Source organism: Paraherbaspirillum soli (assembly GCF_042654985.1).
In the GTDB taxonomy this organism is placed as follows: Bacteria; Pseudomonadota; Gammaproteobacteria; order Burkholderiales; family Burkholderiaceae_D; genus Paraherbaspirillum; species Paraherbaspirillum soli.
This window is the reverse complement of sequence record NZ_JBHSMT010000008.1, coordinates 335,451-390,820: the sequence shown is the minus strand read 5'-3', so window position 1 is coordinate 390,820 and position 55,370 is coordinate 335,451. Positions and strand designations below refer to the sequence as shown.

At 57.4% G+C, this 55,370-nt stretch carries 59 protein-coding genes and 3 tRNA genes (2 of these 62 cut by a window edge); 40 read left to right on the top strand and 22 right to left on the bottom strand.

All coding sequences use genetic code 11. The features are described 5' to 3' along the window. The 17 genes from mnmG to ACFPM8_RS04500 all read left to right on the top strand — a co-directional run. A protein-coding gene (mnmG, locus tag ACFPM8_RS04580; RefSeq protein ID WP_378995412.1) for a tRNA uridine-5-carboxymethylaminomethyl(34) synthesis enzyme MnmG crosses the window boundary here: on the top strand, positions 1 to 1,442 show its 3' portion. 487 nt of this gene lie to the left of the window's left edge; 1,442 of the gene's 1,929 nt are visible here — the last part of the coding sequence; its start codon lies off the left edge, out of view; its stop codon occupies positions 1,440 to 1,442. Between the two features lie 193 nt (positions 1,443 to 1,635). Next, positions 1,636 to 2,313: a 16S rRNA (guanine(527)-N(7))-methyltransferase RsmG gene (gene rsmG, locus ACFPM8_RS04575; RefSeq protein ID WP_378995739.1), complete on the top strand. Its 678-nt coding sequence runs from the start codon at positions 1,636 to 1,638 to the stop codon at positions 2,311 to 2,313. Between the two features lie 9 nt (positions 2,314 to 2,322). Next, on the top strand, positions 2,323 to 3,093 hold the full coding sequence (locus ACFPM8_RS04570) for a ParA family protein (RefSeq protein WP_378995410.1): 771 nt from the start codon (positions 2,323 to 2,325) through the stop codon (positions 3,091 to 3,093). Between the two features lie 57 nt (positions 3,094 to 3,150). Beyond that, positions 3,151 to 4,047: a ParB/RepB/Spo0J family partition protein gene (locus ACFPM8_RS04565; RefSeq protein WP_378995407.1), complete on the top strand. Its 897-nt coding sequence runs from the start codon at positions 3,151 to 3,153 to the stop codon at positions 4,045 to 4,047. A gap of 68 nt (positions 4,048 to 4,115) precedes the next feature. Next, positions 4,116 to 4,691, top strand: a complete 576-nt coding sequence (locus ACFPM8_RS04560) for an RBBP9/YdeN family alpha/beta hydrolase (RefSeq protein WP_378995406.1) — start codon at positions 4,116 to 4,118, stop codon at positions 4,689 to 4,691. A 167-nt stretch (positions 4,692 to 4,858) separates the two neighbouring features. Next, the gene (locus ACFPM8_RS04555; RefSeq protein WP_378995404.1) at positions 4,859 to 5,203 is read left to right on the top strand and encodes an ATP synthase subunit I; all 345 of its coding nucleotides are present in this window, start codon (positions 4,859 to 4,861) and stop codon (positions 5,201 to 5,203) included. Then, complete coding sequence (atpB, locus tag ACFPM8_RS04550; protein WP_378995402.1) at positions 5,200 to 6,024, top strand: F0F1 ATP synthase subunit A; 825 nt, start codon at positions 5,200 to 5,202, stop codon at positions 6,022 to 6,024. The genes ACFPM8_RS04555 and atpB overlap by 4 nt, the downstream gene beginning before the upstream one ends. A gap of 105 nt (positions 6,025 to 6,129) precedes the next feature. After that, positions 6,130 to 6,375 (top strand): F0F1 ATP synthase subunit C, encoded by a 246-nt coding sequence (gene atpE, locus ACFPM8_RS04545; protein WP_378995400.1) that lies wholly within the window; start codon positions 6,130 to 6,132, stop codon positions 6,373 to 6,375. Between the two features lie 86 nt (positions 6,376 to 6,461). Beyond that, positions 6,462 to 6,932 carry a F0F1 ATP synthase subunit B gene (locus tag ACFPM8_RS04540; RefSeq protein WP_378995398.1) on the top strand — a complete coding sequence of 157 codons (471 nt, stop codon included), beginning with the start codon at positions 6,462 to 6,464 and terminating at the stop codon, positions 6,930 to 6,932. Positions 6,933 to 6,934: 2 nt separating this feature from the next. Continuing rightward, positions 6,935 to 7,468 (top strand): F0F1 ATP synthase subunit delta, encoded by a 534-nt coding sequence (locus tag ACFPM8_RS04535; protein WP_378995396.1) that lies wholly within the window; start codon positions 6,935 to 6,937, stop codon positions 7,466 to 7,468. Positions 7,469 to 7,786: 318 nt separating this feature from the next. Next, positions 7,787 to 9,328 (top strand): F0F1 ATP synthase subunit alpha, encoded by a 1,542-nt coding sequence (atpA, locus tag ACFPM8_RS04530; protein WP_378995394.1) that lies wholly within the window; start codon positions 7,787 to 7,789, stop codon positions 9,326 to 9,328. A 105-nt stretch (positions 9,329 to 9,433) separates the two neighbouring features. After that, entirely contained in the window at positions 9,434 to 10,306 is an 873-nt protein-coding gene (atpG, locus tag ACFPM8_RS04525) for a F0F1 ATP synthase subunit gamma (RefSeq protein ID WP_378995392.1), read from the top strand. A gap of 221 nt (positions 10,307 to 10,527) precedes the next feature. After that, a complete protein-coding gene (gene atpD, locus ACFPM8_RS04520; protein WP_378995390.1) occupies positions 10,528 to 11,928 on the top strand; it encodes a F0F1 ATP synthase subunit beta in 1,401 nt (466 codons plus the stop codon). A 161-nt stretch (positions 11,929 to 12,089) separates the two neighbouring features. Beyond that, positions 12,090 to 12,515, top strand: a complete 426-nt coding sequence (locus ACFPM8_RS04515; protein WP_378995389.1) for a F0F1 ATP synthase subunit epsilon — start codon at positions 12,090 to 12,092, stop codon at positions 12,513 to 12,515. A gap of 140 nt (positions 12,516 to 12,655) precedes the next feature. Further along, positions 12,656 to 13,096 carry a CoA-binding protein gene (locus tag ACFPM8_RS04510; RefSeq protein WP_378995387.1) on the top strand — a complete coding sequence of 147 codons (441 nt, stop codon included), beginning with the start codon at positions 12,656 to 12,658 and terminating at the stop codon, positions 13,094 to 13,096. Positions 13,097 to 13,148: 52 nt separating this feature from the next. Beyond that, positions 13,149 to 13,955 (top strand): polyphosphate kinase 2 family protein, encoded by an 807-nt coding sequence (locus tag ACFPM8_RS04505; protein ID WP_378995385.1) that lies wholly within the window; start codon positions 13,149 to 13,151, stop codon positions 13,953 to 13,955. A gap of 88 nt (positions 13,956 to 14,043) precedes the next feature. Beyond that, positions 14,044 to 14,856, top strand: coding sequence for an SGNH/GDSL hydrolase family protein (locus tag ACFPM8_RS04500; protein ID WP_378995383.1), 813 nt, complete (start codon positions 14,044 to 14,046; stop codon positions 14,854 to 14,856). A gap of 13 nt (positions 14,857 to 14,869) precedes the next feature. Here the strand turns inward: ACFPM8_RS04500 and pdxR are convergent, their stop codons facing one another. Continuing rightward, positions 14,870 to 16,357, bottom strand: a complete 1,488-nt coding sequence (gene pdxR, locus ACFPM8_RS04495; RefSeq protein WP_378995381.1) for a MocR-like pyridoxine biosynthesis transcription factor PdxR — start codon at positions 16,355 to 16,357, stop codon at positions 14,870 to 14,872. Positions 16,358 to 16,451: 94 nt separating this feature from the next. Here pdxR and gabT point away from each other — a divergent pair, with 94 nt between their 5' ends. The 9 genes from gabT (at position 16,452) to ACFPM8_RS04450 (ending at position 24,677) form a co-directional block, all read left to right on the top strand. Continuing rightward, positions 16,452 to 17,795 (top strand): 4-aminobutyrate--2-oxoglutarate transaminase, encoded by a 1,344-nt coding sequence (gabT, locus tag ACFPM8_RS04490; RefSeq protein WP_378995379.1) that lies wholly within the window; start codon positions 16,452 to 16,454, stop codon positions 17,793 to 17,795. Positions 17,796 to 17,831: 36 nt separating this feature from the next. Continuing rightward, positions 17,832 to 18,962, top strand: coding sequence for an ABC transporter ATP-binding protein (locus tag ACFPM8_RS04485; protein ID WP_378995377.1), 1,131 nt, complete (start codon positions 17,832 to 17,834; stop codon positions 18,960 to 18,962). A 50-nt stretch (positions 18,963 to 19,012) separates the two neighbouring features. Beyond that, complete coding sequence (locus tag ACFPM8_RS04480) at positions 19,013 to 20,053, top strand: ABC transporter substrate-binding protein (protein WP_378995375.1); 1,041 nt, start codon at positions 19,013 to 19,015, stop codon at positions 20,051 to 20,053. 163 nt (positions 20,054 to 20,216) lie between these two features. Further along, positions 20,217 to 21,482, top strand: coding sequence for an ABC transporter permease (locus ACFPM8_RS04475; protein WP_378995373.1), 1,266 nt, complete (start codon positions 20,217 to 20,219; stop codon positions 21,480 to 21,482). A gap of 12 nt (positions 21,483 to 21,494) precedes the next feature. Next, the gene (locus tag ACFPM8_RS04470) at positions 21,495 to 22,328 is read left to right on the top strand and encodes an ABC transporter permease (protein WP_378995737.1); all 834 of its coding nucleotides are present in this window, start codon (positions 21,495 to 21,497) and stop codon (positions 22,326 to 22,328) included. A gap of 41 nt (positions 22,329 to 22,369) precedes the next feature. Then, positions 22,370 to 23,824 carry an NADP-dependent succinate-semialdehyde dehydrogenase gene (gene gabD / locus ACFPM8_RS04465; protein ID WP_378995371.1) on the top strand — a complete coding sequence of 485 codons (1,455 nt, stop codon included), beginning with the start codon at positions 22,370 to 22,372 and terminating at the stop codon, positions 23,822 to 23,824. A gap of 27 nt (positions 23,825 to 23,851) precedes the next feature. Further along, the gene (locus ACFPM8_RS04460; RefSeq protein WP_378995369.1) at positions 23,852 to 24,010 is read left to right on the top strand and encodes a hypothetical protein; all 159 of its coding nucleotides are present in this window, start codon (positions 23,852 to 23,854) and stop codon (positions 24,008 to 24,010) included. 25 nt (positions 24,011 to 24,035) lie between these two features. Next, entirely contained in the window at positions 24,036 to 24,317 is a 282-nt protein-coding gene (locus ACFPM8_RS04455; protein WP_378995367.1) for a type II toxin-antitoxin system RelE/ParE family toxin, read from the top strand. Positions 24,318 to 24,329: 12 nt separating this feature from the next. Continuing rightward, a complete protein-coding gene (locus tag ACFPM8_RS04450; RefSeq protein WP_378995365.1) occupies positions 24,330 to 24,677 on the top strand; it encodes a HigA family addiction module antitoxin in 348 nt (115 codons plus the stop codon). 36 nt (positions 24,678 to 24,713) lie between these two features. Here the strand turns inward: ACFPM8_RS04450 and speB are convergent, their stop codons facing one another. Then, on the bottom strand, positions 24,714 to 25,667 hold the full coding sequence (speB, locus tag ACFPM8_RS04445) for an agmatinase (RefSeq protein WP_378995363.1): 954 nt from the start codon (positions 25,665 to 25,667) through the stop codon (positions 24,714 to 24,716). Between the two features lie 141 nt (positions 25,668 to 25,808). Between speB and ACFPM8_RS04440 the strand changes: the two genes are divergently transcribed. The 4 genes from ACFPM8_RS04440 to ACFPM8_RS04425 all read left to right on the top strand — a co-directional run bounded on the left by ACFPM8_RS04440 (position 25,809) and on the right by ACFPM8_RS04425 (position 32,119). Continuing rightward, entirely contained in the window at positions 25,809 to 26,741 is a 933-nt protein-coding gene (locus tag ACFPM8_RS04440) for a LysR family transcriptional regulator (protein ID WP_378995361.1), read from the top strand. A 114-nt stretch (positions 26,742 to 26,855) separates the two neighbouring features. Next, on the top strand, positions 26,856 to 28,058 hold the full coding sequence (gene gltS / locus ACFPM8_RS04435) for a sodium/glutamate symporter (RefSeq protein ID WP_378995358.1): 1,203 nt from the start codon (positions 26,856 to 26,858) through the stop codon (positions 28,056 to 28,058). 124 nt (positions 28,059 to 28,182) lie between these two features. After that, on the top strand, positions 28,183 to 29,259 hold the full coding sequence (hemE, locus tag ACFPM8_RS04430; protein WP_378995356.1) for a uroporphyrinogen decarboxylase: 1,077 nt from the start codon (positions 28,183 to 28,185) through the stop codon (positions 29,257 to 29,259). Positions 29,260 to 30,076: 817 nt separating this feature from the next. Then, positions 30,077 to 32,119, top strand: coding sequence for a primosomal protein N' (locus tag ACFPM8_RS04425; protein ID WP_378995354.1), 2,043 nt, complete (start codon positions 30,077 to 30,079; stop codon positions 32,117 to 32,119). A 14-nt stretch (positions 32,120 to 32,133) separates the two neighbouring features. On the opposite strand, the gene ACFPM8_RS04420 is transcribed toward ACFPM8_RS04425, so the two are convergent. Next, positions 32,134 to 32,907 (bottom strand): response regulator, encoded by a 774-nt coding sequence (locus ACFPM8_RS04420; RefSeq protein WP_378995353.1) that lies wholly within the window; start codon positions 32,905 to 32,907, stop codon positions 32,134 to 32,136. A 272-nt stretch (positions 32,908 to 33,179) separates the two neighbouring features. On the opposite strand from ACFPM8_RS04420, the gene ACFPM8_RS04415 reads away from it, so the two are divergent. From ACFPM8_RS04415 to ACFPM8_RS04405, 3 genes are all read left to right on the top strand, one after another. Continuing rightward, positions 33,180 to 33,809, top strand: coding sequence for a response regulator (locus ACFPM8_RS04415; RefSeq protein WP_378995352.1), 630 nt, complete (start codon positions 33,180 to 33,182; stop codon positions 33,807 to 33,809). A 103-nt stretch (positions 33,810 to 33,912) separates the two neighbouring features. After that, a complete protein-coding gene (locus tag ACFPM8_RS04410) occupies positions 33,913 to 34,782 on the top strand; it encodes a class I SAM-dependent methyltransferase (protein WP_378995350.1) in 870 nt (289 codons plus the stop codon). 124 nt (positions 34,783 to 34,906) lie between these two features. Next, positions 34,907 to 35,266: a hypothetical protein gene (locus ACFPM8_RS04405; RefSeq protein WP_378995348.1), complete on the top strand. Its 360-nt coding sequence runs from the start codon at positions 34,907 to 34,909 to the stop codon at positions 35,264 to 35,266. Positions 35,267 to 35,426: 160 nt separating this feature from the next. Here the strand turns inward: ACFPM8_RS04405 and ACFPM8_RS04400 are convergent. Next, positions 35,427 to 35,502 (bottom strand) — tRNA-Arg (locus ACFPM8_RS04400). 195 nt (positions 35,503 to 35,697) lie between these two features. On the opposite strand from ACFPM8_RS04400, the gene ACFPM8_RS04395 reads away from it, so the two are divergent. Further along, on the top strand, positions 35,698 to 36,264 hold the full coding sequence (locus ACFPM8_RS04395) for a c-type cytochrome (RefSeq protein WP_378995346.1): 567 nt from the start codon (positions 35,698 to 35,700) through the stop codon (positions 36,262 to 36,264). 90 nt (positions 36,265 to 36,354) lie between these two features. Here ACFPM8_RS04395 and ACFPM8_RS04390 read toward each other — a convergent pair whose 3' ends face one another. The 10 genes from ACFPM8_RS04390 to ACFPM8_RS04345 form a co-directional block, all read right to left on the bottom strand. Next, positions 36,355 to 37,014: a YiaD family glycine zipper/OmpA-like lipoprotein gene (locus ACFPM8_RS04390; protein ID WP_378995344.1), complete on the bottom strand. Its 660-nt coding sequence runs from the start codon at positions 37,012 to 37,014 to the stop codon at positions 36,355 to 36,357. 80 nt (positions 37,015 to 37,094) lie between these two features. Beyond that, entirely contained in the window at positions 37,095 to 37,469 is a 375-nt protein-coding gene (locus ACFPM8_RS04385; protein ID WP_378995342.1) for a hypothetical protein, read from the bottom strand. Positions 37,470 to 37,483: 14 nt separating this feature from the next. After that, positions 37,484 to 37,864: a phage holin family protein gene (locus tag ACFPM8_RS04380; RefSeq protein ID WP_378995340.1), complete on the bottom strand. Its 381-nt coding sequence runs from the start codon at positions 37,862 to 37,864 to the stop codon at positions 37,484 to 37,486. Positions 37,865 to 37,888: 24 nt separating this feature from the next. Further along, entirely contained in the window at positions 37,889 to 38,191 is a 303-nt protein-coding gene (locus tag ACFPM8_RS04375; protein ID WP_378995338.1) for an ElaB/YgaM/YqjD family protein, read from the bottom strand. Positions 38,192 to 38,299: 108 nt separating this feature from the next. Then, positions 38,300 to 39,733, bottom strand: coding sequence for a dihydrolipoyl dehydrogenase (locus ACFPM8_RS04370; protein ID WP_378995336.1), 1,434 nt, complete (start codon positions 39,731 to 39,733; stop codon positions 38,300 to 38,302). Positions 39,734 to 39,807: 74 nt separating this feature from the next. Beyond that, positions 39,808 to 40,317, bottom strand: a complete 510-nt coding sequence (locus tag ACFPM8_RS04365; RefSeq protein ID WP_378995334.1) for a hypothetical protein — start codon at positions 40,315 to 40,317, stop codon at positions 39,808 to 39,810. 127 nt (positions 40,318 to 40,444) lie between these two features. Then, complete coding sequence (gene rnk, locus ACFPM8_RS04360) at positions 40,445 to 40,861, bottom strand: nucleoside diphosphate kinase regulator (RefSeq protein ID WP_378995331.1); 417 nt, start codon at positions 40,859 to 40,861, stop codon at positions 40,445 to 40,447. A gap of 195 nt (positions 40,862 to 41,056) precedes the next feature. Further along, positions 41,057 to 41,533: an energy transducer TonB family protein gene (locus tag ACFPM8_RS04355; RefSeq protein ID WP_378995329.1), complete on the bottom strand. Its 477-nt coding sequence runs from the start codon at positions 41,531 to 41,533 to the stop codon at positions 41,057 to 41,059. Positions 41,534 to 41,699: 166 nt separating this feature from the next. After that, positions 41,700 to 42,209, bottom strand: a complete 510-nt coding sequence (locus ACFPM8_RS04350) for a carboxymuconolactone decarboxylase family protein (protein ID WP_378995326.1) — start codon at positions 42,207 to 42,209, stop codon at positions 41,700 to 41,702. A gap of 90 nt (positions 42,210 to 42,299) precedes the next feature. Beyond that, positions 42,300 to 42,845, bottom strand: coding sequence for a peroxiredoxin (locus ACFPM8_RS04345; RefSeq protein ID WP_378995735.1), 546 nt, complete (start codon positions 42,843 to 42,845; stop codon positions 42,300 to 42,302). A 412-nt stretch (positions 42,846 to 43,257) separates the two neighbouring features. On the opposite strand from ACFPM8_RS04345, the gene ACFPM8_RS04340 reads away from it, so the two are divergent. Both ACFPM8_RS04340 and ACFPM8_RS04335 read left to right on the top strand, forming a co-directional pair. Then, positions 43,258 to 43,333 (top strand) — tRNA-Val (locus tag ACFPM8_RS04340). A 36-nt stretch (positions 43,334 to 43,369) separates the two neighbouring features. Next, a tRNA-Asp gene (locus tag ACFPM8_RS04335) sits at positions 43,370 to 43,446 on the top strand. Positions 43,447 to 43,590: 144 nt separating this feature from the next. Here ACFPM8_RS04335 and ACFPM8_RS04330 read toward each other — a convergent pair. After that, positions 43,591 to 44,100 (bottom strand): hypothetical protein, encoded by a 510-nt coding sequence (locus ACFPM8_RS04330; protein ID WP_378995324.1) that lies wholly within the window; start codon positions 44,098 to 44,100, stop codon positions 43,591 to 43,593. A 318-nt stretch (positions 44,101 to 44,418) separates the two neighbouring features. On the opposite strand from ACFPM8_RS04330, the gene ACFPM8_RS04325 reads away from it, so the two are divergent. Next, on the top strand, positions 44,419 to 45,552 hold the full coding sequence (locus tag ACFPM8_RS04325) for a GGDEF domain-containing protein (protein ID WP_378995321.1): 1,134 nt from the start codon (positions 44,419 to 44,421) through the stop codon (positions 45,550 to 45,552). 8 nt (positions 45,553 to 45,560) lie between these two features. On the opposite strand, the gene ACFPM8_RS04320 is transcribed toward ACFPM8_RS04325, so the two are convergent. From ACFPM8_RS04320 to ACFPM8_RS04310, 3 genes are all read right to left on the bottom strand, one after another. Continuing rightward, entirely contained in the window at positions 45,561 to 46,460 is a 900-nt protein-coding gene (locus ACFPM8_RS04320; RefSeq protein ID WP_378995319.1) for a recombination-associated protein RdgC, read from the bottom strand. A 180-nt stretch (positions 46,461 to 46,640) separates the two neighbouring features. After that, positions 46,641 to 46,946, bottom strand: coding sequence for a DUF4404 family protein (locus tag ACFPM8_RS04315; RefSeq protein WP_378995317.1), 306 nt, complete (start codon positions 46,944 to 46,946; stop codon positions 46,641 to 46,643). Between the two features lie 39 nt (positions 46,947 to 46,985). Continuing rightward, positions 46,986 to 49,055, bottom strand: a complete 2,070-nt coding sequence (locus tag ACFPM8_RS04310; RefSeq protein ID WP_378995315.1) for a UvrD-helicase domain-containing protein — start codon at positions 49,053 to 49,055, stop codon at positions 46,986 to 46,988. A gap of 114 nt (positions 49,056 to 49,169) precedes the next feature. Between ACFPM8_RS04310 and ACFPM8_RS04305 the strand changes: the two genes are divergently transcribed. Next, positions 49,170 to 49,649, top strand: a complete 480-nt coding sequence (locus tag ACFPM8_RS04305) for an SRPBCC family protein (protein ID WP_378995313.1) — start codon at positions 49,170 to 49,172, stop codon at positions 49,647 to 49,649. A gap of 132 nt (positions 49,650 to 49,781) precedes the next feature. On the opposite strand, the gene ACFPM8_RS04300 is transcribed toward ACFPM8_RS04305, so the two are convergent. Beyond that, positions 49,782 to 50,417, bottom strand: a complete 636-nt coding sequence (locus tag ACFPM8_RS04300; RefSeq protein WP_378995311.1) for a response regulator — start codon at positions 50,415 to 50,417, stop codon at positions 49,782 to 49,784. Continuing rightward, on the bottom strand, positions 50,410 to 51,789 hold the full coding sequence (locus ACFPM8_RS04295) for a cache domain-containing protein (protein WP_378995309.1): 1,380 nt from the start codon (positions 51,787 to 51,789) through the stop codon (positions 50,410 to 50,412). Before ACFPM8_RS04295 ends, ACFPM8_RS04300 begins: the two co-directional genes overlap by 8 nt. 340 nt (positions 51,790 to 52,129) lie before the next feature. On the opposite strand from ACFPM8_RS04295, the gene ACFPM8_RS04290 reads away from it, so the two are divergent. Together ACFPM8_RS04290 and ACFPM8_RS04285 are read left to right on the top strand one after the other, a co-directional pair. Then, positions 52,130 to 54,202 carry a carbon starvation CstA family protein gene (locus tag ACFPM8_RS04290; RefSeq protein WP_378995307.1) on the top strand — a complete coding sequence of 691 codons (2,073 nt, stop codon included), beginning with the start codon at positions 52,130 to 52,132 and terminating at the stop codon, positions 54,200 to 54,202. A 10-nt stretch (positions 54,203 to 54,212) separates the two neighbouring features. After that, on the top strand, positions 54,213 to 54,413 hold the full coding sequence (locus tag ACFPM8_RS04285; RefSeq protein WP_378995305.1) for a YbdD/YjiX family protein: 201 nt from the start codon (positions 54,213 to 54,215) through the stop codon (positions 54,411 to 54,413). 78 nt (positions 54,414 to 54,491) lie between these two features. On the opposite strand, the gene ACFPM8_RS04280 is transcribed toward ACFPM8_RS04285, so the two are convergent. Further along, the gene (locus ACFPM8_RS04280; protein WP_378995303.1) at positions 54,492 to 55,007 is read right to left on the bottom strand and encodes a hypothetical protein; all 516 of its coding nucleotides are present in this window, start codon (positions 55,005 to 55,007) and stop codon (positions 54,492 to 54,494) included. 151 nt (positions 55,008 to 55,158) lie between these two features. Then, positions 55,159 to 55,370 carry the 3' end of a nitroreductase family protein gene (locus ACFPM8_RS04275; RefSeq protein ID WP_378995301.1) on the bottom strand. It continues 385 nt past the right edge of the window, so 212 of the gene's 597 nt are visible here — the last part of the coding sequence; the start codon falls outside the window, past its right edge; the stop codon is at positions 55,159 to 55,161.

The window sequence follows — 55,370 nt, the reverse complement described above, 5'->3', positions numbered from 1 at the left end:
TCCATGTCGGGTTGAACAACTACTCGGCTGGGCGCGCAGGCGACCCTCCGGCAATCTCGCTGTCGGCACGCTTGAAAGAGTTGAAGCTGCCGCAGGGCCGCTTGAAAACCGGGACGCCGCCGCGTATCGACGGCCGCACCATTGATTTTTCTGTGATGCAGGAACAACCGGGCGATCTGGATCCGGTACCGGTGTTTTCCGTGATGGGCAATACCGCGATGCATCCGACCCAATTGCCATGCTGGATTACCCACACAAATCTGCAAACGCATGACATCATCCGCGCCGGCCTGGATCGCAGCCCGATGTATACCGGCGTGATCGAAGGGGTAGGGCCGCGCTACTGCCCATCGATCGAAGACAAGATTCATCGGTTTTCCGGCAAGGATTCGCACCAGATCTTCCTCGAGCCGGAAGGGTTGACCACCAACGAGTTTTATCCGAATGGTATTTCGACCAGCTTGCCGTTCGACGTGCAACTGGCATTGGTACGCTCGATGCGCGGGCTTGAGAACGCCCATATCCTGCGTCCCGGCTATGCGATCGAATACGATTATTTCGATCCGCGCGGTTTGAAGGCTTCGCTGGAAACCAAATCTATCCAGGGTCTGTACTTTGCTGGCCAGATCAACGGCACCACCGGCTACGAAGAAGCGGCCGCGCAAGGCATGCTGGCTGGCTTGAACGCGGCTTTGCAAACGCAAGAACGCGATGCCTGGACGCCACGCCGCGACGAAGCCTATCTCGGCGTGCTGGTGGATGACCTGATTACCCAGGGCGTGCAAGAGCCGTACCGCATGTTCACCAGCCGGGCCGAGTATCGCTTGAGCTTGCGCGAAGATAATGCCGACTTGCGCTTGACCGAGATCGGCCGTCAGCTTGGCTGCGTCGGCGATGCGCAATGGGCGCAATTTGAACAGAAGCGTGAAGCTGTTGCACGTGAAATGGAACGTCTGCGCTCGACCTGGGTCAGCCCACGCTTGCTGGCCGATGCCGAAGCTGAGAGAGTTGTTGGAAAAATAATAGAACGCGAATACGCGCTTGCCGATTTGCTGCGTCGCCCAAATGTTACTTATGATCAACTTATGACCTTGACCGGCGTCGATGGGCAAAACCTCGGAGGCCCGGCTGTCGAGGACGACAGCGTCAAGGAGCAGGTCGAGATTCAAGTCAAATATGCGGGTTATATCGACCGTCAGGCGCGCGAAGTCGAGCGCCATGAAAACAATGAGAATTTGAAGCTGCCGGCCAATCTGGATTACATGGAAGTGCAAGCCTTGTCGATCGAGGTCCGGCAGAAGCTGAACTTGCATAGACCGGAAACCTTCGGCCAGGCTTCGCGCATTTCCGGCGTAACGCCGGCTGCGCTGTCGCTGTTACTGGTACACCTGAAAAAAGGCGGCATGAAAAAACTCGGCAACGCCGATGATCAGGCGGCCTGAAATAATTTGAATAATGAGGCACCTCGAAAAACCGTAGCGAGCGGCCCAAGGTCGGGATGAGAAGCGCAGCCGTACGAAGGTACGGTGAGCATCGCAGGCCCGAGATTGAGCCGCGCAGTAGGTTTTTCGAGGTGCCCGTCAATGACCACCAAGGTAATCGTGGGGATAGTAAGGAACTGGCAGCATGAGTGTAATGAATACCGCTTCGAACACATCGTTGGAACTCAGTTTGCGCGAAGGCGCGCAAGCGCTGGGACTGGCGCTGAATGACAAGCAACAGCAGCAATTGCTGGATTATCTGGCACTGTTGGCAAAATGGAATCGCGTCTATAACCTGACCTCGATCCGCGAGCCGGCCCAGATGATGACCCATCATTTGCTGGACTCGCTGGCGGTGGTGCCGGCTTTTGCCGAGGCCGACAATGTGCTGGATGTCGGGGCCGGAGGCGGCCTGCCTGGCATGATATTGGCGATCTGGGCAGCGGCGGCGCGGCCGGCGATGCAGGTCTCGATGATAGACACGGTGCACAAGAAAACCGCTTTCCTGACGCAAGTCAAAGCGCAACTCGGATTGAACAACGTCAGTGTGCACACGGCGCGGGTGGAGCAGCTGCAGGTACCGCACAAGTTCGATGTGATTACTTCGCGCGCGTTTGCCGAGCTGGCCGATTTTATTAACTGGTCTGCGCATTTGCTGGCGGATGGCGGTCAGTTCATTGCGCTCAAGGGAGTGCAGCCGGATGACGAAATCGCGCGCTTGCCGGCCGGCTGGCAAGTGACCGAAGTGCGGCCGCTGAGCGTGCCCGGGCTGGATGCAGAACGGCATTTGATATTTATCAAACGATCGACGACGACTAACCCCACAACCTGAAACCACTACATGGCAAAAATCTTCTGTGTCGCCAATCAAAAGGGCGGGGTCGGCAAAACTACCACCGCCGTCAATCTGGCCGCTGGCCTGGCCCAACTGAATCAGCGCGTATTGCTGGCCGACCTCGATCCGCAAGGCAATGCGACGATGGGGGCGGGGATCAACAAGGCAACCTTGACCGCTTCGATTTACGAAGTCTTGTTGGGGATGTCGGATATCAAAACCGTGCGCAAGACTTCCGAAACCGGCGGCTTCGATGTGCTGCCGGCCAATCGCGAACTGGCGGGCGCCGAAGTCGAGATGGTCGAACTCGAGAACCGCGAAAAGCGATTGAAGGATGCTTTCGCCAGCGTCGCCGACGATTACGACTTTATCCTGATCGATTGCCCGCCGGCCTTGTCGATGTTGACCCTGAATGGCTTGTGCGCCGCCAACGGCGTGATCATCCCGATGCAGTGCGAGTATTACGCGCTGGAGGGCTTGTCCGATTTGGTCAATACCATCAAGAAGGTGCACGCCAACCTGAATCCTGATCTGAAAATCATCGGCCTGCTGCGGGTCATGTTCGATCCGCGCATGACGCTGTCGCAGCAGGTGTCGGTCGAGCTGGAAAAACACTTCGGCGACAAGGTCTTCAAGACCGTGATCCCGCGCAACGTCCGACTCGCCGAAGCGCCGTCCTACGGCATGCCCGGGGTCAGTTTCGATGTCGCCTCGAAAGGTGCGCAGGCTTATATCGCATTTGGCGCCGAGATGGTGGAACGCATCAAGACGATGTGATTCACGTGCAAGCACGAGGCAATTTACCAAGCAACACGTAATCTACGGTAGGAAAAGATGGTCACGAAAAAATCAAAAGGACTCGGTCGCGGTCTGGAAGCATTGTTAGGCGGCTCGACCGACATCAGCGAAGCGGTACCGACGATTGCCGGTGCGCCGTCGGTATTGCCGGTGACGCTGATGCAGGCCGGCAAATATCAGCCGCGGACACGCATGGATGAGGGCGCGCTGGCGGAACTGGCATCGTCGATCAAGGAGCAGGGCTTGCTGCAACCGATCCTGGTGCGGCCGATTGCATTGCACAACGGCGCCCAGCATTATGAAATCATAGCCGGCGAACGGCGTTACCGGGCGGCCCAACTGGCTGGCCTGATCGAGGTGCCGGTACTGGTCAAGGATGTCGACGACCAGACCACCGCCGCGATGGCGCTGATTGAAAACATGCAGCGCGAAGACCTGAATCCGCTGGAAGAAGCGCAAGGTATTCATCGCCTGATCACCGATTTCAGTTTTACCCACGAGCAGGCGGCAACCTCGGTCGGCCGTTCGCGCAGTGCGGTGTCGAATCTGTTGCGCCTGCTGAATCTGGCCAAGCCGGTCCAGACCATGCTGATGGCGGGCGATATCGACATGGGACACGCGCGGGCACTGCTGGCGGTGGACGGCGCGACCCAGATAACCTTGGCCAACCAGGTTGTGGCCAAACGCATGTCGGTGCGCGATACGGAAAAACTGGTCGTGCGCGCCGGCGCCGAAATGGAAGCGGAGAATCGTCCGCCCAAGAACAAGGAAAAATCGCGCGACATCGCTCGCCTGGAAGAAGAGTTGTCGGATCTGCTGGCGACCCAGGTCAGCATCAAGACCGGCGCCAAAAACCGCGGCCAGCTGATCATCGACTTCGCCAATCTGGATGCGCTGGACGGTTTGATCAGTCGCTTGAAAGGCGCTGAATAAATAGAATGACGACCAACAAATAACAAGCAAGAAGCTGCTCCGACTAACCACTAGCGTTGAGTGCCAATATGCCATCCAATCACCCGCAAGCGACTATTTTGCTGCTGCCCGGCCTGAACAATTCAGATGAGGAACATTGGCAAACCTACTGGGAACGCATGCTGCCGAACGCGCAACGTGTGCGGCAACAGGAGTGGGACGCGCCGGTGCGGAGCGACTGGGTGGCGACCCTGGATGCAGCAATCCGGGCCGCGGGTGCGCCGGTTATTTTGGTCGCTCATAGTCTCGGCTGCGCACTGGTGGCTTGGTGGACTGCGCAGTTCGGGCAGCAGCCGCATGCCGCCAAGGTCAAGGGCGCACTGCTGGTTGCTCCGCCGGATGTCGAGCGCGCCGATTTTCCGGATTGCGCGAGCGGCTTTGCACCAATGCCGCAGCTTGCGCTGCCGTTTCCAAGTACGGTGATCGCCTCATCCGATGACCCCTGGTGCGCGCCGGCACGAACCCAATCCTGGGCCGCCGACTGGGGCGCGCAGTTTCACCTCATTGGTGCACACGGTCATATCAACGCAGCTAGCAGACTTGCCGATTGGGCCCAGGGACGAGACTGGCTGCGGCAATTGGAAGCTGGCGCGAGCGTTGCATAAGCTCATGATTCGGCAGCAAAAGTTTGACGAAAGCCGCGGCCAGCCTTTATAATCCTCGGGCTTCTAAAACAGCCGTAACCAGTTGTAAATAGCAGTTGTAAATTGACTGTACCCCCGCTGCAATCGCGCCTTGTCTGGCGCGACGTTTCGCACAATATTGGATCAGTATGCTGCGCATTGTGCTTATGCAATTTGTTACTACGGTCGTGCTGGCAAGCGTGGCAGGTTTACTGGCAGGCATATCCGGATTCTGTTCTGCGCTATTGGGTGGTCTGTGTTGCGCGGTCCCCAATGGTCTGTTTGCTCTTCGCCTTTATATCAGTGCGCGCAAGCCCGGCGGAGCCAATCCGATGTCATTTTTCATCGGCGAGTTTGTCAAAATTGCTACGACGATTGCGCTGATTGGCGCAGTTGTATGGTTGTACCGCGGTGTCAATTGGTTGGCTTTCATTGTCAGCTTCATCGTGGTGCTCAAGAGTTACATAATCTTACTGTTTAGACATCGATCATGACTGAAGCTGCACGCGACGTAATAACCCCCTCCGAATATATCCAGCACCATCTCGGACATTTCGCCACTAGCCATCAAGCCAAAGTCGTCGATTTTTCGATCATCAATATGGACACGATTTTCTGGTCCGTATTTGCCGGCGTGCTCGGCTGCCTGTTCATGTATCTGGCGGCGCGCAAGGCAACTTCAAGTGTCCCCGGCCGTTTTCAGGCATTTGTCGAAATGGTGGTCGAGATGGTCGATGGCCAGGCCAAAGCCATCGTTCACGGCGACCGTAGCTTCATCGCACCGCTGGCGCTGACCGTCTTCATCTGGGTGGCGCTGATGAACTCGCTCGACTTCCTGCCGGTCGACATGTTCTCTTCCCTGTTCAAGATGATCGGCCTGGACAGCGTGATCTCCCATCACCGCGTGGTACCGACCGCCGATTTGAACGGCACCCTGGGCATCGCGCTCGGCGTGCTGGCCCTGATGCTGTATTACAGCATCAAGATCAAGGGTGCAGGCGGCTTTGTCCATGAACTGCTGTCGGCGCCATTCGGCATCTGGCTGGCGCCGTTCAACCTGCTGTTGAATATCATCGAATTCGCTGCAAAAACCGTGTCGCTTGGCATGCGACTGTTCGGCAACATGTATGCCGGCGAATTGCTGTTCCTGTTGATCGCATTGCTCGGTTCCACTGCTACGGCATTCGGTTTCGTCGGCCATGTGGTTGCCGGTTCGATTTGGGCGATTTTCCATATCCTGATCGTGTTGTTGCAAGCGTTTATTTTCATGATGTTGACCTTGGTCTACATCGGTCAGGCGCACGAAGCTCACTAATAAGTGATCGACGCGTACTGATGGAGCCGGCTCGGCTCGGCGTTATCTGGTTTTTGGTGTTTTAGATTTGTCTCTTTGTATTAACTTAACTTTGAAGGAATTGTCATGACTGATGTATCTTTTGTTGCTTTGGCTTGTGGTCTGATCATTGGCTTGGGCGCTATCGGTGCTTGTATCGGTATCGCGATCATGGGCGGTAAGTACTTGGAAGCATCGGCCCGCCAACCAGAACTGATGAACACCCTGCAAACCAAGATGTTCCTGCTGGCTGGTCTGATCGACGCTGCGTTCCTGATCGGCGTTGGTATCGCAATGTTGTTCGCATTCGCAAATCCGTTCATCGCGCATTAATTGAGTCGAGCAGAATCGATTCAGCGCTTCGGCAATTTGGCCGAAACGCATGATTCGCTACTCATTATTCTGAGAAGGAAATTACCGTGAACTTAAATGCAACATTGTTTGCGCAGTTCGTGGTCTTCTTTATCCTGGCGCTGTTCACGATGAAATTCGTGTGGCCGCCGCTGATAAAGGCGCTCGATGAGCGCGCGAAGAAGATTGCGGACGGCCTGGCAGCCGCTGATCGCGGCAAGGCAGATCTGGCAGCCGCTGAAAAGCGCGCTTCGGCAGAACTGGCAACAGCGCGTGACGAAGGTCAAAAGCGTATTGGCGAAGCTGAAAAGCGCGGCCAGCTGATTATCGACGAAGCAAAGAAAGTCGCTTCTGAAGAAGCAGCACGCATCATCGCTAACGCCAAGGCTGAAGCAGAACAGCAAATGACCAAAGCACGCGAAGAATTGCGCGGCGAAGTTGCGACCCTCGCGGTCAAAGGCGCTGAGCAGATTCTGAAGCGCGAAGTCAATCTTGCGGCACATGCCGATTTGCTGAACCAACTGAAAACAGAGCTGTAATCATGGCAGAACTTGCAACGATTGCTCGCCCTTACGCAGAAGCCCTGTTCCGCGTAGCCAAGTCGCAAGATCTGGCTGCCTGGTCGAATCTGGTGTCCGAGATGGCCAATGTCATCGCCCATCCCGAAGTCAAGGCGCTGGTGCAAAATCCGGCCATGACGCACCAGCAGGTTACCGATACTTTTCTGTCGCTATTGAAATCGCCGCTCAATGCCGAAGCAAAAAACTTCGTCGCTACGCTGGTTGAAAACGGCCGTCTGATTGTTTTGCCGGAAATCGCAGAGCAATTCCAGGCGCTGAAAAACGCCGAAGAAGGCGCTGCCGACGCTGAAATCACCAGTGCTTTTGAAATGACCGAAGCGCAAGTGAAGGATTTGGTCGCCACGCTGGAAAAGAAATTTGGCCGCAAGCTGAATCCATCGGTAACGGTGGACAACTCGCTGATCGGTGGTGTGCGTGTGGTAGTCGGTGACGAAGTGTTCGACACCTCGGTGCGTGCGAAGCTGCAACAGTTACATACTGCTTTGGCTGCGTAAGTATCAATTCATTGCGGGACAGAGTTTAAAAACCACCGCAGCGTGGCGAATTACTCTGTCCTCAACTGATTAGAGTGATTTATTGCAGGACAGGATTAAGCATGGCGATACTCTGTCCTCAATGAATTAGAACCGAGTGGCTTGAGCCCCTAGCGTAAGCGAAGATCTTGTGAAGAAATCCTAGCGAGCGCTCCAAAATCGAGCCGACGATGTCGTCGCACCTGCATCGAGAAACGGTACGGTGCGCATCGCAGGCACATCTTGGAACGCGCAGTAGATTGATTCGCAACATCAAAGAGAATAATTTTAGGAGTTAATATGCAACTCAACGCGTCTGAAATCAGCGAAGTGATCAAGAGCCGGATTCAAGGCCTTGGCGATACCGCTGAGATTCGCAATCAAGGCACGGTTATTTCCGTGTCCGACGGTATCTGCCGTATCTATGGTCTGTCTGACGTGATGCAAGGTGAGATGCTGGAATTCCCAGGCAATACCTTCGGCCTCGCGCTGAATCTGGAGCGTGACTCGGTCGGCGCCGTTATTTTGGGCGACTACGAGCACATTTCCGAAGGCGACACGGTTAAATGCACCGGCCGTATCCTGGAAGTGCCAATCGGCCCTGAACTGCGCGGCCGCGTAGTCAATGCACTGGGTCAGCCTATCGACGGCAAGGGCCCGATCAACGCCAAGTTGACCGCCCCGATCGAAAAAATCGCACCGGGCGTTATTGCCCGTCAATCAGTTTCCCAGCCAATGCAAACCGGCATCAAGTCGATCGACTCGATGGTGCCGATTGGCCGTGGTCAACGTGAATTGATCATCGGCGACCGTCAAACCGGTAAAACCGCCGTGGCGATTGATGCGATCATCAATCAAAAAGGCCAGGGCGTGACATGTATCTACGTCGCTATCGGTCAAAAAGCGTCGTCGATCAAGAACATCGTGCGTTCGCTGGAAGCACACAACGCGATGGAATACACCATCGTGGTCGCCGCCTCGGCTTCCGAATCGGCTGCGATGCAATACGTATCGGCCTACTCCGGCTGCGCCATGGGCGAATATTTCCGTGACCGCGGCGAAGACGCGCTGATCGTGTATGACGATCTGTCCAAGCAAGCTGTCGCGTATCGTCAAGTGTCGCTGCTGCTGCGCCGTCCACCAGGCCGTGAAGCTTATCCTGGCGACGTGTTCTACCTGCACAGCCGCCTGCTGGAACGCGCAGCGCGCGTCAACCCGGACTACGTCGAAGCCTTCACCAAAGGTGAAGTCAAGGGCAAGACCGGTTCGCTGACAGCATTGCCTATCATTGAAACTCAAGCTGGCGACGTTTCCGCTTTCGTTCCGACCAACGTGATTTCGATTACCGACGGTCAGATCTTCCTGGAAACTTCATTGTTCAACGCCGGTATCCGTCCTGCGATCAACGCCGGTATCTCGGTGTCGCGCGTCGGTGGCGCTGCTCAGACCAAGGTCATCAAAAACCTGTCCGGCGGTATCCGTACCGACTTGGCGCAGTATCGTGAGCTGGCCGCGTTTGCGCAGTTCGCTTCCGACCTCGACGAAGCGACCCGCAAGCAGCTGGACCGCGGCGCACGCGTGACCGAATTGCTGAAGCAAGCACAATACTCGCCGCTGTCGATTTCGCTGATGGCAGTGTCACTGTTCGCCGTCAACAAGGGTTTTGTGGACAGCATCGAAGTCAAGCAAGTGCTGGCATTCGAAAGCGGCCTGCACAACTTCATGAAGACCAGCCACGCAGCGTTGCTACAGAAGATCGAAGACAGCAAGCAACTCGACAAGGATGCTGAAGCAGCTCTGTCGGCTGCCGTCACCGACTTCAAGAAATCGTTCACGGCTTAATCTAACTGGAGCAAGGAGTGATCCTTAACAATTGCGGGACAAAGTTCAAGAGCCGTCGTAATGCGGCGAATGACTCGGTCCCCAACTAAGTAATGAGGAATACGCATGGCTACAGGTAAAGAGATACGTGGCAAGATCAAGAGCGTAGAAAATACGAAGAAGATCACCAAGGCGATGGAAATGGTCGCTGCGTCCAAAATGCGCAAGGCGCAAGACCGGATGCATGCGGCACGTCCCTACAGTGACAAGATTCGTAATATCGCCTCTAACTTGTCGCAAGCCAATCCGGAGTACACGCATCCGTTCATGGTCAAGCAGGACAAATCCAAGACGGTTGGTTTCATCGTTGTCACGACCGACAAGGGTCTGTGCGGCGGTATGAATACCAACTCCTTGCGTCTGCTGACCGGCAAGCTGCGTGAGTTGGAAACGCAAGGCAATAAGGTCGAAGCAGTCGCAATCGGCAACAAGGGTCTGGGTTTCCTGCATCGCATCGGCGCCAAGGTGGTGTCGCATGCAGTGCAACTGGGTGACACACCGCATCTGGACAAGCTGATCGGGCCAGTCAAAGTACTGCTCGACGCTTATCAAGAAGGTCGTCTGGACGCGGTCTACATCGTGTACACCAAGTTCATCAATACGATGAAACAGGAACCGATTCTGCATCAATTGCTGCCCTTGTCGAGCGATCGCCTGGAAGCCGACAAAGAAGGTGCCCATGCATGGGATTACATCTACGAGCCGGACGTCCAGAGCGTGATCGACGAGTTGCTGGTGCGTTATGTGGAAGCGCTGATTTACCAGGCTGTCGCCGAAAACATGGCGTCCGAGCAATCGGCGCGGATGGTGGCGATGAAGTCGGCTAGCGACAACGCAGGCAACGTGATCGGCGAGCTGAAACTGGTCTACAACAAGACCCGTCAAGCTGCGATTACCAAGGAATTGTCCGAGATCGTCGCGGGTGCGGCTGCTGTCTAGTCTAGCTAATTTATTGCGGGACAGAGTTTAAGAGCCGCCGTAGCGCGGCGAATTACTCTGTCCCCAACTGATCAAGCAAGACGTGTAAAGATCAAGCAGGACGTATAAATTGCATTGAAAAGTATTTGCGGGACAGAGACGACAAGCCGCAGCAGTGCGGCAAATCATCCGGCCCCCAACTGACTAAAACAGAATTTATTTTATATATTGAAGGAACGAACATGGCTGATGGCAAAATCGTTCAGTGTATCGGCGCTGTGGTGGACGTTGAATTTCCCCGCGACGCGATGCCTAAGATTTACGACGCCTTGAAGATGGAAGGCTCGGAACTGACGCTGGAAGTGCAACAGCAGCTTGGCGACGGCGTTGTCCGTACCATTGCGCTGGGTACCTCCGACGGTCTGCGCCGCGGCATGACGATCAAGAACACCGGCAAGCCAATCATGGTGCCGACCGGTAAGGCTACTCTGGGTCGCATTATGGACGTTCTGGGTAACCCGATCGACGAGTGCGGTCCGGTGAGCCACGAGCAAACTGCTTCGATTCACCGTAAAGCGCCTGCATACGACGAACTGTCGCCATCGCAGGAATTGCTGGAAACCGGCATCAAGGTTATTGACTTGGTTTGCCCGTTCGCCAAGGGCGGTAAAGTCGGTCTGTTCGGCGGCGCCGGTGTCGGTAAGACCGTCAACATGATGGAACTGATCAACAACATCGCTAAAGCACACAGCGGCTTGTCCGTGTTTGCCGGTGTCGGTGAGCGTACTCGTGAAGGTAACGACTTCTATCACGAAATGGCTGACGCCAAAGTGGTTGATCTGGAACACCCGGAAAAATCCAAGGTAGCCATGGTTTACGGTCAGATGAACGAACCGCCAGGCAACCGTCTGCGCGTGGCGTTGACCGGCCTGACCATCGCTGAAGGTTTCCGCGATGAAGGCAAAGACGTTCTGTTCTTCGTCGATAACATCTACCGTTACACACTGGCCGGTACTGAAGTATCCGCGCTGCTGGGCCGTATGCCTTCCGCGGTGGGTTACCAACCGACGCTGGCGGAAGAAATGGGCCGTCTGCAAGAGCGTATTACGTCGACCAAGACTGGTTCGATCACATCGATCCAAGCCGTTTATGTTCCAGCGGATGACTTGACCGACCCATCGCCTGCAACCACGTTTGCTCACTTGGATTCCACCGTTGTGTTGTCGCGTGATATCGCTTCGCTGGGTATCTATCCTGCGGTTGACCCGCTCGACTCGACTTCGCGTCAGCTCGATCCGCTGGTGGTTGGCCAAGAGCATTACGAAACTGCTCGTGCGGTTCAAGGCACTCTGCAACGCTACAAGGAATTGCGCGACATTATCGCGATTCTGGGCATGGACGAACTGGCGCCGGAAGACAAGCTGCTGGTTGCCCGTGCACGTAAGATGCAGCGTTTCCTGTCGCAGCCATTCCACGTTGCTGAAGTGTTTACCGGCTCGCCAGGTAAATACGTTTCGCTGAAGGATACGATCAAGGGCTTCAAGATGATCGCCAGCGGCGAACTCGATCACCTGCCGGAACAAGCGTTCTACATGGTCGGTACGATCGAAGAAGCAATCGAGAAAGCCAAGAAGATCGGCTAATCGGCAAGCGGCGCGGGATTTCGACATCCGCGCTGCAGCGCCGCCGCTGTGAGCTTGCCGACATGCGTACCGTCGGCGTTCACGGCGCCAGCTGCAACGCCGATTGCGTAAAGCCGGTACCGCTTCCCGGTCAGTGAACTCATGGAATAAAAGGATCTAACATGGCACAAACTATTCACGTTGATGTGGTCTCGGCGGAAGAGTTGATCTTCTCCGGCGAAGCCGAATTCGTCGCGTTGCCGGGCGAATCGGGCGAGCTGGGGATTTATCCTCGCCATACGCCGCTGATGACGCGCATCAAGCCGGGTGCTGTACGCATCAAGGTGGCGGGCCAGGCACAGGACGAATTCGTGTTCGTTGCCGGCGGTTTGCTCGAAGTGCAGCCGGACAACGTTACCGTGCTGGCCGACACCGCGATTCGCGGCGCCGACCTCGACGAAGCGAAGGCGACCGAAGCCAAACGTCTGGCCGAAGAAGCTTTGGCCAATAAGGACGCCGTGATTGATTACGCAAAAGCGCAGGCAGAATTGTCCGCCGCGATTGCGCAATTGGCCGCGATTCGGAGATTGCGTCACAAAGGGCACTAAGCCCGGCAGCAATGATGACAACAGAAAAGGGCAGCTTCGGCTGCCTTTTTTGTTGGCCGAACGGTTTTCAAACTGTGCCGAGGTTCTCGGATATATTTACGCTCATCTTGTCAGCACCCCACCCACCATCCGAGGTAAATATGTCTGCTGCATCGACGTCAAACACACTTTCCAAAAATCCGCTAATAGCAGTCGTGGGCTTGTCCCGCAAGCCGGATCGTCCCAGCTTCGAAGTCGCGAGTTATTTGCAAGAACACGGCTACCGCATCATCCCGGTCAATCCGATGTATGCCGGCACCGAGGTCCTGGGGGAGCGCTGCTATAGCGACCTGTTGCAGGCAAGCCAGGCGCTGGCTGTGGATAACTTGAAAATCGATATCGTCGACTGTTTTCGCAGGAGTGAAGACATTCCGCCTGTCGTCGATCAGGCGATAGCCATCGGCGCATCGTGCGTCTGGATGCAACTCGGCATCGTCAATGAGGCCGCCGCCGTCAAAGCACGCGCCGCTGGTCTACAGGTGGTGATGGATCACTGCATCAAGATCGAACACTCGCTGGGTAATTTTCATGGCGTGTTGTGAGCGCTGCAGCACCATAGCGCAATAAGCAGAACATCCACGACCGGAGAACGCAATGAAAGCCATCAAGCAATTTCGCGTCACCAAACAAACCAGGATCAAGGATCAGGACGCCGAACAAAAGCCGCTCTCCGGCGGCGACAAGACCAAGGACAAGGAGCAAGTAGCCGAACTGGCAGCCCAAATCGGCGTGCAGCAGGAAATCCTCTACGCCGGTCAGCAGCATAAATTGCTGGTGGTATTGCAGGGCATAGACACCAGCGGCAAGGATGGCACGGTGAACGGGGTGTTCAGCGGCGTCAATCCGCAAGGCATCCGCATCGTCAGCTTCAAGGCGCCCAGCAGCATCGAGCTGGCCCACGATTATCTGTGGCGGGTCCACCAGCAAGTCCCGCAAAAAGGCGAGATCGCGGTCTTCAACCGCAGTCACTACGAAGACGTACTGGTGACCCGGGTGCATGACTGGATCGACGACTCCGAATGCCAGCGCCGTTACGCCCAGATTTGCGACTTCGAACGGATGCTGGCCGAAACCGGCACCACCATTATCAAATGTCTGCTGCATATCTCGAAAGACGAACAGCGCAGCCGTTTGCAAGAGCGCATCGACGATCCAAGCAAGCACTGGAAATTCGACATGCAGGACCTGGAAGAACGCAAATACTGGGACGCTTATCAACAACTGTTCGGACAAGCGATGCAAGCCACCGATGCCGACCATGCGCCCTGGTACCTGATCCCGGCCAATTCCAAGACCCACCGCAACCTGGCGATTGCCAGCATCGTGCTGGAAACGTTGAACGATTTGAAGCTGGCGCTGCCAGAACCGAAGCCGGAGTTGAGCGGGCTGGTGATCAAATAGAAGGCTCTTTCAACATAAAAGATCGAAATGACGCAAAGGATTGTATTACTATCATTGGTTGCCCAAAGGAAAATAAAGGAGACTTGAAGTGCGTCGCTGGTTGCCCGAACTGATTGCATTGCCGTTGTTGCCATGGTTGATTGTGCAAGGCCGTCGCACGCGCCGGATCACGCCGCGCTTGCCTGAAGCAATGGGGCCGACCATCGGCCAGGCGCAGGTCACCCAGGGCGGCGCCGACGAACCGCAACGGCCGCTGCAGTTGCTGACCATCGGCGAATCGCCGGTCGCCGGGGTCGGCGTCGCTACCCACTACGAGGCGATCACCGGCCAGTTCGCAGCGGCGCTGGCGGTGCGGCTGGGGCGTCCGGTGACGTGGCAGGCGGTCGGCCAGAACGGCGCGACCCTGAGCATGGCGCTCAAGAGCATGCTGCCGCAAACGCCGACCCAGAAAGTCGACATCGCGCTGATCGCATTTGGGGTCAATGACACCACCGCCTTCCGCTCCTGCCGGCGCTATCGGGCCGAATTGCTGCAACTGATACAGGACTTGCAGGCGCGCGCCTCGCCCGGCTTGATCGTGGTTTCCGGGGTGCCGCCGATCCATGCTTTTCCGGCGTTGCCGCAGCCGCTGCGTTATGTGCTCGGCTTGAAAGGCAAGGCGCTGGATGAAACCGCGGAGCGTTTGATCGCCACCTTGCCGCGCGAAGCGAAACGCCTGCGCGTGATGCGGGTGCCGATGCTGATCGATATCAACGACCAAACACTGATGGCATCGGATGGCTATCATCCGTCGGCCAACGGCGTCGCGCTATGGGCGCGGCAGCTGGCAACGGCGGTGGCTGCGCAACTGCACGCGGGCAAGAAAAGCAAGCAGGCGAAGAAGTCCGTCACCCTGGTTTAGCAGCCTGTCGCAATCAACATCTCCAATGCGCCTTGATAATGTTCGCCAGCCGGTCGAATGCGGGGCCGATCTGTTCATTCGGCACGCAGGCATAACCCAGCAGCAAACCATTGTGTGCCGAATCCGCGCTCATGTAATAGCGCGACAATGGCCTTGCCACGATGCCGGCCGCACGCGCGGCGCGGCTGATGGCGAGGTCGTCGCATTGTGCCGGCAAGCCTAGCGTCAGATGCAGGCCGGCTTCGCCGCCGGTCAGCGTGATGCGCTCATCGAAGTGATGCGCGATGGCGGCTTGCAACAGTTGCAGGCGCTCCGCATACAGCAGCCGCATGCGTCGGATATGCGAAGCAAAATGACCTTCGCTCATGAAGTCGGCCATGATCGCCTGCATGAATACCTGGCTGCCGCGATACAGTTCGGAGACGCCGGTGGCAAACGCGCCGGCCAGTGCTTCCGGCACCACCAGAAAACCGATCCGCAAACCGGGAAACATGGTCTTGCTGAAGGTGCCCATGTACAGCACGCGCTCATGTCTATCCATACCTTGCAACGATGCCAGCGGCCGGCTGCCGTAACGGAACTCGCTGTCGTAATCGTCTTCGATGATCCAGACTTTGCGGCTCGCCGCATACTCCAGCAGCATGCGCCGCCGCGACAGGCTCATCACCATCCCGAGCGGATATTGATGCGACGGCGAGGCGCAGATAAAGCGCGGCGGCTGCAGCAAATCGGCCTGGCGCATGCGCATCCCTTCGGCATCCACCGGAATCGCCACCGGCTTGATGCCAAGCGAGTTGAGCACGCTGCGGGTGCCCCAGTAGCAAGGATCTTCGACCCAGGCGCTATCGCCGTGTTCGCCCAGCAGCTTGACCACGATATCCAGCGATTGATGGATGCCGGTGGTAATGATCACCTGAGCGGCATTGCAGTTGACCGAGCGCGCCATGCGCAGATAGTCGGCCACCGCCGCGCGCAGCGGCAGGTAGCCGCCGGCATCGCCGTACGTCAGCAGCTCGGGGCGTGAGCGGCGCCAGTGCTTGTTTTGCAAGCGGCTCCAGATCTTGTGCGGGAACAGCGTCACGTCCGGCACGCCGGGCATGAACGCGCCCCATTGCAAATCGCTGACCCCGGCTTGCTGGATTAATTGCGCGCCTTGCGCCGACAGTTCGGACTCGCCGCTCGGATCGGTCAGCGGCGGCTGGTTTGACCCGAGCTCGGGAATCCGGTCCGGCGTGGTGTCGGCAATGAAGGTGCCGGCGCCGGTGCGGGTCTCCAGATAGCCTTCGGCAATCAATTGTTCGTAAGCGTAAGTCGCCGTGTTGCGCGAGATGCCCAACTCGCGCGCCAGATCGCGCGATGACGGCAATTGCCAGCCCGCCGGCAGAAGCTGCGACAGGATGGCTTCGCGGATGGCCTGATAAATCTGGCGGTTGAGAGGCGTACCGCCGGCGCCGCGCTCGATGCGCATCAGCAAAAAGTCGGTCAGCGAAGCGATGCGCAAAGTGGCTCCATCAGAAAATTGAAATTGGCTCTATATTCTAGAGCCACGACGGCCGTAGTATTGCAAAGCGAATAACAAATACTACGGAGCCAATATGAAAAACGACGGGGTTCAGGCAATCCAGGCCACCGCATCAACTCTCGCCAATCTCAGCAACGCCGAACTGCAGCAACGAAAAAACGCGGCGACTCCGCGCGGCGTCGGCGTCATGTGCGACTTCTACGCATCGCACGCGTTGAACGCGGAAATCTGGGACGTCGAAGGCCGTCGGTATATCGATTTCGCGGCCGGCATCGCCGTCCTGAATACCGGCCACCGCCATCCGAAGCTGGTGGCCGCGATCCAGCAGCAACTCGGCAAATTCACCCATACTGCGTATCAGATCGTGCCGTACGCCGGCTATGTCGAACTGGCGGAGCGCATCAACGCCGTTACGCCGGGCAGCCATGCCAAGAAGACCGCGTTCTTTTCCACCGGCGCCGAGGCGGTCGAAAATGCGGTCAAGATTGCCCGCGCCGCGACCGGCCGCACCGCCGTCATCGCGTTCTCCGGGGCGTTCCACGGCCGCACCATGATGGGCATGGCGCTGACCGGCAAAGTGGTGCCGTACAAGGTCGGTTTCGGACCGTTCCCGAGCGAGGTGTATCACGCGCCGTTCCCGGTCGCGCTGCATGGCGTCAGCAGCGACGCCGCGCTGGCCGCGTTGCAATCGCTGTTCAAAGCCGATGTCGATCCGCAGCGGGTGGCGGCGATCATCCTGGAACCGGTGCAAGGCGAGGGCGGCTTTTATGCGGCCCCGTTCGAGTTCATGCAGGCCTTGCGCAAGCTGTGCGACGAGCAGGGCATTTTGCTGATCGTGGATGAAGTGCAAACCGGTTTCGCCCGCACCGGCAAGCTGTTCGCTATCGAACATTACGCGGTGATTCCCGACCTGATGACGATGGCCAAGAGCCTGGCCGGCGGCATGCCGCTGTCGGCCGTGTGCGGACGGGCCGAGATCATGGATGCGGCAGCGCCCGGCGGTCTTGGCGGCACCTATGCCGGCAATCCGCTGGCAGTGGCGTCGGCGTTGGCGGTGCTGGATGTGATCGAAGAAGAACAGCTGGTCGAGCGCGCCAACCTGCTCGGTAAAAAGCTGAAGCACGCGCTGGAAAGCCTGCGCGACGAGGTACCGCAGATTGCCGAGATACGCGGCCTGGGCGCGATGGTCGCGCTTGAATTCATGCGACCGGGCACGCGTCAGGCGGATCCCGACTTTGCCAGGCGGGTGCAGGCCGAGGCGCTGAACAACGGCTTGCTCTTGCTGACTTGCGGGGTCTACGGCAATGCCATCCGCTTCTTGTTTCCGTTGACCATCGAGGATGGCTTGATGGACGAGGCGCTGGGCATTCTGCGGGCGGCGATGAAAACCGTCGCCGCGGCTTCCGCCTCGACCTGAGAGCCGCCGCCATTCCATCTTTGGCAGGAGATCAAGTTGAAACAAGAAAACATCGCCGCCCATTGCGCACTTGGTGCGGCTAATACCAGCGACGCACTGGTGCAGTTTTCCCACGTCAAGAAAACCTATGACGGCGAGAACCTGGTCGTCAAAGACCTGAATCTGGAGATCAGGCGCGGCGAGTTCCTGACCTTGTTGGGCCCATCCGGCTCCGGCAAGACCACCTGCCTGATGATGCTGGCCGGCTTCGAGTTTCCGACCGGCGGCGAAATCCGGCTGGACGGCCAGTTGCTTAACAAGGTGCCGCCGCACCGGCGCAACATCGGCATGGTGTTCCAGAATTACGCGCTGTTTCCGCACATGACGGTGGCGCAGAACGTCGCCTATCCATTGCGGGTGCGCCGCATCCATCGCGGCCGGCGTGCCGACCGGGTCAGGCAGGCGCTCGACATGGTCCAGATGGGCAAGTTCGGCGATCGTTATCCGGCCCAGCTGTCCGGCGGCCAGCAGCAGCGCATCGCACTGGCGCGGGCATTGGTGTTCGATCCCAAACTGGTGTTGATGGATGAACCGTTGGGCGCGCTTGACAAACAGTTGCGCGAGCACATGCAGCTCGAACTGAAAGCCCTGCATCAACGGCTCGGCGTCACCTTTGTCTACGTCACCCATGATCAAAGCGAAGCGCTGACCATGTCGGACCGGGTGGCCGTGTTCGACCAGGGCATCATCCAGCAACTGGCGGCGGTCGATCGCCTGTACGAATATCCCGACAATCAATTCGTCGCCGGTTTTATCGGCGACAACAACCGCTTGCACGGCGTGCTCGCAACTACCGACGGCGAATCCGGAACCTTGCGTCTGCCGCACGGCGCCGTACTGACCGGGGTCAATGCCAACCGCGCCAGCGTCAATCAGGCGGTGGTCGGCTGCATTCGGCCGGAGCGGATTCAGCTGATGCAGAGCGACAACGCCGCGCCCGATGCGCTGCGCGCCAAGGTCGGCAGCCTGATCTATTTTGGCGATCACGTGCGGGTGCGCTGCGCGATACCGCAGCAGGACGACTGCTTCGTCAAATTGCGTTTGAACGACCAGGCACTGGCCGGATTACAGGAAGGGGCACAGGTGGCACTGGATATCAAACCAGACCACTTGCGCATTTTTATTTGAAACGCTCTCAACTGCCAGCCCTGCCAGTTATAAAACTACGAGGAGACGTAATGAGGAAAATTCTCAAACCAGTACTGGCCAGTGCCGCATTGTCGATTGCCGCGGTTGGCATGGCGCAGGCGGCGGCGCTGACGATAGTCAATTACGGCGGCGCTAACGGCGCGGCGCAAAAAAGCGCGTATATCCGGCCGTTCGCCAAGGCCAGCGGCGACCAGATGACGGTGGTGGAATTCAACGGCGAGCTGGCCAAGCTCAAGGCCATGGTCGAATCCGGGAAGGTCAGTTGGGATGTGGTCGAAGTCGATGCCGGCGAGATCGGCCGCGCTTGCGAGGAAGGGCTGCTGGAAAAAATCGACTTCAAAAAAATCGGCAACAAAACCGATTTCCTGCCGGCGGCACTCCATGAGTGCGGGGTCGGCGCTTTCGTCTGGTCGACAGTGCTGGCCTACGATGCCGACAAGCTGAAAATCGCGCCGAAGACCTGGGCCGATTTTTGGGACGTCAAAAAATTTCCCGGCAAACGGGCCATGAAGAAGGGCGCGCTGCACACGCTGGAATTCGCCTTGATGGCCGACGGCGTGGCGCCGGCGGACGTGTACAAGGTGCTAGGCACCAAGGCTGGCGCCGATCGCGCCTTCAACAAGCTGGACGCGTTGAAGCCGCATATCCAATGGTGGGAAGCCGGCGCCCAGCCGCCGCAATTCCTGGTGGCCGGCGACGTGGTCATGTCGACCGCCTATAACGGCCGGATCGACTCGGCGCAGCGCGAAGGCAAGAACCTGAAGGTGAGCTGGAGCGGCAGTATTTACAACCTCGATTACTGGGTGATTCCGAAGGGGACGCCGAACAAGGCGCAAGCCGAAAAATTCATCGCTTTCGCCAGCACCCCGGACTCGCAAAAGAATTACGCCAGTACCATCTCTTACGGCCCGGTCAACAACAATGCGCTGAAACTGCTGGATGCCAAAACGCTGGCGAACTTGCCGACCTCCACAGCCAATGCCAGGGATGCGCTGCAACTGAGCTTGCCGTTCTGGGCCGATCATGGCGAGGAGTTGGAACAGCGGTTTGCTGCGTGGGCTGCAAGGTAGCAACACCGTTCGGAATTTGTAGGTCGGAAAAGCGCAGCGCCTTCCGACGTAATGGCGGTACAAATTTCGCCGACTATTTGGCGTCGGATACGTCGGAAGACGCTGCGCTTTTCCGACCTACTTCTTGATGACAATTGAATTTTTTTTGGTAACTCCAGACCCCATGACTACCATTGCGTCCGCCGCCGGCATCAACCCCGTTTCAACGCTAAAGCGCGAACTGCATCAGGCACTATTTCGCAAACGCGCCGCCGCACTGGCGCTGATCGCGCCGCTGGCGATTTTTTTGCTGCTGACTTTCCTGGCGCCGATTGCGTTGCTGCTCAAGCGTGCGGTGGAAAATCCTGAAGTCACGCGCACGCTGCCGCGCACCGTGACCGCACTGGCCGGCTGGGATCGCCGCAGCGCGCCGCCGGATGCGGCATATGCGGCGCTGGCGGTGGATTTGCTGAAAGCCAAAGAAGGTAGCTCGGCCGGTGCGCTGGCGCGCCGTTTGAATGCGGAAATCTCCGACGCGCGTTCGATCATCATGAAGACCGCGCGTGCGCTGCCGCTGACTACTGACGACGGCCAGCAACTGCCAGCCGTGCAGATCAAACCAGCGCTGATCGAGCTGGACCCGCAGTGGGGCGAGCCGGCGCTGTGGCAGGCGATCGCCAAGAACGCCGCGCCTTATTCCTCGTATTACTTGCTGGCCGCGCTCGACTTCAAGCAGGACGCATTCGGCCGTATCGAACGGGTCGACGCCTATGCATCGGTCTATCAAAAGATTTTCGGCCGCACTTTCTGGATGAGTCTGGTGGCGACCCTGGCCTGTCTGACGATCGCTTATCCGCTGGCCTACTGGCTGTCCACCATGTCGGAACGGCGCGCCAACCTGTGCATGATCCTGGTGCTGATCCCGTTCTGGACCTCGGTGCTGGTGCGGGTCGCGGCCTGGATCGTGTTGCTGCAATCGGAAGGGCTGGTCAACAAGGGATTGATGGCCAGCGGACTGACCCAGGCGCCACTGGAACTGCTGTTCAACCGCAGCGGCGTCTATATCGCGATGACCCACATCATGCTGCCGTTCATGATCCTGCCGCTGTATAGCGTGATGAAAGCGATTCCGCCGACCTATTTGCGGGCCGCGGTGTCGCTCGGCAGCCATCCGTTTGCCGCGTTCTGGCGGGTCTATGTGCCGCAAACCTGTCCCGGGATAGCGGCCGGCGCGTTGCTGGTATTTATTCTGTCGGTCGGCTACTACATCACGCCGGCGCTGCTGGGCGGGCCGAACGAACAGATGGTCAGTTATTACATCGCCTATTTCACCAACGTCACGATCAACTGGGGCATGGCATGCGCGCTCGGGGCCTTGCTGTTCGCCGCGACGCTGGTGCTGTATGCGCTGTATCGCCGCTTTAGCAAACTCGATGTGAGCATGGTCTAGGTCATGAAGATGATGAAAATATTTCCGCGGTTCCCGCCTTATGTCTCGTTGATCGAGCGCGTCTGGTTTTTCTTTGCGCGCGGCTTCAATCTGCTGGCGTTGCTGTTCCTGTTGCTGCCTATCCTGGTGATCGTCCCTTTGTCGTTCAGCGACAGCACCTTTCTGGTCTATCCGATCCAGGGCTTCTCGTTGCGCTGGTATCAGAACCTGTTGCATTCGGATGCGTGGATCAATGCCGCCAAAAACAGTTTTATCGTCGCGCCGCTGGCAACGCTGCTGGCAACCGTGCTCGGCACCCTGGCGGCGGTCGGCTTGAATAAAGCAGATTTTCGCGGCAAGGGTGTGCTGATGGCTGTGCTGATCTCGCCGATGGTGGTGCCGGTGGTGGTGGTCGGAGTCGGCGTGTACTTGTTCTTCGCCCGGATCGGCTTGGCCGACAGTTACACCGGCCTGATCCTGGCGCACGCCGCGCTGGGTGCGCCGTTCGTGGTGACTACGGTGTTGGCGACGCTGCAGGGATTCAACCACAACCTGGTGCGCGCCAGCCTCAGCCTGGGGGCCGGACCGTTGGCGACTTTCTTCCGGATTACCTTGCCGGTGATTGCGCCGGGTTTGATTTCAGGCGCGTTGTTCGCGTTTGCCACCTCGTTCGACGATGTGGTGGTGACTTTGTTTGTCGCCGGTCCCGGGCAAGCCACCTTGCCGCGTCAGATGTTCACCGGCATCAAGGAAAATATCAGTCCGACGATTGCCGCGCTGGCCACCATCCTGATCGTGTTTTCCACCTGTCTGCTGCTGGCATTGGAATGGATACGCGGCCGCAACAAGGCGCTCGCCAGCATATAGAGATAGCATTCAGAATCACTGTCCCCATCAGGAGCCCTACCATGTTGCAATTGAAAGACCCAACCCTGTTCCGTCAGCAAGCCTATATCAATGGCGAATGGTGCGATGCCGATAGCGGCGCCGTGCACCCGGTCCACAACCCCGCTACCGGCGAAACCATCGGCAGCGTGCCGCTGATGGGTGCGGCCGAAACCAAGAGGGCGATCAGCGCCGCCGACGATGCCTGGCGTCTATGGCGGCGCAAGACCGCCAAGGAGCGCAGCGTCGTTTTACGCAAATGGAACGATTTGATGCTGGCCAATCAGGATGACCTGGCACTGATCATGACGATGGAACAAGGCAAGCCGCTGGCCGAATCCAAAGGCGAAATCGCCTACGCCGCCTCGTTCATCGAATGGTTCGCGGAAGAGGGCAAGCGCGCCGGCGGCGATACCATTCCGTCGCCTTCGCCCAACTCGCGGATTGTCGTGATCAAGGAGCCGATCGGCGTCTGCGCGGCGATTACGCCGTGGAATTTCCCGGCGGCGATGATTACCCGCAAGGCTGGCCCGGCACTCGCCGCCGGTTGTCCGATGGTGCTGAAACCGGCGGAGGCGACCCCGTTCTCGGCGCTGGCGCTGGCGGTATTGGCCGAGCGCGCCGGCGTGCCGGCCGGCGTGTTCAGCGTGGTCACCGGCGCGGCGCGTGAGATCGGGGCCGAAATGACCAGCAACCCTATCGTGCGCAAACTGACCTTCACCGGCTCGACCGCGGTCGGCCGCCTGCTGATGCAGCAATGCGCGCCAAGCATCAAGAAGCTGTCGCTGGAATTGGGCGGCAACGCGCCGTTCATCGTATTTGACGATGCCGATCTGGATGCCGCGGTGGAGGGCGCGATGGCGTCCAAATATCGCAACGCCGGCCAGACTTGCGTCTGCGCCAACCGCCTGTATGTGCAGGATGGCGTGTACGATGCCTTCGCCCAAAAGCTGGTGGCTGCGGTAGCCAAGCTGAAGGTCGGCAATGGCCAGCAGGAAGGCGTCACTCAAGGCCCGCTGATCGATCAAAAGGCGGTCGCCAAAGTCGAGCAGCACATCGCCGATGCGGTCGCCAAGGGCGCACGCATCCTGGCCGGCGGCAAGCGCCATGCGCTCGGCCACACTTTCTTCGAGCCGACCGTGCTGGCCGAGGTCCGGGCCGACATGCTGGTGGCGCGGGAAGAAACCTTCGGCCCGATGGCGCCCTTGTTCCGTTTCAAGACCGACGACGAAGTGCTGGCGCTGGCGAACGATAGCGAATTCGGCCTCGCCAGCTATTTTTATTCACGCGATATCGGCCGCATCTGGAGAGTGGCGGAAGGCCTCGAAAGCGGCATGGTGGGCATCAACACCGGGCTGATTTCGAATGAGGTCGCGCCGTTCGGCGGGGTCAAGCAATCCGGGTTGGGGCGCGAAGGCTCGAAGTACGGGATCGAGGAGTATCAAGTTGTGAAGTATTTGTGCATGGGCGGGATTTAAGTCGCATAGCTCGGAGATCGGACAAATATGAAGATTGAACTGGCCCAGATTACGATCCGTGATGGCGAACCGGAGACCAATCTGGCAAGAGTGCTGGAAGTGATTCAGCAGCGCCGTCCAGGAACCGAGCTGATGGTTTTCCCCGAAACACAAACCCGAAATCACAATGCAACGCCTTTCGTTTAACGTATGGCGTTATATAATCGTCTTCATGATTAAGACATTCGCTGACAAAGCAACTGCTGCCATTTTTACCGCTCAGTTTGTCAAAACTTTGCCACGCGAAATACAGCGGGTTGCGATACGCAAATTACAGATGCTTGATGCCGCAATTGCTATTGAAGATTTGCGTACTCCTCCATCTAACCATCTCGAAGCCCTAAAAAGAAATCGCAAAGGGCAATGGAGCATCCGTATTAACGCTCAATGGCGAGTTTGCTTTAAATTTGATAGCGGCAACGCATACGATGTTGAAATCGTTGACTATCACTAACCAGGAGGTTGTATGACCATCACACGTGACCAGCTACATTCGACCGATTTTTCTGATCTGACTACCGGGGAACGAATAGAACCCATTCACCCCGGCGAAGTGTTGCGTGAAGATTTTCTTGCGCCACTTAAGATGTCGTCTAATGCTTTAGCGATGGCCTTACATGTCCCTGCTACTCGCATCAACGACATCGTGCGCTGCCGCCGTGCAATTTCGCCAGAGACGGCATTACGTTTAGCGCGCTATTTTGGCACTACGCCTGAATTTTGGGCCAATCTACAAGCCACCTATGATTTGCGCACAGTGTGGGCCAATGATGGTGTCAGGATTGCACACGAGGTTCATCCATTAGCAGCTTGAGTAGTATGTGATTTCTACAGTTTTATATGGCCGCACTTAACGTCTTGGCACCCCCGGCAACACACACAACATTTCAAACGCCAGATTAGCCGCCAGCAAGGCGGTCGTGCCGTGCGCATCGTAAGGCGGCGCGACTTCCACGAGATCGGCGCCTACCAGATCCAACCCCCAGGCGCCGCGAATGATTTCTAGCGCTTGCGGTACGCTCAGGCCGGCGATTTCCGGGGTGCCGGTGCCGGGAGCGTAGGCGGGGTCGATGCCGTCGATGTCGAAACTCAGGTAAACCGGACCGCCGGCCAGACGGCTGCGCACTTCCGCCATCAACGGCGCCAGCGATTTGTTCCAGCATTCTTCTACTTGCACCACTTTGAAGCCTTGATCGCGACACCAGTCGAAATCTTCCGCTGTGTAGCCGGTGCCGCGCAGGCCGATTTGCACCACCCGCCCGCAATCCAGCAAGCCTTCTTCGACGGCGCGGCGGAACGGTGTGCCGTGGGCGATTTTTTCTCCGAACATGGTGTCGTTGACGTCGGCGTGGGCGTCGACGTGGATCAGGCCGAGCTTGCCGTATTTGCGATGCAGGGCGCGCAGGATAGGCAGCGCAATGGTGTGATCGCCGCCCAGCGTGATCGGCTTGCAGCCGGAGGCGACGATGCGGTCGTAGGCGTTTTCTATCAGTCGGATCGAGTCCGGCAGGTTGTATGGATTGATGGCGACGTCGCCAATGTCGGCAACTTGCAGCGCGTCGAACGGCGCGGCGCGGGTCGCCATGTTGTACGGCCGCAGCAAGACCGACTCGGTACGGATCTGGCGCGGGCCGAAGCGGGCGCCGGAGCGGTTGGAAGTGCCGAGGTCGAACGGCACGCCGACAAAACAGGCGTCCAGTTCGGCGCTGCTGGTGACCTGCGGCAGCCGCATCATGGTGGCGATGCCGCCAAAGCGCGGCATTTCGTTGCCGCCTAGCGGTTGGAACAGGGAACTGGCTGACATGGCTGACTCCGGGACGAGGGGATAAAGAGGCACTGTAATGGCAATTAAGCTGATTAAAAATGCATGTGATGCAACGCTTGCATTGATGTAAATAGATGTATTGTCGACACTATTTCAACCGTCGGCGCACCGCATTCCCTTATGCTCAAGAACCTGTCCGATCTCGATCTGCGCCTGATTCGCGTCTTCCTGGCGGTGCTCGACGCCGGCGGATTGTCCGCTGCGCAAACCGCCTTGAACGTCAGCCAGTCCACCATCAGCACCCAATTGGCAACGCTGGAAACCCGGCTTGGCTTCCGCTTGTGCGAGCGCGGCCGCGGCGGGTTTCGACTGACGCCGAAAGGCGAGCAGTTCGCGCAGGCCAGCCGCCGCCTGCTGGAAAGCATCGATCACTTTTGCCAGGAAGCGCGGCAAATGGAGGACAAACTGGTCGGCAAGCTGGATCTCGGCCTGATCGGGCATGCGGCAATCAGCGCCAATGCCCGCCTGAGCCAGGCCATCGCCCGCTTTCGCCGCCGCAGCGAAGCGGTGACGCTGGCGCTGGCCGTGGTGGCGCCGGGCCAGCTGGAAGAGGAGGTGGTCAATGGCCGGCTGGATGTCGGCATCGGCTATTTTTGGCATCGTTTGCCGAGCCTGGAGTATGTGCCGCTGTACACGGAGCGGCAGACGGCTTATTGCGCCCGCAGTCATCCGCTATTTGCGCAAGCCGGAAATCTGCCGAAGTCGGCATTGCTGGCCCATGACTGGGCGTGGCGCAGTTATCCGCTGCCGGAAGTGGATGGGCCGAACGGCATCTTTTCACCCGCTCGGAAGACGGCGCGCGCCGACAATATGGAGGCGGTAGCGGTGCTGATTCTGTCCGGACGCCATCTTGGCTTCTTGCCGGAACATTTCGCCGCGCCGATGGTGCAGCAGGGCATGCTGGCGGCCTTGAATCCGCAATCGCTGTGTTATGAGGTCACGCTGCATATGGTGGTGCGCCGCCAAGCGAGCCGGGGCGAGGTGTTGCAGGCGTTTATGGATGACCTGGTGGTGGCGCATCTGGCGCCGATGGAAGATTTGAAAGGTCTTTGAGATTCTCTTGACGATTCTGGCGGGCGAACAGGCGTCGCGGCTATAAGTACTCTCCTATGCAATATGAAGCTGGTTGTAAAGCCGGCATCTTTCTCGAATAGGAAGGGGAATCCAATGTTTAGTCTAGATATCTTGGGGACGCTGGTGGCGGCGTCGCTGGTATTGCTGCTGGGGCGCAAGATCGTTTCCAGCTCGCCGATGCTGAAGGCGTATAGCATCCCGGAACCGGTGGTCGGCGGCTTGTTGGTGGCGCTGGCTTTGTTGGCCTTGCGCGGTGTGTCGGACATCCAGGTGAATTTCGATAACACCTTGCAAACGCCGCTGATGCTGGCGTTCTTCGCCACGATAGGCTTGAATGCCAATCTTGCCAGCTTGAAAGCGGGCGGCCGTACCTTGGCAATATTTTTAGGCGTGGTGCTTGGCTTGCTGGTCTTGCAGGACGCGCTGGGGATCGGCTTGGCCAAGCTGATGGGGCTGGACCCGCTGATCGGTTTGCTGGGAGGGTCGATTACGCTGTCGGGCGGACACGGTACCGGCGCGGCTTGGGGGCGGGTGTTTTCGGAGCGGCACGGCTTGGCGGCGGCGACCGAAATCGCGATGGCCTGCGCAACCTTCGGCTTGATCCTGGGCGGACTGATAGGCGGCCCGGTGGCGCGTCTGCTGGCCAAGCGCGTCAAGCTGCCTGAAAATCAGGCGCAAAACACGGCCGTGCCGCTCGGTTTCGAGCAACCCAAGGCGATCCAGTTGATTACGCCACAAGCCTTTGTCGAGGCACTGGCGATGATCGCGGTGAGTCTTTCGGTCGGCGGGATCATCGCGGCCCGCTTGAACGGGACGGCGTTCGAGCTGCCGACTTTCGTTTGCGTGCTGTTTGTCGGCGTCTTGTTAAGCAATGGGCTGTCGCTGCTGGTCGGTTACAAGATCTTCGAGCGCGCCATTTCGGTGTTGGGCAATGTCAGCCTGTCCTTGTTTCTGGCGATGGCGCTGATGAACTTGCGTCTGTGGGATCTGGCTTCGCTGGCGTTGCCGGTGCTGGTGATCCTGGCGGTGCAGGCGGTGGCGATGGCGGCGTATGCGATTTTTGTGACGTTTCGCGTGATGGGCGCCAATTACGATGCCGCTGTGTTGGCCGCGGGTCATTGCGGTTTTGGGCTGGGCGCGACGCCGACCGCGATCGCCAATATGCAGGCGGTCACAGATCGCTTCGGGCCGTCGCCGCTGGCTTTCCTGGTGGTGCCTATGGTCAGCGCCTTCTTTATCGATCTTGCCAATGCGCTGGTGATCAAGCTGGTTTTGGCACTCCCGGTTTACAGTTAAGCCGCGATCACCCCCGTGCCGGACGCGCGATATTAATCATCGCGCGTCCGGCCGCGCCGTCCAATGTGCGGGCAGGTTTTGAATGCGATAATAGCCAGTTATTACACGCCATCTATTGCCTCCTATGCCACAATTCGCTCCGCTCCAGAACGACACCTTTTTGCGCGCATTGCTGCGCCAGCCGACGGAATACACGCCGTTATGGCTGATGCGCCAGGCTGGCCGCTATCTGCCGGAGTATCGAGCCACCCGCGCCCGCGCCGGCTCTTTCATGGGGCTGGCCAAAAACCCGGACTACGCCACCGAAGTCACGCTGCAGCCGCTGGATCGCTATCCGCTGGATGCGGCGATCCTGTTTTCGGACATTCTGACGGTGCCGGATGCGATGGGGCTGGGTTTGTATTTTGCCGATGGCGAAGGCCCCAAGTTCGAACGCCCGCTGCGCGATGAGAAAGAAGTCATGGCGTTGCGGCTGCCGGAGCCGGGCAGCCTGGATTATGTTTTCGATGCGGTCACGCAGATTCGCACCGAACTGAACGGCCGGGTGCCGCTGATCGGGTTTTCCGGCAGTCCGTGGACCTTGGCATGCTACATGGTGGAGGGGGCCGGTTCGCGGGAATTCCATACCGTCAAAACCATGTTGTACAACCGCCCCGATTTGATGCATCACATCCTCAGCACCAACGCGGTGGCGGTGGCGAGCTACTTGAATGCGCAAATCGACGCCGGGGCGCAAGCCGTGATGATTTTCGATTCCTGGGGCGGTGCGTTGGCGGATGGCGCCTATCAGCAATTCTCGCTGGATTACATGCGCCAGGTGGTCGGTCTGCTGCAACGCGAGAAGGACGGCGTGCCGATTCCGGCGATTGTATTTACCAAGGGCGGCGGTTTGTGGCTGGAGCAAATTGCCGACATCGGTGCGGATGCGGTCGGTCTCGACTGGACCGTCAATCTGACCGAGGCCCGGGCTCGGGTCGGTCAAAAAGTCGCGCTGCAAGGAAATCTCGACCCCGCCGTGCTGTTCGCCAAACCGGAGCAAATCCGGGCCGAAGTCAATCAGGTGCTGAGCGCGTTTGGTGCGCCGCAAGCCGGCAGCGGCCACGTCTTCAATCTAGGGCATGGCATTTCGCAGTTCACGCCGCCGGAGGCTGTCGCGGTCATGGTCGATGCGGTGCACGAAATCAGTCGCAAGATGCGTTGATCGCAAGGCAAGTGCCGCCGGCGTGGAACTTCCTGCCCGGGATTGGGCGGGAAGGGCCGGCATTGCGCCTGATCCATTCTGGTGATTTGCGTCCCCGCACGACCTCCCCTTTACCACATCGACCGTCCATTTTGGGCAAGTTATGCACAAAATAATTTTGACCGTCACGGTAATTATTTATATCTATATTTATTATTCTGGGCTGCTGCGAGTTTTGTAAGTCATTGATTTTAATTGATTAAATTCTTGCACCTAGTTTGGGCAGTTTATTGAAACCCGCATCAAATATGAGGCTGCAGGCTGTCAATAGCGACTTACCCACAAAGTTATCCACAGAAATTGTGGATAGTTTGAAAAGTGCTTATGAAACCGATAGTTAGGATGATTCTTAATGTATTACATTAAGATGACAGGCCTGTGCGAGGACGCCGGGCAGTCGGCGGAGGCTTGACATCTGCATAAATTTGTTGGGACGCCGCGATAGTTTGCTTGTATGGGATGACTTGCAATTTGTGCCGAAAGCTGCTCTCTTTTGGGGCGTTTGAATTTACTTATGCACAGATTCTGGTTTCCGATAGGGCACTAAAAAAAACAAAAATATTTTTTCAGGGCAAAATTATATTTTTTAAGTTGTTGATTTTAAACATAATTTTTTTTGCTCCCGGTTTGAGCATTTCGTCGAATCTCACGCAGATAGGGGCTTCCCGGCTGTCAAGCGGCGATTGTCCACAAAGTTATCCACAGATATTGTGGATAGCTTGAAAAGCACATATGAAACCGATAGTTAGCCGACTTCTTCAAGACTTAAATTAACTTCGTGAAACAAAGCATCCTTCAAATCGTCCTTGACACTCCTCTTGACAGCAGCTTCGATTACCGTTGGCAGGCCGCCGACGATAGCGAACCTATGCCGCAGCCCGGTCAGTTGGTGCAATTGTCATTCGGCCGCCGCGAAGTGGTCGGCATGATTGTCGGGACCAGTGATAGCAGCATGGTGCCGGAAGCCAAGTTAAAGAATGTGCAAGCCGTGCGGCATCAATTGCTGCCGCTGTCGCCGCAATGGCTGGCTCTGTGTCGCTTTGCCGCCGATTATTACCAGCGGCCGCTGGGCGAGGTAGCGCTGCCCGGCTTGCCGAAAAACCTGCGCGCATTGAAATCGGTGGCCTTGGATCGCGGCCTCAAGAAGTTGCAGCAAGCCGGTGACGCGCACGATGCCACGCCGATTGACGTGCCGCCGCTTAACCCGTCGCAACAGCAGGCGGCAGATGCGATCGCTGGCGCCAACGGGTTTGCGCCAACGCTGCTGTATGGCGTAACCGGTAGCGGCAAGACCGAGGTGTATCTGCAGGCGGCGGCACAAATTCTTGCGCAAAGCGATAAAAGCTTGAATAACCCGGCGCAAATCCTGATCCTGGTGCCGGAAATCAATCTGACCCCCCAGCTGGAAGGCAATATTCGCGCTCGTTTTCCAGGCGTGATGGTGGCGACTCTGCACAGCGGTCTGGCGGAGGGGGAGCGCATGCGGCACTGGCTGGCTGCGCATTCGGGGCAGGCGCGCATTATTCTCGGTACGCGTCTGGCGGTGCTGGCATCGTTGCCACAGTTGAAACTGATTGTGATCGACGAAGAACACGATCCTTCTTACAAACAACAAGAGGGATTGCGTTACTCCGCACGCGATCTGGCGGTGTGGCGCGCGCACCAGCTCGGCATTCCGATCGTACTGGGATCGGCCACGCCGTCGCTGGAAACCTGGCACCACTCGCAATCGGGGCGCTATCGGAAACTGGAACTGCGCGAACGCGCGGTCAAGGACGCGGTATTGCCGGCGGTCCGATTGATCGACATGGAGCGCGACAAACCCAGCGAAGGGCTGACTTCAACCCTGGTCAGTGCGCTTAAGCAGCGCTTGCAACGCGGCGAGCAATCGTTGTTATTCCTTAATCGGCGCGGTTATGCGCCGGTGATTGCGTGCGATGCCTGCGGCTGGGTCAGCAACTGCACCCGTTGCACTTCGTTCATGGTGCTGCACAAGCCGGAACACCGTTTGCGTTGCCATCATTGCAGCCTTGAATTACGGATTCCGAAGTCCTGCCCGACTTGCGGCAACATCGACTTGCAACCGCTCGGACGCGGTACGCAGCGCTTGGAGGAGGGGCTGCAGGCAATGTTTCCGGAAGCGCGGGTGCTGCGCATCGACGCCGATTCCACCCGTCGCAAGGGGAGTGCGCAAGCGGCTTTCGACAGCGTGCACCGGGGCGATGTGGATATCCTGATCGGCACGCAAATGGTGGCCAAGGGGCATGACTTTAAAAAACTGACCCTGGTCGGCATCCTGAATCCCGACACCGCGCTGTTTTCGCACGATTACCGCGCCAGCGAACGCTTGTTTGCGCAACTGATGCAGGTCGCCGGCCGCGCCGGCCGCGCCGCGCAGAAAGAGGGCGGCAGTCCGAGCGAAGTGTTGATCCAGACCCGCTATCCGCAGCATCCGCTGTACGCGGCAGTGATCGCGCATGATTACGACCATTTCGCGACATCGTTGCTGGAAGAGCGCCAGCAAGCCTGCTTGCCGCCGTATATCTATCAGGCTTTGCTGCGGGCCGAAGCGCGCGAACTGGAAACCGCGATCGACTTCCTGCAGCAGGCGGCGACCTGTATCGAACACGCAGGCATTACGATCCACGACCCGATTCCGATGACCATGACCCGCGTTGCCAATGTCGACCGCGCGCAATTGTTGATCGAGTGCCCGTCGCGGCCGGGCCTGCAGGCATTTTTGACAGACTGGATGGCGCTGTTGCGCGGTATTAAGACGCGGGCGAAATGGTCGCTGGAAGTGGACCCGGTTGATATTTGACGTTTGAGGAATATTCATCGCATGCGCCCGCCGGCACCTCTTATCCATGGTGTATGCAGTGTGGCCAGGCAGCGGGGGAACGGCCAATCAGCGCTTTCAGGCTGTGCATTCGTGTCGCCGCTGACCGCCGCACAGTAACGACCTAGCGCGATGTCATTGCGCAACCCCAGCTTTTTCATCACAGCGGCTTTTTGCAAGCTGATCGTTTTTTTACTTCTACTCAAGCGCGCCGAGATCTCGTCCAGGTTATGGCCGGCCGCATAAAGTCGTAATACTTCGGTTTCGCGCGGGGTTGGTATCCGTGCATCATGACCATGCTGCAACAACATCCGTAGAGCTGACCCCATATAAGGTTTCTTGCACGAGACGCTCTGAATCGCCTTGCCGATTTCGGGAGTTTCATCGCTTTTGTGCAGCAAGCCATTCACCCCGCTATGGCTGATTTGATATAGCACGGCAGGAATCTCGTTCATTGTCAGGACGATGACCCATTTTTTAGGGTAATGGCGCTTGATGTAGGACAGCAGGTATAGCCCATCGCCAATGCGTGCCATTGGCATCGAAAATTCCGTGATGACCAGGTCGCAAGGAATCAACTCCAGGCAATTGATTAATTCATCGGAGCTGGCCGCGGTAGCTACCACGCGGCAACCCGGCAAGCGGTGAATGTAGGTGCTCACCCCAGCCAGAATCAGTGGGTGATCATCTGCTAGGACAATCTTCAAATTGATTTCTCTTTGTAAATTGCAGAACTGGTCATGAACTGGTCCGGGCATCAGTCCGTTCATCTTCTGCGCGCATAATAATTGTTGGCATATTGTCACCATTGATCTTAATCATTCTGTTCCAGGAATCCGCATTTAAGCCCGATTTTTAGGGCAAAACCTTATATCTCTCGATATTGTCGAGCTGCATACTTTTACCTATGAATAGCAAAAATACAATTTTTCTATCTACCTGCGCACCGGTAATAGAAGGGTGTTTGACGACCTGCACCTGGACCAAGCAAGCGCATGCTATCGCTACAGGCATTTATTAATAACGATTTTTAGGAGTTTTCATGATTAAGATAATCCTGGCTGACGATCATCCGATCATCATCACCGGAATGCGGGATTACATCGATCAAATGCCTGGTTATATGGTGGTGGCCACGGCCTCGTCTACCGACGAGTTGCTGGCTCGCTTGAAAGACACGCGCTGCGATATGTTGATCATGGAGTTTTCCATGCCCATCAATCGCATTGGCGACGGCAATGCGCTACTCGCCATGATCAAGCGCAAGTACCCGTCGGTATCGGTCATCGTCCTGACGATGAACGTCATGCCGACCGTCCTGTATCAGATCATTTGTAGCGGAGTGAAAGGTTTGTTGCACAAGAGCGATGAAATTACGGAAATCAGCAATGCGATACAAGATGTCTCACATAATTTGCAATATGTGGGCAAGTCGGTGCGGCAGCTATTGAAGAAAGGTCCCAGCGGGAAATTGCCTACTCGGAGTGAAGCGGAGGTGTTGAGGATGTATATAGTCGGCCACAGCCTGCATGAAATCGCCAAGCGGCTAAATAAAAGCGTCAAGACCGTGGGGCTGCAAAAAGCTTCGGCCATGAAAAAAATGGGCTTCCAAAACGACATCGAACTGGGCCGCTATTCGAGTACGATCAGCAGCCTGAGCGGGCATGCCTAGCCGCCTTTTTCCGCTTTTGTCCCGACAAAGCCCGCTGATGGCTGTTGAAGTCGCTATACTTGTCAGGATCGCCGGCTAGCTCGGCTGCCAGGAAGCACGATCCATGAACCGTATTCAGCAAGAGTCCATCTCCCCCAATCCACAGCAAGCCAAGCACGAAATTCGGCCGGGCCAGTCGATCGAACTGTTAAAGGAATTGCACATCCTGACGCGCGATGGCAAGTTGAATCAAGACAGCCGTCGCAAACTCAAGCAGGTCTACCATCTGTATCAGTTCATCGAGCCGCTGTTGCAAGAAGTCCAGCGTGACCATGTCGACGTGCAGTTGGTGGACCATGGCGCCGGCAAATCGTATCTCGGTTTCATTCTGTACGACCTGTTCTTCAAGGCGCTGAATAACGGCTCCCATATCTTTGGCATAGAAACCCGCGAAGAGCTGGTCAGGAAATCGCAAGAGTTGGCGCAGCGACTGGATTTCCCGGGCATGTCATTTCTCAATTTGTCGGTAGCCGACTCCATACAATCAGACCTGTTGCCGGCGCGGATCGATGTCGTGACAGCGCTGCATGCCTGCAATACTGCAACCGACGACGCGATTCAATTCGGGCTGAAAAAACAGGCTCGCTTCATGGTGCTGGTGCCTTGTTGCCAGGCTGAAGTTGCATCCGTCCTGAAGAAAAACAAAGCGAAATCCCTGGCCAAGGAAGCGCTGACGGAAATTTGGCGCCATCCGCTGCACACCCGCGAGTTCGGTAGCCAGGTCACCAATGTGCTGCGCTGCCTGCAACTGGAGGCGCACGGCTACCAGGTCAATGTAACCGAATTGGTTGGCTGGGAACATTCGATGAAAAATGAATTGATTATCGCCAGTTACAAGGATTTGCCGCGCAAACGGCCGACCGAACGTTTGCATGAAGTGCTGCACACGCTAGGCCTGGAAGAAATGCAGGAACGCTTTTTCGCTACGGCTTGAGATGCGGGGTTGAATTCAAAAAGCGTGGAATCCGGGAGCATTCGTCTCCGGCATTTGCTATGCTAAAAACATCGCGCGAAAGCGGGCTGTCTACCATCGAATCACCTAACCGAAGGAGAGTGACATGACGAAGACGAGTGGCTCACATGCTGTTAGAGAGTTCACCAAAGCCCCGCTGACCGAAGAAGGACTGACCGAGACGGTACGGAGAATCAGCGCCGGCGTCGATGAGTTCAGTGTATTGAATCACACTGCCCGGGTGGAGCTCGTCAACAAAGTCACTGAGCAGTGGCAAAACGATTTCGTCGCCGGCTTCAATATCCCTAATGATCTTGCCAAAGCGGGTGAAGAATACGCGGCCATAGAACAAGGCGATAAATTCCCCAGTTTGCCCGATTCGGTGCGCGAGGCATTGTTACAGCGCTTTGATGATCGCTATGGCGATGGCGGACCTCGGCTTTGGCCCGGTCTGAACAAAGCTTAGGATCGATTTATATCGGAACCAACGCGCCCACTGTATTCGGGCTCAAATACAAGCGGGCTTCGGCGCAAAGCTGCACACCCTCGGTACCTAGAAATGCCAGGCATCGTAACGCACTGCCAATTTTTGCAGTACGTAAGGTATTGATTTACAAGCGAAAGAATGGTGCGGCTGGCGGGGATCGAACCCACGACCCTTGGCTTCGGAGGCCAATACTCTATCCACTGAGCTACAGCCGCGTAGGAAGAACGGTGAAGAGGCATGAAGGATACCGTTTTTCTGCGCGCGCGTCCACGTAAAGCACGGGTTTCTCGTTCCAAATAGAATTTATTGCGACTATAATCAAGGGTTTGGCGAGGTACCGTGCGCTGTTCCGGTTATCTGCGTAGTGTGCATATCCGGCTATCGGCTTTGAAAATCGTACTGAGGGAATTATGAGCGACGCACATAACGAAGAACATCAATCCGCAATCAAGACGCCGAAGCAACTGATAGTCGCCATCGCGGCGGGCTTTTTGGTCCCCATTATTTGCATCGTGCTGCTGGTGCAGTATGTAACCCACGACAAGAAGGTCGGCGCGGGCTCGGACAGCCAAACTGCGGAAGCGGTCACTGCACGTATCAGTCCAGTCGCTGATGCCGGCTTTACATTCAAGGATGTCAACGCGCCCAAGCAATTGCTGGCCGGTGAAGAAGTTTTCAAGTCCACTTGTGCTGCCTGCCACGCAGCGGGTGTCGCCGGTGCCCCGAAGGTGGGTGATGCTGGAGCCTGGGGGCCACGTATCGCCGCAGGCTTTGACAAGGTATTGGATCACGCGCTGCACGGCTTGCGGGCAATGCCGGCCAAGGGCGGCAATCCTGATCTGGATGACGTCGAGGTTGCGCGCGCTGTGGTCTACATGGCCAACCAATCCGGCGGCAAGTTCAAGGAACCAGCAGTCCCAGCGCCAGCCGCTGCTACGGCGGCTGCAAGTGCTGCATCGGAACCGGTAACAAAGTAAGTTTGCAGCACCTAATAAAAAAGCCGACTCGCGAGTCGGCTTTTTTTATGGTCGGGGATAAGTGCTGATTTGCCCCGGCGAGTCTTTCAATTAGCGCTGCTGTTCTGCAACAAAGATTTCCACACGGCGGTTTCTGGCGCGGTTGGCATCGCTATTATTGGCAACCAACGGTTCATGCGAGCCGCGGCCGTCGATACTGAAGCGATTCGGCGAGACACCGCGACCTGTCAGGAAGTCGCGCGTACGTGTAGCACGATGCAAGGACAGCGGATCGTTAATGGCATCGCTGCCGGTATTGTCGGTATGGCCGATGATGGTCACTACAGTGGCCGGGTTCTCTTCCAATGTCGTTGCGAATCGTTCGAGAACGGCGCGGAAATTCGGTTGAATATCGGCGCTGCCGGTATTAAACGAAATGTCGCTTGGAATATCCAGTTTCAGGCGATTATCGGCAGTCTGGCTGACTTGGACGCCGGTGCCCTGGGTGGCCTGTTCCATTGCTCGTTTTTGGTTTTCCATCTTGTTCGACCAGATATTGCCGACCACGGCGCCGATTGCGCCGCCGATCGCTGCGCCGCCGGCAGCACGGCCGCCGCCGCCTGGACCGGTAACCGCACCGAGCAGGGCGCCGACGCCAGCACCAACACCGGCGCCGGTTGCGGTGCCGCGTTGGGTCGGCGTCATGTCGGCACAGCCGGTGATTGCCATTGTTGCGGCCAATGTCAGGGCGCCAATTTTAAGTGTAGTCATGTTCGTTTCTCTCGAAGTTGGAGTTCGTTTAAGCAAGGGCGACCGAGAAATCTCGCATCGTTTCCCCGGCTGGATAGATGCTACTCATCATCTTTAGTTGCATTGCGGCTGTTCATATAAGTGGCCGCAGCGATTGCAGCAATGATTCCGCCACCGATCAGGACTGTCTTGCGAGCGCCGCGCTTTGACAGCAATGACACGCCAGCCATTAATAGCGGCGCCAGGGATTGTAAATTGCCGGGTTTGATATTTAACGGCTTATCGAACAGCGAAGAGGCGATCCCTGCGACTCGTCCGAATAAATTTGTCACGAGCGATCTGCTGTTCAGGCTGGCCCTGACCACATTGCGCGCATTGATCATTTCGGCGCGGAATGCGGCGCCTTCCTGCACCAGTTGCCGCTTGCGCTCTGCCGGCGAACGATGGTTTGTATCCGGTCCTGCGTGATTGATCATGTCAGGCCTCATGGTTAAAGTAATGCATCGCGATCCTTGCGCAACTCTGCGATGGTGACCGGCAAGCCGAGCCGGCCTTGCCGGAGTACGCTACGCACATAGAGACCCGCTCCGATCGCAACGATGGTGAACAGCACGGCCAGAATCAGCAATATTTTGTATCCCAGAGCATCCCACGCAAGAACCACCACCAGCGCACTCCAGAATGCAAGCGCAAACCACAGCGCGACCATGCTGAACGCGCAGACCAGTAATAGCTTGAGCAGGTGGGATCCGATCTCGGAGAATTCCAGCGCGGCCAGTTCGATGCGGCTGATCATCAGCGCAAACAAGCTTTTGGCAGTGCCGACCAGGCCGGACACCAGACCCGGGCGTTTGGGTGATTGTGGGTTCATGCGTGCCTGAAAGTTATGCTGCAATTATTTACGGGCGATGACCAGGCCGACCAGCAAGCCGATGCCTGCGGAAATGGCGACCGCGCGCCATGGATTTTCCTGTACGTAATCGTCGGTCGATGCGGCGATTTCCTTGCCGGTTTCGAGTGCTACTGCTTGCACGTCTTGTGCCGTGGCAACCGCCGAGTCGAGCAACTCCAAACCTCTAACACGTAAATCCTCGGCTTTTTGGCCGGTGCTTGCCGCCGCTTCCCGGAATAATTCCTGTGCGTCCCTCACCAGAGTTCTGATGTCGCTTCTAGTTGTTTTCAGGGTGGACTTATACATTGTGCGGCTCCTTCATTTATAAAATGCAAGTATAGCGAATAGCTTTCTGGAAAGCTGACAGCGGTGTTGCCGGCGCTGCATCGCCAATGATGATACAGGCTGTCATGGCTATCTGCCAACAATCGACATGTCGTCGGAAGTGCTTGCATGCGTCAGCTGATATTGGGCATCGCGCAACGCGGTGCGCAAACCTTCTTCGACCACCGGATGATAGAACGGCAGCGCTAGCATATCGCTAATGGTCATCTTGCTCTGGCAGGCCCAGGCCAGCAAATGTGCCAAGTGTTCGGCGCGCGGCCCGGCCAGTTCGGCTCCCAACAGCCGCCCGGATCCGTGTTCGGCATAAACGCGCAAAGTGCCATGATTCTGTAGCATGATGCGGCTCCGTCCCTGATCTTGGAAAGACACCGCGCCGATCGCAAAAGTCCCCGGCCCGGTGCTCTCCAATGTCCGGTAACTTTGTCCGATCATGGCGATTTGCGGCTCGGAAAACACGATGCTGAAGCGAACGCGGTCGGCAGCGCTTTCCGGATCCGGATAGAGGGCTGCATTTTTGCCGGCCTCGATCCCTTGAACATTCGCCTCGTGCAATACCGGACGTTGCAGGTTGACGTCCCCGGCGATAAAAATGGCGCTGTCGCCGCATTGCATGGTGGCCGGATCAAATGTCGGGATCCCTTGCTGGTCCAGCTCCAGGCCGGTATTTTCCAATGACAGTTGCGCCACATTGGGACTGCGTCCAGCCGCCGCGAGGATTAGCGCGAAGCGTTCGACCCGTTCGCTGCCGTCGGCGCTACGGGTATGCAATGCGACTTGCTGGTCCTGCAATTGGGCCGAGACAATGTGCGTGTTCAGTCGCAGATCCAGTTCGTCGGAAAAACAAGCGGTGGCGCTTTCCAGCACCACCGGATCGGTTAATTGCGCGATCCTGTTGCTGCGCCCGAATATCGCCACCCTGACGCCTAGCCGATGCAATGCCTGGCCCAACTCCAGTCCGACCACGCCGGTACCGACGACTGCCACCGATTCAGGTAAATCGTCCCAGTCGAACACATCGTCATTGACTACTACGTGCTTGCCAAGGTGTTGCAGCTGTTCCGGGATAGATGGGCTGGAACCGGTGGCGATCACTATCCGTCCCGCCGTCACCGTGGTGTGATCGCCGATTTGCAAGCGGCGCGGGTCGATAAAGCGCGCATGACCGCGCAAGCGGTCGGCGACGGGAATTTTGTCGACGCCATCCAGCACAAAGCCGACAAAGCGATCGCGCTCGGTGCGTACGCGCGCCATCACTTGCCGGCCGTCGATCCGAAGCGGACCCGGATGCACGCCGAAAGCCGGCGCGCGCCTGATCGTCTGTGCCGCGTCGGCCGCTGCGATCAGCAGTTTGCTCGGCATGCAGCCAACCCGTGCACAGGTCGTACCGTAAGGGCCGCCCTCGATCAAGATGGCGTGCCGGCCTTGCTTTTTTGCTGCGCGATATGCGGCAAGACCCGCTGTGCCAACGCCGATGACGGCAACATCCACTGTCAAGTTATCCATGTCCGACCTCGCCTCGTTATTGGAACTGAGCTACGGAAACCTTCCGGCCTTGCGTATGAAGCGTCAGGCGGCGATCATGCGCGGTCGCGTAATTCTGCAATGCCTTCGATGTTGCCTATGCGGATAATGATGGGCCGTAGCGTGATTGTCGGTTGTGCCGGCCGCCATGCAAACAGCCATTCGTGCTGAGCCGCGTCGCGCTTATTTTTGGAAAACGCCGCGCCTAGGGGACTTTGCTTGCCGTAACAAATGGCGGCGTCAATCCCGGCCCAGTTCGGCAGTACGCGTTGCGCCGCGCGATGAATGCGCTCGCCGAATTCTTCAGTGTTATGAATGATCAGGCAGCAATCCGACGGCGAAAATACATCGAACAATTTATCGTCGCCGATGCTGCTCATGCTTAAGGTCAGCAACTGTGGCAGGGCAGGGGTTCCTGCCGGCCGCGGATTGTGAAGATGATTGATTTGCAGATTTTCTGCGGGGGGGCGCAAACGGAATTCTCCGAGCGCCAACGAGCGCTCCAGCCATTGCCGTTCCGAATACCGGTAAAGCTTGGCGGGGCGCTGATAATCTGCGGTTAACATGGTGACCTGTCGTAAATCATGATGGGCAGGATCCTCCACCGTGCATGATGAAGCATCCTGTTTGCAACTTGTGATTGCTTAAAACGGACGAAAAAAATCTTGGTCTGCGCTTTCTTGGCGTGTTTTCTTAAAGGTGGAACTCGCCGTTGGCTTCCGGTTGATATTTCACTTCCAGTACGCGCAGCTGCAACGCGCGGCCGCCCGGCACTTGCCAGGAAATCGACTGGCCCACGGATAGTCCCAGCAAGGCGCTGCCGACCGGCGCCAGGATCGATACGGAATCAGGCGGGTTGGCCGGGCCGGGATAAACCAGCGTCAGGTTGTATTCGGCACCCGTGGTGTCATCGACGAAACGTGCTGCCGAATTCATCGTGATCAAGCCTGGCGGGATTTCTTCCGGGACGACAACCTTGGCGCGGCCCAACTCGCTCTGCAGGGCATCGATTCCCGGCAGATTGCGGTAGGCATTGGATTCCAGCAGCTGCTCAATTCGCGCCAGGTCGAAACTGGATATAGTAATTGGTGGTTTAAGTTCCATGGTCATGCTGCCTCGTCAGAAAAGTAAGCGAATCAAAGCGCGAACGCATGATAGTGAAGACGTCACTCGACGTTGTTTCCTGCGCTTGAGCAAGAAGTCTGATGGTAGGCGAGAAGCGTAGCGGAAGCAAGTCGGGGGATAGGCCGCGAACGTCGGCGGATTGCGCATCGCAATTTGCTAAAGCCGGCGCAATCGGACGGGTTATTCACCCATTTGCGGTTCCGCAATTGAGCGCAACTGGAAGCGCCCATCGCTATTGAATAACCAGCTTTCCGCTATTTCGACTTCGCCTCGGCGCAGTAGATTGCGTTCCGGTTTGGGGAAGGGCGCGGCACGCTTTATCGCTGATACCGCAACGGCTTCCGCATTGCGGTCTTTGTTGGAGCGGAGTATTTCTGTGCGCAGTAGCCTGCCCTCGGCATCGACGTAATATTTCAGCACGATCACTGCCCGCAGCAAGGCTTGCGGCCGCCCAACGTATACCTGGGTCGAGTTGACGGCGACAATTCTTTGCGCCAGATCGCGCTTGTAACTTTCCAGTGTGGTCGAGGTTGAGGTGCCGCTCGGCGTGGTTGGCGCGGGGCGCAGATCGGGGCGTACTTCGAAAAGTCTGGTGGAGCAGGCGGCCAACACCAGTGCGACTAGCCCAATTGCCCAAGCAGGTATTCCGGCTTTCATCGCGTCCTCCCAATCAGAAATGGCGACACGCGTTAAAGATTGCCAATTCCTTGTCGGGGACCTGTTCAACCGAAGACGCGCAGAAGTCAGCGTGACATTAAAAAAGCCAGCGACAGCGTCGATGGCTTTTTTTGGACTTCAAATTACGACGTCAGTTCAGCTAAGGTCAGTTCAATCTCAGCAGCTTGTGGGTGGCGTTGACAGCTGCCGCCAGTTTGCCGATATCCCTTAGTTCAGCTGGCGTAATTCCCAGCTTTTTCAGCTCTGCGATATGGCCAGAGACACAGCCGCGGCATTTGCCGACGATCGATGCCGCCAGGGTATAAATCTCGAAGTGCTTTTTTTCGACGCCGCCGTGCGTGGCATAGGCCTGCATCCGGATTTGCGGCGGCTGCTGCTTCAGTTCGGCATCATCCGCCAAATCCAGATAGCTATACCAGATGTTGGTCATGCCCATGATGGCGGCGGCGGTTTTGGCCGCAGTCGCTTCAGCCTCCGTGGTCAAACCCTGGAACGCCTTCACCAATTGCGGGCTGCCCGCCGAGATGGCCGCTGCAATGCCGGCGGCCGCTGCGACTTCCGGCGCCAGACCGGATTTGTTTAACGCGCCGTCGAGGGTGATCCAGACATCCTTGGCGTAGCTCGGGATGGCATCTCGTAGTTGAAGCATATCCATAGTTTTTCCTTAAGGCTTATTTTTAAAAATTACTGCACGCCCGTGAGCCAGGCTCGCGGGCGTTGATTACTTACTGACCCAGGCAGCTTATTACAGGGTCTCGCCGCCGACTTCGCGGTTGCAGGCGCACAGTTCGCCGGTTTGCAGCGCGTCCAGAATACGCAGTGTTTCTTCCGGGTTGCGGCCGACGTCGAGGTTGTTGACGGTAACGTGCTGGATGACGTTGTTAGGGTCGACGATGAAGGTGGCGCGCAGTGCGACGCCTGCTTCGTGGCGAATGCCCAGTTGGTCGATCAAAGCGCCGGTGGTGTCGGCGAATTGCCAGTGACCCAGCTTGCTCAGGTCCTTGTGCTCACGACGCCATGCCAGTTTGACGAATTCGTTGTCGGTGGAGCCGCCCAGCAAAATAGCGTCGCGGTCTTCGAAGTCACGTGCCAGCTTGTTGTAGGCAACGATTTCGGTTGGGCAGACGAAAGTGAAATCTTTTGGGTAAAAGTAGAGGATTTTCCATTTGCCGGGAAACGAGGTTTCGGTGATGGTTTCAAATGCCGATACGCCGTTTTCTTCCGGCAGGTTGAAGCCCGGCTTTACGCCTTCAACTTTGAATGGGGCGAGGGATTGTCCGATTGTTTTCATCATGATTCCTTTCAATAGAAAAAACTAATTATATACAAATTTATGATAGTCTAAATTGTATATTCCTATGGAGGCGATAGCTCGCTCCTGACGCGGTCGATCTTGCCAGGCGCCACCCGAAACAATCTGTACCAGGCGGCAAGCACTCGACGGTCGACATGAATTTGGAATTCCCTTTAGGGAAATCAATTCAGGCGAAAGAATAGCAGAGACCCCTATTGTGTGCCGTCGCTGCATAGCCGGGATGGCAGCGGATTTACCGGGGGAGTCGGCTTGTATTTGAGGTGCGGTGGAGACCCGAAAAACAAATTTCATCGAAATGCTAGCTAATTTAAAAAAACGGTTGTACAATCTGCACCCTTCAGACGTAGTGACATACGTTACGAAAGTTTGGCTGACTAAGCGGGATTTTGGGTGCTTAGCTCAGTTGGTAGAGCGGCGCCCTTACAAGGCGTAGGTCGGGAGTTCGAGCCTCTCAGCACCCACCAGGTGGCCAAACAGTCGTTAAATGAAGCAGCAGTTTAGGAGTGGTAGTTCAGTTGGTTAGAATACCGGCCTGTCACGCCGGGGGTCGCGGGTTCGAGTCCCGTCCACTCCGCCAGAACATAGAAAAGACGACCGCAAGGTCGTCTTTTTTTATTTCCGCCGCCGTATTTCTACGGCCTTGCGCAAGATTTGATTGCTACGGCCATGAGCGAGGCACAGGCGCTGCACGCTCACGGTCTTAAACGGATTCCAAGGCCAATCAAAAGCGATCGCCGATAGTCCGCGTGATCCCACCCCCTTCAGACTTTTGCAGCAGCACCCGGCCGTTGCGAATCACCAGGGTATCGGTGCTTTTGTCGCTGGTCTCGGCGACGCGGCCGATCGAGTCTATCCCCATACTGATATAAGTTGTTTTGGTCACCTCGGCGCTTTTGTTGTCTGGCGCGATCTCGATGTGGTTGATCGTTATCCGATATTCCGTCGACAACTGTGCGGATTGGGCCAAGGCTCCAAACATTTTTGTCAGTTTGTCGCAGGACTCTTCCTTGTTGGCATTTTCCCGAATCCGTCCCTGGCTGGTGGAATTCACGCCGATCCGCACGAAATCCTTGGTCAGCATCGCGCACAGCTCTTTGCTGCGGCCATTCATGAAATGTTCGGTTTCAGTCTGATAAAAGCGATTGACGCTTTCTTCACTGATGGAATTTTGACGATTCCAATACCAACTGCCTAGCCCGGCAGCAACTAACAGCAAAATAATGACTCTCACTCTTTTTTAATCCCTTAAATGGTTTTTAGCGCTGGCTTTGCGGTACTTTTGTACTATCTGCGCCACGCTTTTACGTTGTCGATCAATGTAGAAAAGAAATAAAGTCCCAGTAGGCTATAGAATATCTGTAGTGCAATTATTTTGATAGATAACTTAATCCCGCATCCCTGCGATAGCCAGAATATGGCGCTTTTGTATTCGCACGGAAATATGTCTTGCATCCATTTCTCAGAAAAAATGAATTGCTGTATGTCATGCGTGGCTGGTTGGTGCCAATAGGTGTCAAAAATAAATGGCGATCAACGGGAAGTAGAAGACATGAAACAGCAACGACGAGAAAAAATTAATTTGTTGACCCTGCGCATGCTTGGAAGAGTCGCCACAAGCGGGCTGCTGGACGTGTTGTTGCTGTGTGGATTTGTGCACGCCGGCGTCATCCATAGCCATATCGCGCTGCTGTACGGGGCCTCTGTGGTTGGCATCAACGGCTTCTTCTATCTGCTGGTCAAGAGCGGCCTCAACCGGCGCTTTAAAGACCCCAGCATGACTTTCTGGCAGTTGGTGACGGCGGTGCTGCAGCAGGCCGGTTTTGTGATCCTGGCGCCGCAAGTCGGCTACCTGTTCCTGATCAATCTGTTTCTCGTCTACACCTGCGGCGCGCTCGGTCTCAGCACTTTCCTGTATGTCATCAGTTGGCTGGTCGGTTCATTGGCGCTGCTGCTGGCCTTTGGCCTGGCCGGCACTCACTTGAGCCTTCCGGTTGCCACTTATTTCAGCCAGTTATTGGTATGTGCAACCTTCATCCTGACCTTGGGCCGGAGTATTTATCTGACCAATATGCTGAGCCGCATCCGGCGCAGGATCACGGTGAAAAATCACGAGCTGCTGCTGGCAATGCAGCGCGCGCGCGCACTGGCTACTCGCGACGAATTGACCAATATTGAAAACCGCCGGTCCTTGATGGGCATCCTGGCGATCGAGCAAAAGCGCTTCCAGCGCGGCGGGACGCCGTTCTGTATCGCGATCCTTGATCTGGATGGCTTTAAATCGGTTAACGATAATTTCGGCCATAGTGCCGGCGATCAGGTGCTCAAGACGTTTGTCGAGATCGTGCGCAATGAAATGCGCTTGAGCGACCATTTTGCGCGTTACGGCGGCGACGAGTTTGTGCTGGTGCTGACCGATACGACGGTGGAGGAAGGGGTGACTGCACTAGACCGGATCTGTGCCGGCACCGAGATGTTTGACTGGAGCAAATTCGGCAAGGGGATCGTGCTGACCACCTCGATCGGGATCACCGATTTCCGTGCCGGCGAAAGCGTCAAGGAAGCTTTCCAGCGGGCCGACATGGCCTTGTATGCGGCCAAAGCTGCCGGCCGCAATCGGGTCATGATCAGCCCTGATAGTTTTGATAATAATGACGGCGTGACCGTCACCATAAAGGGATATTGAACGCCCTGCTAGACTTCCGGTTCGCCGCCCAGCGCAAACACCAGGTCGGCCAGCATCTTGCTCAGCTCGCCGGTCATCAGCATCATGTCCGAGTCGAAGCGTTCATCGTCGTTCTTGCTGCTGGTGTCGTTGCCTTCCTTCAGCACGTCCAGCGGCGCGATGCGTTTGATCGCCAGCGATTCGGTCAGCACGAACGAAATATGATCGGCCCAGGTCATCGCCAGCCGGGTGCATTGCTTGCCGGCGGCGATATGGCGCCGGACGTCGTCAGCTTCTATCGTATGGCGGACATAGCGCACGGTGGCCTTGCCTTCGCCGGTGGCGCGTAATTCAGTGTCCTGATCGACGGTGAAGCCGTGCGGCGCTTCGTCGGCGGCCAGCCAGTTGGTCATTGACGTCAATGGCGAGTGCGCGGTGCGCAGGCCGGAGATCTGCAGCTTGTCGACCGAGGCCAGCAACAACTTCAAGATTTCTTCCGCCTTGGCCGGGCTGGACGCATCGATCACCAGCCAGCCATTGACCGGGTCGATCCAGACCCAAGTATTGCGCTGGATGCTGAAAGCGCGCGGCAGCAGCTCGTCGGTGACTTGTTCCTTGAGGTCTTTCAGTTGCTTGCGGCCGGGGGCAAAACCTTGTTGCTCCTCGATCTCGGCGGCGCGCGCCTTGGTGACCTGGTTGACGACGGTGGCCGGCAGCAATTTCTTTTCGGTGCCCAGCAAAATCATCATCTGACGATTGACGGTATGCACCAGCATGCCGTTTTCGCGCGGCGACAGCCAGCCCTGGCTTTGCAACTCCAGGCTGCTGCACTTGGCGAACGCCTGCGGCGCCAGAAACGCCTCCAGTTGTTCGGCAGAAATGGCCCACGGTGCGGGGATTCGGTAAATCTGAAGGTTCTTAAACCACATGGCGTTCCGCAAGAAAAAAGAGGCGCCATTTTACACGCTGAGACGATCCGTCGGACCGCAAAATCGCACGCAGGGTGACGTGACGATGTTGACGAATCGTCAGCGTTTCAAATGGCGATCTTGGTAAATATTAAATAACAGGGAGGGGGCAAGATTACTGCAATAGCGATCAAATAAGGATCAAATCCCCATGTCGGCCAGCCTGCGGCTGATGTCGCGCAACACGGCTTCCAGCAGCGGATGGTTGGCTGCCAGACGGGCGGAAATTTCTTGTGCGCGCATGACCAGCTCGGAGCGGATTTCGGCTTCAGGGGCCACTGCCGTCACTGTCGCGGCAGGTGTTTCGGTCGGGTTCTTTTCCAGCAGTTGTTGAATATCGCTGTCCAGCGTCTGCAACAGCGCCTTCAATTCAGCATCGACCGGACCGCTGCTTTCCAGTTCGGCGTGGAGTTTCTGGAGTGATGCCTTGATGCTGTCGATGGTCATGATGTGCAACTCCTTTGATTGGCGCGTGGACTTATCATCTCACGCCGCTCGCGGCTTCTGCAACAGCGCCTTCAAACTCGCCAGCCGGTTTTGCGGCGTGATTTGTTCTTCTTCTTTTGGTACCGCATCGCCTTCGTCCAAGCGCATTTCCTTGATGAAGCGCGACATGTCGCAATGCACGCTGTCGCCGGCGCGCTTGCGCTTTTTGCACCAGCTGACATGCAGGCTGCGCTGGGCGCGGGTGATGCCGACGTACATCAGGCGGCGTTCTTCCTCGATCCGCGCGGCGATGGTCTCGATCGGGGCGTCGGGATCGCCCTTGTGCGGCAGGATGCCTTCTTCGACGCCGATCAGGAACACGTGCGGATATTCCAGTCCCTTGGACGCGTGCAGCGTCGACATGCGCACCGCGTCGGGCTCTTCGTCGCGGCCTTCCAGCATCGACATCAGCGCCACCATCTGGGTCAGTTCGAGCAAATTCTTTTCTTCGCCGGCGCCATCCTTGCCGCCGTTGCCCTTGTCTTTCAGCCAATTGGTGAAGTCGAGCGTGTTCTGCCACTTGCCCTGCGCCTGGCGGTCGTCGAAGCAGTCGTACAGATAATGCTCGTAATTGATTTCTTTCATCATGTCGTCCAGCACCGCGGCCGCGTTCTCGCCGCTGCCGGCCGGGCCGACGCGGCTGGCGCGCGCTTCCAGTTGATTGATGAAATTGCAAAATTCGCGCAGCGGATACAGCTGGCGGTCGGTCAGCTTGGCTTCGATTCCACCCTTGAAGACGGCTTCAAACAGCGAGCACTGCCACTGTCCGGCGACCGTGCCCAGCACTTCCAGCGTGGCTTGGCCGACGCCGCGCCGCGGAGTGGTGATGGCGCGGATGAAGGCCGGATCGTCGTCGGAGTTGGCGATCAGGCGCAGGTAACTGATGATGTCCTTGATTTCGGCCTTGTCGAAAAAGCTTTGGCCGCCCGACATCACATACGGGATGCGCTCGCGGCGCAGGGCTTTTTCGAAAATGCGGGCCTGATGATTGCCGCGATATAGGATCGCGTAATCGGAAAATTTGGCGCGTCGCTCAAAGCGATGGGCGGACAGCATGATGGCCACCTGCTCGGCTTCTTGCTCGTCGTCCGCCATGGCCATTACCTTGATCGGATCGCCCAGACCGTGCTCCGACCACAACGACTTTTCAAACAGTTTCGGATTGTTGCCGATCACCGCATTCGCGGCTTGCAGGATGCGGGTTGAGGAACGGTAATTCTGCTCCAGCTTGATTACTTTCAGATCGGGAAAATCGACCTGCAGCGTTTTCAAGTTTTCGATGGTGGCGCCGCGCCAGGCGTAAATCGCCTGATCGTCGTCGCCCACGGCGGTGAACATGGGCTTCTTGCCGATCCCGGTGACCATCAATTTGACCAGTTCGTACTGGCAGGTGTTGGTATCTTGATATTCATCCACCAGCAGATAGCGCAGGCGGCGCTGCCACTTGTCGCGCACCGCCTCATTGCTGCGGAACAATTCCACCGGCAAGCGGATCAGGTCGTCGAAATCGACCGCCTGATAAGCCGCCAGCGTCGCCACATAGCTGCGGTAGATGCGGGCCGCTTGGGCCTCGTCTTCGGTGACTGCTTGCTTGATCGCCTGTTCCGGGTCGACCAGGCCGTTTTTCCACAGTGACATCGCGGTTTGGATGCGACGGATCAACTGTTTGTCGGTGGTGATCGCCAGATCTTGCACAATGGAAAAGCAATCGTCGCTATCCATGATCGAAAAGCGGTCTTTCAAGCCCAGCTCGCGCGCCTCCTGGCGCAGGATCTTGACTCCCAGCGAGTGAAAAGTGCTGACCGTAATATGTTTGGCCTGTTTCGGCTCTTTCAGCAGCTTGGCGATCCGTTCCTGCATCTCGGTTGCGGCCTTGTTGGTGAAGGTCAACGCGGCAATATGCCGCGGTTCGTAGCCGCAATCCTCGATCAAATGGGCGATTTTCTGCGTGATGACGCGGGTCTTGCCGGAGCCCGCGCCTGCCAGCACCAGGCATGGGCCGTCCATGTATTTGACGGCTGCGTACTGTGGGGCATTTAGACCGAAACCGGGAGAGGATGAGGACGACATCAGCGGCTGACCAGGAAGAAGCAAAGCGCTGTATTTTAACAGTGCGCTCAGGCGCGCAGCCGGATCGCCGAATATGGGACAATCCGCTTACTGTCATTTTTTGCCGAGCCAGCCATGAAATTCAACCATCTGATCGCCATCAACGATCCCCTCAATCCGCTGATCGACCCGCTGACGCACGAACAGCTGTGGCGCGGGCTGGTCATGCGGGCGGAACAGCCGATGTTGTTTGTCGAGCATCTGGACGATTGCCGCCTATCCGATCAATCGGCGCAGTCGGTCACGCGTGAACTGCGTTACGGCAAAGTGGTGATCCGCGATATCGTCAGCTATCTGCCGCAATTGCAGGTCCGCTACCAGGTGCCGAAGCAGCAGGACCTCAAGGCTTCCAGCCTGGTCATGACGATCGAAGAGCCGCAACCGGATTTGCTGTTCGTGCGTTTCGAGTACGAGGACGAGGCGGTCGAGCTGCAGCCGGCGGCGCAGGCCGAGCAGGATTTCTACGACGATTTCCGCCGCTCCGCCTACCAGGAAGCCGATATCGACACCATCCGCGTGATCCGAGAACTGGCCGCAGAAGGCAAGCTCGGATAAGGGCACCTCGAAAACCTACTGCGCGGCCCAATCTCGGGGCTGCGATGCTCGCCGTACAACCGTACGGCTCCGCTTCTCGCCCCGACCTTGAACCGCTCGCTACGGTTTGTCGAGACGCCCATAAAGAAGAGCTCAGCGAAAATTATTCTCCACCGCAAACTTGATCAATTCCGCCTGACCGTCGATATCCAGCTTGCGCTTGATATTCAGTCTATGGGTTTCGATGGTGCGCACGCTCAGATCCAAAGCGCGCGCAATCTGCTTGTTGGATTCGCCATTGGCGATGTGCTGCAACACCTGGCGCTCGCGCGCAGTGAGCAGCAGGCTCGGGGCCATCGGCCGCGCCAACTTGTGGGCCAGCGCCGCACTGTAATAAATCCCGCCTGAAATCACGGTTTCTATCGCATGCACGATGTCCTGGCCGGGCGCGTCCTTCAGCACATAACCGCGGGCGCCGGCCTGTATCGACTGCATTACGTACTCAGTCTTGTCGTGCATGCTCAGGATCAGCACCGCGATTTCGGGGAAGGTGGCGTGAAAACGCGCGGTCAGGTCGATGCCGTTATTGCCGCCGCCGCCGCGCAGATTGATATCCATCAGCACCAAGTCGATAGTCAGTTGCTCGGCGTGTTGCAGCGCTTCTTCGGCAGTCCCGGCCTCGGCGACCACGCTAAAGGCCGGTACCGCTTCCAGCCGCGCACGCAAGCCGTCGCGCACTAGCGGATGGTCGTCGACCAGCATGATCTTGGTGGTGGATTTATCAAGCATAAGGAGAATTTGTCGGTGAGGTGCAGGGAATCGTCGCCAGCAGGCTGGTTCCTGTCGAAGATGAGTTGAGCCGGAGTTGTCCGCCGACCGCTTCCAGCCGTTCGACCATATTGCGCAGGCCGATGCCGCGTTTCGGATTGCCATCGATTTGATCGACATCGAAGCCGGTGCCGTCGTCGCGCACGGTCAGGCTGACCGCCTGTTGATCGCCTTGCAATTGCATCACGATCCGGCTGGCCTGGGCGTGGCGTGCGATGTTGGTCAGCGCTTCCTGGGCGATGCGAAACAGTACCGTGTTGGCAACATCGGAGATGCCGTCGGTGCCGCCAGACGCGGAAAACTCGATCGGGATGCCGGCATGTTCCACCCATTCATGGGTCAGATGGTCGAGCGCAGCGGCCAGGCCGAGATCGTCCAGGATCGCCGGCCGCAGGTCCTGGGAAATGCGGCGCACCTCGCCCAGCACATGATTGAGCTGGCTGGCAGTGCGTTCGAAAGTCGCTTGTGCCGCCGCTGCCTGCCGCGCTCCGCCGCCGAGTTTGATGATGCCAGCCTCAATCTGCAGTTTGATCGAGACCAGCCACTGGCTGATGCCGTCATGCAGGTCGCGCGACAACCGGGCTCGCTCCTCCTCCTGCGAACGGACCACTCTTTGCGCCAGCACTTTGAGCTTGGCATCGGCCACCCGATGTTCGCTCAGATTCAGCACCAGCCCGGACAGTCCCACCGCCACCGCGCTGAGGATGGCGATGGCGGCAATCCACAGCATGGTGCTGCTGATATTGCCGGAAACCTGGGCATCGATCTTGTTCAGCGCCTCATCCACATCGTCCAGATAGATGCCGGTGCCCAGCATCCAGCCCCACTTCGGCAGCGCAATCACATAACCGAGTTTGGGCGCGATCTGGTGGCTGGACGGCTTTTTCCACAGGTAGCGCTCGATCCCGCCGCCGTTTTTGGCGCGTTCGATCAAGTGCTGGATGGTCAGGCTGCCGTTGACATCTTTCATGTCCCACAGATTGTGGCCGACCAGTTCCGGCTGGCGCGGGTGCATCAGGTTATTGCCCTGCATGTCATATACAAAGAAATAACCGTCGTTGCCGTAATCCAGTTTGGCCAGGATCGCCTTGGCCTCTTCCAGCGTGGCGGGATCGCTGCGGCCGGAGTCGTAAAGATGGGCAATCGAGCGCGTCGCCAGCGTTACGTAATGCTTCAGCTCGGCTTCCTTGCTGGCCAGATAAGCAGTCTGAATCTCGACGCGTTGCTGCTGTCCGAGCGAGATGGCCTGATGCCGCACCGCGAAAGCGATCGCGCACAACGCCAGAATCAGCGGTGCGATTGCCAGGAAAATAATTTTCTGCCGTAATTTCATGGCGCTACTTTACCCGTATGTCGCGCAAGCGGCGGAAGGCGCTGCGCTTTTCCGCCCTACGTCGCCTGTTCTACGTGGTACTACGTAGCTGTTTTGCGTAGTCTTTCGCTTGTTCCCGCATCCCATATGCCAAATACTGCCCGGCAGGCTTGCTCATTCCGTACTGCCAAAAACAATAATTTCTATAGGGCGCCTCGAAAAACCGTAGCGAGCGGCCCAAGGTCGGGTCGAGAAGCGCAGCCGTACTGAGGTACGGCGAGCATCACAGGCCCGAGATTGGGCTGCGCAGTAGGTTTTCCGAGGTGCCCTAAAATATTCATCCCCACCTGGGAGGAGAACAATGAATCGCTTATTGTCAAAAATGGCCTGGCTTGCGCTGGCGGTGCTCGGCGCCTTCGCGTTCGGCTACATCGGCCTGCAGCGCGGCGAATCGATCAGCGCCATCTGGATCGTGATTGCCGCGGTCTGCGTCTACCTGATCGCTTACCGTTTTTACAGCCTGTTCATTGCCGACCGGGTGCTGGGCCTGGATCCCAACCGGATGACGCCGGCCTACAAATACAACGACGGCCTGGACTACGTACCGACCAATAAAAACGTCCTGTTTGGCCATCACTTTGCCGCCATCGCCGGCGCCGGTCCGCTGGTCGGCCCGGTGCTGGCGGCGCAGATGGGTTATCTGCCCGGCGTGCTATGGATCCTGGCCGGGGTGGTGTTTGCCGGCGCGGTGCAGGATTTGATGGTGTTGTTCATCTCGACCCGGCGCGACGGCCGTTCGCTGGGCGATCTGATCAAATCCGAGTTGGGCCAGGTGCCCGGCGTGATCGCCTTGTTCGGCGCTTTCATGATCATGCTGATCATCCTGGCGGTGCTGGCCTTGATCGTGGTCAAGGCGCTGGCCGAATCGCCGTGGGGCACGTTTACCGTCGCGGTCACCATCCCCATCGCCTTGTTCATGGGCGTCTACACCCGCTACCTCCGTCCCGGCCGCATCGGCGAAGTCTCGCTGATCGGCTTCGTATTGCTGATGCTGGCGATCATCGGCGGCCAATACGTGCAGGAAAATCCGGTGCTCGGCGCGCTGTTTACGTTCACCGGCAAAGAGCTGACCTGGATGTTGATCGGCTACGGCTTCATCGCTTCAGTGTTGCCGGTCTGGCTGTTGCTGGCACCGCGTGATTATTTGTCGACCTTCCTCAAAATCGGCACCATCGTCGCCCTGGCGCTGGGCATCGTGTTTGTCGCCCCGCAACTCAAAATGCCGGCGTTCACCCAGTTCATGGACGGCTCCGGCCCGGTCTGGTCGGGCCGCCTGTTCCCGTTCCTGTTCATCACCATCGCTTGCGGCGCGGTATCCGGCTTCCATGCTTTGATCGCCTCCGGCACCACCCCGAAACTGCTGGAGAACGAACGTCACGCACGCTTCATCGGCTACGGCGCGATGCTGATGGAATCGTTCGTCGCGGTGATGGCCCTGATCGCCGCATCCTGCATTGAACCTGGCGTCTATTTTGCAATGAACAGTCCGGCCGCATTGATCGGCAGCACGGTCGATTCGGCCGCCCATGCGGTGTCGCAGTGGGGCTTCTACGTGACGCCGGAAATGCTGGCCCAGGTCGCCAAGGACGTCGGCGAACACAGCATCATTTCACGCGCCGGCGGCGCGCCGACCTTGGCGGTGGGGATGGCGCACATCCTGTCCAGCATCGGCGGCGGCAAGGTCATGATGGCGTTCTGGTATCACTTCGCGATCCTGTTCGAAGCGCTGTTCATCCTGACTGCGGTGGATGCGGGCACCCGCGCCGGCCGTTTCATGCTGCAAGATCTGCTCGGCACTTTCGTGCCGTCGATGCGCAAGATCGATTCGCTGCCGGCCAGCCTGATTGCCACCGGCCTGTGCGTCGCCGGCTGGGGCTATTTCCTGTATCAGGGCGTGGTCGATCCGCTGGGCGGGATCAATACCTTGTGGCCGCTGTTCGGGATTTCCAACCAGATGCTGGCCGGCATCGCACTGATCCTGGCGACTTGCGTCTTGTTCAAGATGAAGCGCGACCGCTTTGCCTGGGTCACGATCGTGCCGACCGTGTGGATTCTGATTTGCACCTTGACCGCCGGCTGGCAAAAAATATTCGATGCCAATCCACGGGTCGGCTTCCTGGCGCATGCGGCTAAATATAAAGCGGCATTGGCCGACGGCAAATTGCTGGCGCCGGCCAAGTCGATGGCGCAAATGCAGCAAGTGATCTTCAACGATTATGTCGATGCTGCGCTGGCCGGTATCTTCATCATGGTGTTGCTGAGCATCCTGGGCTTTGGCATCCGGACGGTGCTGGCGGCGCGCGCCGCCCATCGGCCGAGCACCAAAGAAACGCCGTTCGAATCGCTGCCGGCAAGCGCATTGCCGCAAGCCTGAGGAACCACCGATGCTGGACGAACTCGCCAAGGCCGGACGCTATCTCGGGCAAAGCATGCGGCTGATGGTCGGCGTGCCTGAATACAGCACCTATGTGACGCACATGGAAACCAACCATCCGGATCAGCCGGTGATGAGTTACGAAGAGTTTTTTCGCGAGCGCCAGGAGGCGCGCTATGGCGGCAATGGCCGGATTGGACGCTGCTGCTAAAAACATTTACCGGATTCACGCTTAAGTAAGCACTTAAGCACCCCAACATCCCATGACGATGTTTTTGCCGACTGAATTTTAGGTCGGCATTTTTTTTGCCGCTGGCGTCAGGGACTGTTGACCGTGTTTCCGCTCGGCATGCCAGAGCAGCAATAGCGCCACAATCGTATAAACCCAGTAATCGGTCGGAACCGGTCCCAGCCAGTGCTTATGCCACGGCACGTCGACTGGATTGAAGCGCGCCAGCCCGTACAGCGGATTCAGCAAAAACCAGAGCCAGTCTTCGGCAATCCAGAACAGCATGATAGAGGCCAGGATCCGGCATTCGTCGCGCCAGTTCCAGCTGCCGTTGAACCAGATCGGGTAATGAAACATCAGCGCGATGAATGGAAATACCCAGGCGTGATAACCGGTCATGGCGCGTCCGCCCCAAAAGATATCCAGCAACCAGTGGTGCTCGATGCGCCAGGTCGGCAAGCCGGTCGCCCAGCCCGCGCCGCCTTCGATCTGGATTTCCACATTGGCAAAAAAGAAAGCGGTGAGCAGCGCCCAGAAAAGCATGCCGAACAAGCGGCGGCGTGGTGTCAATTGCATGGAGATTTAAGGCTAGAGGGTTAAAGCTAGAAGAATAAGGCTAGAGGCAGGAGAAGAGATGATTTAAAACGATTTTCAGCACCTGGCGACCGGCACCTGGCCGCTGCCGTCATCCGACAGCGGCCAGGTCAGGCTGATAGACGCAAAAACATCAAGCCTTGAAAGCACCTTCAAATGCCAGCGTGCTCAAAGGCTGGCGCGGGCTCGGTGCTTCACCCGCTTGCAGGGACTCCGGCAGCAGCGCCTTGTCGCCGACTTTACCGATGGCGACCGCGATTTCAATCGCATAGTCGGCCGGCACGCCCAATACGCTGCGGGTTTTTTCCTTGTCGAAACCGGCCATGCCGTGCGCATGCCAGCCGG

Bases quoted from the DNA above. Each gene is read 5' to 3' on its own strand.
- rsmG (WP_378995739.1), top strand. From the start codon at position 1,636: ATGAATACCGCTTCGAACACATCGTTGGAACTCAGTTTGCGCGAAGGC.
- ACFPM8_RS04570 (WP_378995410.1), top strand. From the start codon at position 2,323: ATGGCAAAAATCTTCTGTGTCGCCAATCAAAAGGGCGGGGTCGGCAAA.
- ACFPM8_RS04565 (WP_378995407.1), top strand. From the start codon at position 3,151: ATGGTCACGAAAAAATCAAAAGGACTCGGTCGCGGTCTGGAAGCATTG.
- ACFPM8_RS04560 (WP_378995406.1), top strand. From the start codon at position 4,116: ATGCCATCCAATCACCCGCAAGCGACTATTTTGCTGCTGCCCGGCCTG.
- ACFPM8_RS04555 (WP_378995404.1), top strand. From the start codon at position 4,859: ATGCTGCGCATTGTGCTTATGCAATTTGTTACTACGGTCGTGCTGGCA.
- atpB (WP_378995402.1), top strand. From the start codon at position 5,200: ATGACTGAAGCTGCACGCGACGTAATAACCCCCTCCGAATATATCCAG.
- atpE (WP_378995400.1), top strand. From the start codon at position 6,130: ATGACTGATGTATCTTTTGTTGCTTTGGCTTGTGGTCTGATCATTGGC.
- ACFPM8_RS04535 (WP_378995396.1), top strand. From the start codon at position 6,935: ATGGCAGAACTTGCAACGATTGCTCGCCCTTACGCAGAAGCCCTGTTC.
- atpA (WP_378995394.1), top strand. From the start codon at position 7,787: ATGCAACTCAACGCGTCTGAAATCAGCGAAGTGATCAAGAGCCGGATT.
- atpG (WP_378995392.1), top strand. From the start codon at position 9,434: ATGGCTACAGGTAAAGAGATACGTGGCAAGATCAAGAGCGTAGAAAAT.
- atpD (WP_378995390.1), top strand. From the start codon at position 10,528: ATGGCTGATGGCAAAATCGTTCAGTGTATCGGCGCTGTGGTGGACGTT.
- ACFPM8_RS04515 (WP_378995389.1), top strand. From the start codon at position 12,090: ATGGCACAAACTATTCACGTTGATGTGGTCTCGGCGGAAGAGTTGATC.
- ACFPM8_RS04510 (WP_378995387.1), top strand. From the start codon at position 12,656: ATGTCTGCTGCATCGACGTCAAACACACTTTCCAAAAATCCGCTAATA.
- ACFPM8_RS04505 (WP_378995385.1), top strand. From the start codon at position 13,149: ATGAAAGCCATCAAGCAATTTCGCGTCACCAAACAAACCAGGATCAAG.
- gabT (WP_378995379.1), top strand. From the start codon at position 16,452: ATGAAAAACGACGGGGTTCAGGCAATCCAGGCCACCGCATCAACTCTC.
- ACFPM8_RS04480 (WP_378995375.1), top strand. From the start codon at position 19,013: ATGAGGAAAATTCTCAAACCAGTACTGGCCAGTGCCGCATTGTCGATT.
- ACFPM8_RS04475 (WP_378995373.1), top strand. From the start codon at position 20,217: ATGACTACCATTGCGTCCGCCGCCGGCATCAACCCCGTTTCAACGCTA.
- ACFPM8_RS04470 (WP_378995737.1), top strand. From the start codon at position 21,495: ATGAAAATATTTCCGCGGTTCCCGCCTTATGTCTCGTTGATCGAGCGC.
- gabD (WP_378995371.1), top strand. From the start codon at position 22,370: ATGTTGCAATTGAAAGACCCAACCCTGTTCCGTCAGCAAGCCTATATC.
- ACFPM8_RS04460 (WP_378995369.1), top strand. From the start codon at position 23,852: ATGAAGATTGAACTGGCCCAGATTACGATCCGTGATGGCGAACCGGAG.
- ACFPM8_RS04455 (WP_378995367.1), top strand. From the start codon at position 24,036: ATGATTAAGACATTCGCTGACAAAGCAACTGCTGCCATTTTTACCGCT.
- ACFPM8_RS04450 (WP_378995365.1), top strand. From the start codon at position 24,330: ATGACCATCACACGTGACCAGCTACATTCGACCGATTTTTCTGATCTG.
- speB (WP_378995363.1), bottom strand. From the start codon at position 25,667: ATGTCAGCCAGTTCCCTGTTCCAACCGCTAGGCGGCAACGAAATGCCG.
- ACFPM8_RS04440 (WP_378995361.1), top strand. From the start codon at position 25,809: ATGCTCAAGAACCTGTCCGATCTCGATCTGCGCCTGATTCGCGTCTTC.
- gltS (WP_378995358.1), top strand. From the start codon at position 26,856: ATGTTTAGTCTAGATATCTTGGGGACGCTGGTGGCGGCGTCGCTGGTA.
- hemE (WP_378995356.1), top strand. From the start codon at position 28,183: ATGCCACAATTCGCTCCGCTCCAGAACGACACCTTTTTGCGCGCATTG.
- ACFPM8_RS04420 (WP_378995353.1), bottom strand. From the start codon at position 32,907: ATGAACGGACTGATGCCCGGACCAGTTCATGACCAGTTCTGCAATTTA.
- ACFPM8_RS04415 (WP_378995352.1), top strand. From the start codon at position 33,180: ATGATTAAGATAATCCTGGCTGACGATCATCCGATCATCATCACCGGA.
- ACFPM8_RS04410 (WP_378995350.1), top strand. From the start codon at position 33,913: ATGAACCGTATTCAGCAAGAGTCCATCTCCCCCAATCCACAGCAAGCC.
- ACFPM8_RS04405 (WP_378995348.1), top strand. From the start codon at position 34,907: ATGACGAAGACGAGTGGCTCACATGCTGTTAGAGAGTTCACCAAAGCC.
- ACFPM8_RS04395 (WP_378995346.1), top strand. From the start codon at position 35,698: ATGAGCGACGCACATAACGAAGAACATCAATCCGCAATCAAGACGCCG.
- ACFPM8_RS04390 (WP_378995344.1), bottom strand. From the start codon at position 37,014: ATGACTACACTTAAAATTGGCGCCCTGACATTGGCCGCAACAATGGCA.
- ACFPM8_RS04385 (WP_378995342.1), bottom strand. From the start codon at position 37,469: ATGATCAATCACGCAGGACCGGATACAAACCATCGTTCGCCGGCAGAG.
- ACFPM8_RS04380 (WP_378995340.1), bottom strand. From the start codon at position 37,864: ATGAACCCACAATCACCCAAACGCCCGGGTCTGGTGTCCGGCCTGGTC.
- ACFPM8_RS04375 (WP_378995338.1), bottom strand. From the start codon at position 38,191: ATGTATAAGTCCACCCTGAAAACAACTAGAAGCGACATCAGAACTCTG.
- ACFPM8_RS04370 (WP_378995336.1), bottom strand. From the start codon at position 39,733: ATGGATAACTTGACAGTGGATGTTGCCGTCATCGGCGTTGGCACAGCG.
- ACFPM8_RS04365 (WP_378995334.1), bottom strand. From the start codon at position 40,317: ATGTTAACCGCAGATTATCAGCGCCCCGCCAAGCTTTACCGGTATTCG.
- rnk (WP_378995331.1), bottom strand. From the start codon at position 40,861: ATGACCATGGAACTTAAACCACCAATTACTATATCCAGTTTCGACCTG.
- ACFPM8_RS04355 (WP_378995329.1), bottom strand. From the start codon at position 41,533: ATGAAAGCCGGAATACCTGCTTGGGCAATTGGGCTAGTCGCACTGGTG.
- ACFPM8_RS04350 (WP_378995326.1), bottom strand. From the start codon at position 42,209: ATGGATATGCTTCAACTACGAGATGCCATCCCGAGCTACGCCAAGGAT.
- ACFPM8_RS04345 (WP_378995735.1), bottom strand. From the start codon at position 42,845: ATGAAAACAATCGGACAATCCCTCGCCCCATTCAAAGTTGAAGGCGTA.
- ACFPM8_RS04325 (WP_378995321.1), top strand. From the start codon at position 44,419: ATGAAACAGCAACGACGAGAAAAAATTAATTTGTTGACCCTGCGCATG.
- ACFPM8_RS04320 (WP_378995319.1), bottom strand. From the start codon at position 46,460: ATGTGGTTTAAGAACCTTCAGATTTACCGAATCCCCGCACCGTGGGCC.
- ACFPM8_RS04315 (WP_378995317.1), bottom strand. From the start codon at position 46,946: ATGACCATCGACAGCATCAAGGCATCACTCCAGAAACTCCACGCCGAA.
- ACFPM8_RS04310 (WP_378995315.1), bottom strand. From the start codon at position 49,055: ATGTCGTCCTCATCCTCTCCCGGTTTCGGTCTAAATGCCCCACAGTAC.
- ACFPM8_RS04305 (WP_378995313.1), top strand. From the start codon at position 49,170: ATGAAATTCAACCATCTGATCGCCATCAACGATCCCCTCAATCCGCTG.
- ACFPM8_RS04300 (WP_378995311.1), bottom strand. From the start codon at position 50,417: ATGCTTGATAAATCCACCACCAAGATCATGCTGGTCGACGACCATCCG.
- ACFPM8_RS04295 (WP_378995309.1), bottom strand. From the start codon at position 51,789: ATGAAATTACGGCAGAAAATTATTTTCCTGGCAATCGCACCGCTGATT.
- ACFPM8_RS04290 (WP_378995307.1), top strand. From the start codon at position 52,130: ATGAATCGCTTATTGTCAAAAATGGCCTGGCTTGCGCTGGCGGTGCTC.
- ACFPM8_RS04285 (WP_378995305.1), top strand. From the start codon at position 54,213: ATGCTGGACGAACTCGCCAAGGCCGGACGCTATCTCGGGCAAAGCATG.
- ACFPM8_RS04280 (WP_378995303.1), bottom strand. From the start codon at position 55,007: ATGCAATTGACACCACGCCGCCGCTTGTTCGGCATGCTTTTCTGGGCG.